The 57,671-nt window shown below is 54.3% G+C and carries 44 protein-coding genes and 1 pseudogene (2 of these 45 cut by a window edge); 33 read left to right on the top strand and 12 right to left on the bottom strand.

Annotated elements, in window-relative coordinates:
* The 17 genes from pheA to ACM6I0_RS25110 all read left to right on the top strand — a co-directional run.
* Positions 1 to 968, top strand: partial view of a prephenate dehydratase gene (gene pheA / locus ACM6I0_RS25190; protein WP_007899727.1) — the 3' portion only. Its footprint begins 127 nt before the window's first position; the window shows 968 of its 1,095 coding nt (coding positions 128-1,095); its start codon lies beyond the left edge, outside the window; its stop codon occupies positions 966 to 968.
* 10 nt (positions 969 to 978) lie between these two features.
* Entirely contained in the window at positions 979 to 2,091 is a 1,113-nt protein-coding gene (gene hisC / locus ACM6I0_RS25185) for a histidinol-phosphate transaminase (RefSeq protein WP_285430502.1), read from the top strand.
* A gap of 28 nt (positions 2,092 to 2,119) precedes the next feature.
* Positions 2,120 to 4,327 carry a bifunctional prephenate dehydrogenase/3-phosphoshikimate 1-carboxyvinyltransferase gene (locus ACM6I0_RS25180; protein WP_285430503.1) on the top strand — a complete coding sequence of 736 codons (2,208 nt, stop codon included), beginning with the start codon at positions 2,120 to 2,122 and terminating at the stop codon, positions 4,325 to 4,327.
* The gene (gene cmk, locus ACM6I0_RS25175; RefSeq protein WP_090186583.1) at positions 4,324 to 5,013 is read left to right on the top strand and encodes a (d)CMP kinase; all 690 of its coding nucleotides are present in this window, start codon (positions 4,324 to 4,326) and stop codon (positions 5,011 to 5,013) included. The genes ACM6I0_RS25180 and cmk overlap by 4 nt, the downstream gene beginning before the upstream one ends.
* Before the next feature lie 120 nt (positions 5,014 to 5,133).
* Positions 5,134 to 6,822: a 30S ribosomal protein S1 gene (rpsA, locus tag ACM6I0_RS25170; RefSeq protein WP_208669354.1), complete on the top strand. Its 1,689-nt coding sequence runs from the start codon at positions 5,134 to 5,136 to the stop codon at positions 6,820 to 6,822.
* Between the two features lie 220 nt (positions 6,823 to 7,042).
* The gene (locus ACM6I0_RS25165) at positions 7,043 to 7,321 is read left to right on the top strand and encodes a hypothetical protein (protein ID WP_414923565.1); all 279 of its coding nucleotides are present in this window, start codon (positions 7,043 to 7,045) and stop codon (positions 7,319 to 7,321) included.
* 155 nt (positions 7,322 to 7,476) lie between these two features.
* Positions 7,477 to 7,773 (top strand): integration host factor subunit beta, encoded by a 297-nt coding sequence (gene ihfB / locus ACM6I0_RS25160; RefSeq protein ID WP_003369729.1) that lies wholly within the window; start codon positions 7,477 to 7,479, stop codon positions 7,771 to 7,773.
* Between the two features lie 27 nt (positions 7,774 to 7,800).
* Positions 7,801 to 8,040, top strand: a complete 240-nt coding sequence (locus ACM6I0_RS25155) for a LapA family protein (protein WP_285430505.1) — start codon at positions 7,801 to 7,803, stop codon at positions 8,038 to 8,040.
* A gap of 229 nt (positions 8,041 to 8,269) precedes the next feature.
* Entirely contained in the window at positions 8,270 to 9,346 is a 1,077-nt protein-coding gene (gene rfbB / locus ACM6I0_RS25150) for a dTDP-glucose 4,6-dehydratase (protein WP_414923564.1), read from the top strand.
* Positions 9,343 to 10,236 carry a dTDP-4-dehydrorhamnose reductase gene (rfbD, locus tag ACM6I0_RS25145; RefSeq protein ID WP_414923563.1) on the top strand — a complete coding sequence of 298 codons (894 nt, stop codon included), beginning with the start codon at positions 9,343 to 9,345 and terminating at the stop codon, positions 10,234 to 10,236. The genes rfbB and rfbD overlap by 4 nt, the downstream gene beginning before the upstream one ends.
* Positions 10,233 to 11,123, top strand: coding sequence for a glucose-1-phosphate thymidylyltransferase RfbA (rfbA, locus tag ACM6I0_RS25140; RefSeq protein ID WP_414923562.1), 891 nt, complete (start codon positions 10,233 to 10,235; stop codon positions 11,121 to 11,123). The genes rfbD and rfbA overlap by 4 nt, the downstream gene beginning before the upstream one ends.
* 54 nt (positions 11,124 to 11,177) lie before the next feature.
* On the top strand, positions 11,178 to 12,101 hold the full coding sequence (locus tag ACM6I0_RS25135) for a glycosyltransferase (RefSeq protein WP_414923561.1): 924 nt from the start codon (positions 11,178 to 11,180) through the stop codon (positions 12,099 to 12,101).
* Positions 12,098 to 13,060 carry a UDP-glucose 4-epimerase family protein gene (locus tag ACM6I0_RS25130; protein ID WP_414923560.1) on the top strand — a complete coding sequence of 321 codons (963 nt, stop codon included), beginning with the start codon at positions 12,098 to 12,100 and terminating at the stop codon, positions 13,058 to 13,060. The genes ACM6I0_RS25135 and ACM6I0_RS25130 overlap by 4 nt, the downstream gene beginning before the upstream one ends.
* Entirely contained in the window at positions 13,057 to 14,076 is a 1,020-nt protein-coding gene (locus ACM6I0_RS25125; protein ID WP_414923559.1) for an MraY family glycosyltransferase, read from the top strand. Before ACM6I0_RS25130 ends, ACM6I0_RS25125 begins: the two co-directional genes overlap by 4 nt.
* A 135-nt stretch (positions 14,077 to 14,211) precedes the next feature.
* On the top strand, positions 14,212 to 16,149 hold the full coding sequence (locus ACM6I0_RS25120) for a glycosyltransferase family 2 protein (protein WP_414923558.1): 1,938 nt from the start codon (positions 14,212 to 14,214) through the stop codon (positions 16,147 to 16,149).
* A gap of 649 nt (positions 16,150 to 16,798) precedes the next feature.
* Positions 16,799 to 21,730 (top strand): glycosyltransferase, encoded by a 4,932-nt coding sequence (locus ACM6I0_RS25115; protein ID WP_414923557.1) that lies wholly within the window; start codon positions 16,799 to 16,801, stop codon positions 21,728 to 21,730.
* A gap of 276 nt (positions 21,731 to 22,006) precedes the next feature.
* Entirely contained in the window at positions 22,007 to 22,975 is a 969-nt protein-coding gene (locus ACM6I0_RS25110; protein ID WP_285430514.1) for an NAD-dependent epimerase/dehydratase family protein, read from the top strand.
* Positions 22,976 to 23,298: 323 nt separating this feature from the next.
* Here ACM6I0_RS25110 and ACM6I0_RS25105 read toward each other — a convergent pair whose 3' ends face one another.
* The 3 genes from ACM6I0_RS25105 to ACM6I0_RS25095 all read right to left on the bottom strand — a co-directional run bounded on the left by ACM6I0_RS25105 (position 23,299) and on the right by ACM6I0_RS25095 (position 26,509).
* Positions 23,299 to 24,483 (bottom strand): acyltransferase family protein, encoded by a 1,185-nt coding sequence (locus ACM6I0_RS25105; RefSeq protein ID WP_414923556.1) that lies wholly within the window; start codon positions 24,481 to 24,483, stop codon positions 23,299 to 23,301.
* A gap of 465 nt (positions 24,484 to 24,948) precedes the next feature.
* Complete coding sequence (locus ACM6I0_RS25100; protein WP_285430516.1) at positions 24,949 to 25,692, bottom strand: ABC transporter ATP-binding protein; 744 nt, start codon at positions 25,690 to 25,692, stop codon at positions 24,949 to 24,951.
* A gap of 13 nt (positions 25,693 to 25,705) precedes the next feature.
* A complete protein-coding gene (locus tag ACM6I0_RS25095) occupies positions 25,706 to 26,509 on the bottom strand; it encodes an ABC transporter permease (RefSeq protein ID WP_414923555.1) in 804 nt (267 codons plus the stop codon).
* A gap of 672 nt (positions 26,510 to 27,181) precedes the next feature.
* Here ACM6I0_RS25095 and ACM6I0_RS25090 point away from each other — a divergent pair.
* The 4 genes and pseudogenes from ACM6I0_RS25090 (at position 27,182) to tnpB (ending at position 31,459) form a co-directional block, all read left to right on the top strand.
* Positions 27,182 to 29,176, top strand: a complete 1,995-nt coding sequence (locus ACM6I0_RS25090; protein WP_414923554.1) for a polysaccharide biosynthesis protein — start codon at positions 27,182 to 27,184, stop codon at positions 29,174 to 29,176.
* A gap of 323 nt (positions 29,177 to 29,499) precedes the next feature.
* Positions 29,500 to 29,715 (top strand): annotated as a pseudogene (locus ACM6I0_RS25085) (IS3 family transposase); the annotation flags it as partial.
* 103 nt (positions 29,716 to 29,818) lie between these two features.
* The gene (locus tag ACM6I0_RS25080; protein WP_414923553.1) at positions 29,819 to 30,928 is read left to right on the top strand and encodes a glycosyltransferase; all 1,110 of its coding nucleotides are present in this window, start codon (positions 29,819 to 29,821) and stop codon (positions 30,926 to 30,928) included.
* Positions 30,929 to 31,300: 372 nt separating this feature from the next.
* Positions 31,301 to 31,459 carry an IS66 family insertion sequence element accessory protein TnpB gene (gene tnpB / locus ACM6I0_RS25075; protein ID WP_414923552.1) on the top strand — a complete coding sequence of 53 codons (159 nt, stop codon included), beginning with the start codon at positions 31,301 to 31,303 and terminating at the stop codon, positions 31,457 to 31,459.
* A 338-nt stretch (positions 31,460 to 31,797) separates the two neighbouring features.
* Here tnpB and ACM6I0_RS25070 read toward each other — a convergent pair whose 3' ends face one another.
* From ACM6I0_RS25070 to ACM6I0_RS25045, 6 genes are all read right to left on the bottom strand, one after another.
* Entirely contained in the window at positions 31,798 to 34,392 is a 2,595-nt protein-coding gene (locus ACM6I0_RS25070) for a hypothetical protein (protein ID WP_414923551.1), read from the bottom strand.
* A gap of 96 nt (positions 34,393 to 34,488) precedes the next feature.
* A complete protein-coding gene (locus ACM6I0_RS25065) occupies positions 34,489 to 34,899 on the bottom strand; it encodes a GtrA family protein (protein ID WP_414923550.1) in 411 nt (136 codons plus the stop codon).
* Positions 34,880 to 35,554, bottom strand: coding sequence for a class I SAM-dependent methyltransferase (locus ACM6I0_RS25060; protein ID WP_414923549.1), 675 nt, complete (start codon positions 35,552 to 35,554; stop codon positions 34,880 to 34,882). Before ACM6I0_RS25060 ends, ACM6I0_RS25065 begins: the two co-directional genes overlap by 20 nt.
* On the bottom strand, positions 35,535 to 36,515 hold the full coding sequence (locus ACM6I0_RS25055; RefSeq protein WP_414923548.1) for a glycosyltransferase family 2 protein: 981 nt from the start codon (positions 36,513 to 36,515) through the stop codon (positions 35,535 to 35,537). The genes ACM6I0_RS25060 and ACM6I0_RS25055 overlap by 20 nt, the downstream gene beginning before the upstream one ends.
* Positions 36,516 to 37,489: 974 nt before the next feature.
* Positions 37,490 to 40,426: a glycosyltransferase gene (locus tag ACM6I0_RS25050; RefSeq protein ID WP_414923547.1), complete on the bottom strand. Its 2,937-nt coding sequence runs from the start codon at positions 40,424 to 40,426 to the stop codon at positions 37,490 to 37,492.
* Positions 40,423 to 40,875: a hypothetical protein gene (locus ACM6I0_RS25045; protein WP_414923546.1), complete on the bottom strand. Its 453-nt coding sequence runs from the start codon at positions 40,873 to 40,875 to the stop codon at positions 40,423 to 40,425. Before ACM6I0_RS25045 ends, ACM6I0_RS25050 begins: the two co-directional genes overlap by 4 nt.
* Positions 40,876 to 41,625: 750 nt before the next feature.
* Here ACM6I0_RS25045 and ACM6I0_RS25040 point away from each other — a divergent pair.
* From ACM6I0_RS25040 to fabF, 4 genes are all read left to right on the top strand, one after another.
* The gene (locus ACM6I0_RS25040) at positions 41,626 to 42,708 is read left to right on the top strand and encodes an acyltransferase family protein (protein WP_414923545.1); all 1,083 of its coding nucleotides are present in this window, start codon (positions 41,626 to 41,628) and stop codon (positions 42,706 to 42,708) included.
* A gap of 305 nt (positions 42,709 to 43,013) precedes the next feature.
* Positions 43,014 to 43,349, top strand: coding sequence for a ComEA family DNA-binding protein (locus tag ACM6I0_RS25035; RefSeq protein WP_414923544.1), 336 nt, complete (start codon positions 43,014 to 43,016; stop codon positions 43,347 to 43,349).
* Between the two features lie 197 nt (positions 43,350 to 43,546).
* On the top strand, positions 43,547 to 44,341 hold the full coding sequence (locus tag ACM6I0_RS25030; RefSeq protein WP_414923543.1) for an SDR family NAD(P)-dependent oxidoreductase: 795 nt from the start codon (positions 43,547 to 43,549) through the stop codon (positions 44,339 to 44,341).
* Positions 44,342 to 44,373: 32 nt separating this feature from the next.
* On the top strand, positions 44,374 to 45,648 hold the full coding sequence (gene fabF, locus ACM6I0_RS25025; RefSeq protein ID WP_414923542.1) for a beta-ketoacyl-ACP synthase II: 1,275 nt from the start codon (positions 44,374 to 44,376) through the stop codon (positions 45,646 to 45,648).
* Here fabF and ACM6I0_RS25020 read toward each other — a convergent pair.
* The gene (locus tag ACM6I0_RS25020; protein ID WP_414923541.1) at positions 45,645 to 46,202 is read right to left on the bottom strand and encodes a TetR/AcrR family transcriptional regulator; all 558 of its coding nucleotides are present in this window, start codon (positions 46,200 to 46,202) and stop codon (positions 45,645 to 45,647) included. The genes fabF and ACM6I0_RS25020 overlap by 4 nt on opposite strands.
* A gap of 176 nt (positions 46,203 to 46,378) precedes the next feature.
* Here ACM6I0_RS25020 and ACM6I0_RS25015 point away from each other — a divergent pair, with 176 nt between their 5' ends.
* Both ACM6I0_RS25015 and ACM6I0_RS25010 read left to right on the top strand, forming a co-directional pair.
* A complete protein-coding gene (locus ACM6I0_RS25015; RefSeq protein ID WP_414923540.1) occupies positions 46,379 to 47,029 on the top strand; it encodes a GntR family transcriptional regulator in 651 nt (216 codons plus the stop codon).
* Positions 47,030 to 47,044: 15 nt separating this feature from the next.
* Positions 47,045 to 47,896 (top strand): urea carboxylase-associated family protein, encoded by an 852-nt coding sequence (locus ACM6I0_RS25010; protein WP_285430523.1) that lies wholly within the window; start codon positions 47,045 to 47,047, stop codon positions 47,894 to 47,896.
* Positions 47,897 to 47,940: 44 nt separating this feature from the next.
* Here ACM6I0_RS25010 and ACM6I0_RS25005 read toward each other — a convergent pair whose 3' ends face one another.
* A complete protein-coding gene (locus ACM6I0_RS25005) occupies positions 47,941 to 48,108 on the bottom strand; it encodes a DUF2897 family protein (protein WP_090186501.1) in 168 nt (55 codons plus the stop codon).
* Between the two features lie 124 nt (positions 48,109 to 48,232).
* A complete protein-coding gene (gene eat, locus ACM6I0_RS25000) occupies positions 48,233 to 49,597 on the bottom strand; it encodes an ethanolamine permease (RefSeq protein WP_414923539.1) in 1,365 nt (454 codons plus the stop codon).
* A gap of 396 nt (positions 49,598 to 49,993) precedes the next feature.
* Between eat and kdpF the strand changes: the two genes are divergently transcribed.
* From kdpF to ACM6I0_RS24970, 6 genes are all read left to right on the top strand, one after another.
* Positions 49,994 to 50,083, top strand: coding sequence for a K(+)-transporting ATPase subunit F (gene kdpF / locus ACM6I0_RS24995; protein ID WP_007899818.1), 90 nt, complete (start codon positions 49,994 to 49,996; stop codon positions 50,081 to 50,083).
* A gap of 8 nt (positions 50,084 to 50,091) precedes the next feature.
* Entirely contained in the window at positions 50,092 to 51,786 is a 1,695-nt protein-coding gene (kdpA, locus tag ACM6I0_RS24990; RefSeq protein WP_414923538.1) for a potassium-transporting ATPase subunit KdpA, read from the top strand.
* Between the two features lie 10 nt (positions 51,787 to 51,796).
* Positions 51,797 to 53,854, top strand: coding sequence for a potassium-transporting ATPase subunit KdpB (gene kdpB, locus ACM6I0_RS24985; protein ID WP_414923537.1), 2,058 nt, complete (start codon positions 51,797 to 51,799; stop codon positions 53,852 to 53,854).
* A gap of 159 nt (positions 53,855 to 54,013) precedes the next feature.
* Positions 54,014 to 54,559, top strand: a complete 546-nt coding sequence (gene kdpC / locus ACM6I0_RS24980) for a potassium-transporting ATPase subunit KdpC (RefSeq protein ID WP_414923536.1) — start codon at positions 54,014 to 54,016, stop codon at positions 54,557 to 54,559.
* A gap of 159 nt (positions 54,560 to 54,718) precedes the next feature.
* Entirely contained in the window at positions 54,719 to 57,370 is a 2,652-nt protein-coding gene (locus ACM6I0_RS24975; RefSeq protein WP_414923535.1) for a DUF4118 domain-containing protein, read from the top strand.
* Positions 57,371 to 57,419: 49 nt separating this feature from the next.
* Positions 57,420 to 57,671: the 5' end (the start) of a response regulator gene (locus ACM6I0_RS24970; RefSeq protein ID WP_414923620.1), read on the top strand. It continues 438 nt past the right edge of the window; the window shows 252 of its 690 coding nt (coding positions 1-252); it begins with the start codon at positions 57,420 to 57,422; its stop codon lies off the right edge, out of view.

The following is a 57,671-nucleotide window of genomic DNA, read 5'->3' as shown; positions in this document are numbered from 1 at the left end:
CCGAAGGCGAAGTGCCGGTGTTCTATCGTCCTGAGCGTGAAGCCCAGGTGCTCAAGCGCGTGATGGAGCGCAATCAGGGTCCGTTGGGCAACGAAGAGATGGCGCGGTTGTTTCGCGAAATCATGTCCTCGTGCCTGGCGCTCGAGCAGCCGCTGAAAGTGGCTTACCTCGGCCCTGAAGGCACCTTCACCCAGGCGGCGGCCATGAAGCATTTCGGCCACGCCGTGATCAGCAAGCCGATGGCGGCGATCGACGAAGTGTTCCGTGAAGTGGCGGCCGGTGCGGTGAACTTTGGCGTGGTCCCGGTGGAAAACTCCACCGAAGGCGCGGTCAACCACACCCTCGACAGCTTCCTCGAGCACGACATGGTCATCTGTGGCGAAGTTGAGCTGCGGATTCACCATCACTTGCTGGTGGGTGAAAACACCAAGACCGACAGCATCAGCCGCATCTATTCCCACGCCCAGTCCCTGGCCCAGTGCCGCAAGTGGCTGGATGCCCATTACCCGAATGTCGAGCGCGTGGCGGTGTCGAGCAACGCCGAGGCGGCCAAGCGGGTCAAGGGAGAGTGGAACTCGGCGGCGATTGCCGGCGACATGGCCGCAGGCTTGTACGGGCTGACCCGTCTGGCCGAGAAAATCGAGGATCGTCCGGACAACTCCACGCGATTCCTGATGATCGGCAGTCAGGAAGTGCCGCCGACCGGCGACGACAAGACTTCGATCATCGTCTCCATGAGCAACAAACCCGGCGCGCTTCACGAGTTGCTGGTGCCGTTCCACGACAATGGCATCGACCTGACGCGGATCGAAACCCGTCCTTCGCGCAGCGGCAAATGGACCTACGTGTTCTTCATCGATTTCGTCGGCCACCATCGCGACCCGCTGGTCAAAGGTGTGCTGGAAAAGATCAGTCAGGAAGCAGTGGCACTCAAAGTGCTGGGTTCCTACCCGAAAGCAGTTCTCTAAGGGGTAGCAAATGAGTGGTGACTTCCTCGCTCTGGCACAGCCGGGCGTGCAACAACTTTCGCCGTACGTCCCGGGCAAACCCGTGGACGAACTGGCGCGTGAACTGGACCTCGATCCTGCCAGCATCGTCAAATTGGCCAGCAACGAAAATCCGCTGGGTGCCAGTCCAAAGGCTTTGGCGGCCATTCGCGACGCGCTGGCCGAGCTGACCCGTTATCCGGACGGCAACGGTTTTGCACTCAAGACCCTGCTGGCGCAACAGTGCCGTGTCGAGCTCAATCAAGTGACGCTGGGCAATGGCTCCAACGACATTCTCGAGCTGGTGGCTCGCGCCTATCTGGCGCCGGGCCTGAACGCCGTGTTCAGTGAGCACGCGTTCGCGGTCTATCCGATCGTGACCCAGGCCGTGGGTGCCGAGGCAAAAGTGATCCCGGCCAAAGACTGGGGTCATGATCTGTCGGCCATGCTGGCGGCGATCGATGCCAATACCCGCGTGGTCTTTATCGCCAACCCGAACAACCCGACCGGGACCTGGTTCGATGCCGAGGCGCTGGACGAATTCCTCCAGGACGTACCGGCACACGTGCTGGTGGTGTTGGACGAGGCCTACATCGAATACGCCGAAGGCAGCGATTTGCCGGACGGCCTGGATTATCTGGCGGCTTACCCGAACCTGCTGGTTTCGCGCACGTTCTCCAAGGCTTATGGCCTGGCGGCGCTGCGGGTGGGTTATGGTCTGTCCACCGCTGTGGTCGCGGACGTGCTGAACCGTGTGCGTCAGCCGTTCAACGTCAACAGCCTGGCCTTGGCCGCTGCGTGCGCGGCCTTGCAAGACAACGATTACCTGGCCGAAAGCCGTCGTTTGAACGAATCCGGCATGCAGCAACTGGAGGCGGGTTTTCGTCTGTTGGGGCTGAGCTGGATTCCGTCCAAGGGAAATTTCATTTGCGTCGATGTAGGTCGTGTTGCGGCGCCGGTGTTCCAGGGACTGTTGCGCGAAGGCGTGATCGTGCGTCCGGTGGCCAATTACGGCATGCCGAACCACCTGCGTATCACCATCGGTTTGCCGGCTGAAAACAGTCGCTTCCTTGAGGCGCTGACCAAGGTTCTGGCTCGTGGGTGATGTCACTGCTCTGCAATCTGCTGAACCTATGATCGGTCGCCTTGTGGTAGTCGGTTTGGGGTTGATTGGCGGTTCGTTTGCCAAGGGGCTGCGTGAAAGTGGCCTGTGTCGCGAAGTGGTCGGGGTCGATCTCGACCCGCAGTCACGCAAGCTGGCGGTTGAGTTGGGCGTGGTGGATCGCTGCGAAGACGACCTGGCTGTTGCCTGCCAGGGCGCAGACGTGATTCAGCTGGCCGTGCCGATCCTGGCGATGGAGAAAATGCTCGGGCGATTGGCTGGCATGGACCTTGGGCAAGCGATTCTGACTGACGTCGGCAGCGCCAAAGGCAATGTCGTTCGGGCGGCCACCGAGGCGTTTGGCGGTATGCCTGCGCGTTTCGTGCCTGGGCACCCGATTGCCGGATCCGAGCAGAGCGGGGTGGAAGCTTCCAACTCGGACCTGTTCCGTCGCCATAAAGTGATTCTTACGCCGCTGGATCAAACCGATCCGGCCGCGCTGGCGGTGGTCGACCGTTTGTGGCGTGAATTGGGCGCCGACGTCGAGCACATGCAGGTTGAGCGTCATGACGAAGTGTTGGCGGCAACCAGCCATTTGCCGCACTTGCTGGCGTTCGGTTTGGTCGATTCACTGGCCAAGCGCAATGAAAATCTTGAGATCTTCCGTTACGCTGCCGGCGGTTTCCGCGATTTCACAAGAATCGCGGGGAGCGACCCGGTCATGTGGCACGACATCTTCCTCGCCAACCGCGAAGCTGTCCTGCGCACACTCGATACATTTCGCAGCGACCTCGACGCCTTGCGCGACGCGGTCGATGCAGGGGATGGGCACCAATTGTTGGGCGTATTCACTCGCGCCCGGGTTGCCCGCGAACATTTCAGTAAAATCCTGGCCCGCCGGGCTTATGTGGACGCTATGAATTCCAACGACCTGATTTTCCTGGCACAACCTGGTGGCCGCCTGACTGGGCGGATTCGTGTACCGGGCGATAAATCGATTTCCCACCGTTCGATCATGCTGGGCTCCCTGGCTGAAGGCGTCACCGAAGTCGAAGGCTTCCTCGAGGGCGAAGACGCCCTGGCGACCCTGCAAGCTTTCCGTGACATGGGCGTCGTGATCGAAGGTCCGCACCACGGTCGCGTGACCATTCACGGCGTCGGCCTGCACGGCTTGAAGCCTGCGCCGGGCCCGATCTATCTGGGCAACTCCGGCACTTCGATGCGTCTGCTGTCGGGCCTGCTGGCTGCGCAGAGCTTCGACAGCACCCTGACTGGTGATGCCTCGCTGTCCAAGCGTCCGATGAATCGCGTGGCCAACCCGCTGCGTGAAATGGGCGCTGTGATCGAGACCGCTGCTGAGGGTCGTCCACCGATGACCATTCGTGGCGGCAATAAGCTCAAAGGCTTGACTTACACCATGCCGATGGCCAGCGCCCAGGTTAAATCCTGCCTGCTGTTGGCGGGTCTGTACGCCGAAGGCAAGACCACTGTCACTGAGCCGGCGCCGACGCGCGACCACACCGAGCGCATGCTGCGTGGTTTCGGCTATCCGGTAAGCGTCAACGGTGCGACTGCGTCGGTCGAGTCCGGCCACAAGCTGACCGCGACCCATATCGAAGTGCCGGGTGATATCTCGTCGTCGGCGTTCTTCCTGGTGGCAGCGTCGATCGCTGAAGGTTCGGAGTTGGTGCTTGAGCACGTCGGCATCAACCCGACCCGTACCGGCGTGATCGACATACTGCGTCTGATGGGCGCTGACATCACCCTGGAAAACCAGCGTGAAGTGGGCGGTGAACCCGTAGCAGATTTGCGCGTGCGGGCAGCTAAACTCAAAGGTATAGAGATTCCGGAAGCGCTGGTGCCACTGGCCATTGACGAATTCCCGGTGCTGTTCGTGGCGGCGGCCTGCGCTGAAGGGCGCACCGTTCTGCGTGGTGCCGAAGAATTGCGCGTCAAGGAATCGGACCGTATTCAGGTCATGGCCGATGGCTTGCTGGCCTTGGGCGTGAAATGCGAACCGACTCCGGACGGCATCATCATCGACGGCGGCCAGATTGGCGGCGGCGAAGTGCATGGTCACGGCGATCATCGGATTGCCATGGCTTTCAGTGTGGCTTCACTGCGTGCCACTGCCCCGATCCGTATTCATGATTGTGCCAACGTCGCGACGTCGTTCCCGAACTTCCTCGCGTTGTGCGCGCAAGTCGGTATCCGTGTAGCGCAAGAGGCACAGTCGTGATTATCAAGCCACCGGTCATCACCATCGACGGGCCCAGCGGTTCGGGCAAGGGCACGATTGCCGGGATTCTGGCAAAGCGTCTGGGCTGGTGCCTGCTGGATTCCGGTGCGTTGTACCGTTTGCTGGCATTCGCGGCACGCAATCACGGTGTTGATCTGACCAATGAAGAGTCGCTGAAACTGCTGGCCGCTCATCTGGATGTGCAGTTCGTCGGAGCGACAGAAGGGCATCCGCAGCGGATCATTCTTGAAGGTGACGATGTCACTGATGATTTGCGCAACGAGCAGGTGGGCGCCTGGGCTTCCCAGGTCGCCGCGTTGCCAGCCGTTCGCGACGCTCTGCTTCAGCGTCAGCGGGCGTTTCAGGAACCTCCGGGCTTGGTCGCCGATGGCCGCGATATGGGCACGGTGGTTTTCCCGGATGCGCCGCTGAAGATATTCCTCACTGCCAGTGCCGAGGAACGTGCGCGCCGTCGATACTTGCAGTTGAAGGGCAAAGTCGATGGTGTTAGTCTGTCGAGTCTGCTAGATGAGATACGTGTTCGCGATGAGCGTGACACCCAGCGAGCGGTAGCCCCGCTCAAGCCGGCGGCTGACGCCATACAGCTGGATTCCACGGAATTATCCATCGAGCAGGTGCTGGAACGCATCATGAGCGAGATCGCCATTCGCGATATCGCCGGGTGACCAAGAAGCTTTGCAGGGGACCAGTCATAGTCTTGCAAGGCTTCTTTAAATGAACATAACCCACGTCGTCTGGGATGTGGAGATGGGCGTATCCTTCGCCCTTATTCAACAGGAATTAAAATGAGCGAAAGCTTTGCGGAACTCTTTGAAGAAAGCCTAAAAACCCTGAACCTTCAGGCAGGCTCCATCATCACCGGTGTTATCGTTGATATCGATTACCAAGCTCGCTGGGTAACCGTTCACGCTGGCCTGAAGTCTGAAGCACTCATCCCGCTTGAGCAGTTCTACAACGATGCTGGCGAACTGACTATCAACGTCGGTGACGAAGTTCACGTTGCTCTGGACTCGGTTGAAGACGGCTTTGGTGAAACCAAGCTGTCCCGTGAAAAAGCCAAGCGCGCTGAATGCTGGATTGTTCTGGAAGCAGCCTTCGCAGCCGAAGAAGTGGTCAAGGGCGTTATCAACGGTAAGGTTAAAGGCGGCTTCACTGTCGACGTTAACGGCATCCGTGCGTTCCTGCCAGGTTCTCTGGTTGACGTCCGTCCTGTGCGCGACACCACGCACCTGGAAGGCAAAGAGCTGGAATTCAAGGTCATCAAACTCGACCAGAAACGCAACAACGTTGTCGTTTCCCGTCGTAGCGTCCTCGAAGCCGAGAACTCCGCTGAGCGTGAAGCTCTGCTGGAATCCCTGCAGGAAGGCCAACAAGTCAAAGGTATCGTCAAGAACCTCACCGATTACGGCGCATTCGTCGATCTGGGTGGCGTCGATGGCCTGCTGCACATTACCGACATGGCTTGGAAGCGTATCAAGCATCCTTCCGAAATCGTCAACGTTGGCGACGAGATCGATGTCAAGGTTCTGAAGTACGATCGCGAACGCAATCGTGTTTCCCTGGGCCTCAAGCAACTGGGCGAAGATCCATGGGTTGCTATCAAAGCCCGTTACCCAGAAGGCACTCGTGTTACCGCTCGCGTCACCAACCTGACCGACTACGGCTGCTTCGCTGAGCTGGAAGAAGGCGTTGAAGGCCTGGTACACGTTTCCGAAATGGACTGGACCAACAAGAACATCCACCCTTCGAAAGTCGTACAAGTCGGCGACGAAGTGGAAGTTATGGTTCTGGACATCGACGAAGAGCGTCGTCGTATCTCCCTGGGCATCAAGCAGTGCAAATCTAACCCATGGGAAGATTTCTCTGGCCAGTTCAACAAGGGCGATAAAATCTCCGGCACCATCAAGTCGATCACCGATTTCGGTATCTTCATTGGTCTGGACGGCGGCATCGACGGTCTGGTTCACCTGTCCGACATCTCCTGGAACGAAGTGGGCGAAGAAGCCGTTCGCCGCTTCAAGAAGGGCGACGAGCTGGACACCGTTATCCTGTCGGTTGACCCAGAGCGCGAGCGCATCTCCCTGGGTATCAAGCAACTGGAAAGCGATCCGTTCTCCGAATACGTTCAAGAGAACGATAAAGGCGCCATCGTTAAAGGCATCGTGAAAGAAGTTGACGCTAAAGGCGCCATCATCACTCTGGCCGACGATATCGAAGCGACTCTGAAAGCCTCCGAAATCAGCCGTGACCGCGTTGAAGACGCGCGCAACGTTCTGAAAGAAGGGCAGGAAGTAGAAGCCAAGATCATCAGCGTTGATCGTAAGAGCCGCGTAATTCAGCTGTCGATCAAATCGAAAGACGATGCTGAAGAGAAAGAAGCCATCCAGAGCCTGAAAACTGCTCCGGAAGGTGAAGCTGCAGCTGACACCACCATGGCGGCACTGCTGCGCCAGGCAATGGCCAAACAGAACTAAGTTCTGTAGGACCATAGAAAAAGGGCGACTTCGGTCGCCCTTTTTTGTGCCCGGGATTTGACGGATTTGCCTGACATGGTTAACCCATGTGGGGGCGGCGTGAAACCAATAACGTCGACAAGTTGTCCGATTCTTTAATCGGATCAATCGTTTATTAGCAGCTAACCTTTTAGTCTGTAGCGAACGACAGTCGGGCGGGCCGTCCTGCGTAAGGAAGTGAATGAACAAGCTCATTGTCGCAATAGCAGTACTGGCATTGGCGGGCTGTACTACAAATGCCAAGACTCACGTTGTACGCGGAGTCAGTGGTATCGAGATTGATTGTTCGGGGTTGGGATCCGGGTGGGAGAAATGTATCAAACGTGCGAACAAGGAGTGTAAGGCGTCGGGTTACAAGGTCGTGGCGAGGTCTGATGATGCCAAGGAGGAAGATGAGTTTCCGTTTGGCTTCAATCCTGCTGGCTATCTGACGCGCACCATGCTGGTTATTTGTAGATAAGCGATGATGAGCGGTGCGGTCGGTGTTTTGAAGCCTTGGTGTCGGGTGCTCCAGTGCTAGCAAATATATGTGAAAACCCGGGCTGTTCAAATTCATCCGGGCGTGCTAAAACCTTTGAAGCGCTGATCTAGCTGCTTGAAAAAGAAGGGAAAAATATGACGAAGTCGGAGTTGATCGAACGAATTGTCACCCATCAAGGGCTGCTCTCATCAAAAGATGTGGAGCTGGCCATCAAGACCATGCTTGAGCAAATGTCCCAATGTCTGGCCACGGGTGATCGTATCGAGATCCGTGGGTTTGGCAGCTTCTCCCTGCACTACCGCGCACCGCGCGTAGGCCGCAATCCGAAAACCGGTCAATCGGTTAGTCTGGATGGCAAATTCGTTCCGCATTTCAAGCCAGGTAAAGAGCTGCGTGATCGTGTGAACGAAGATGAGGAGGAGGGGCTTTGACGGCTGTCGTAATTCAAGGAGCCGCTCATGCGTAATCTCAAGCGCGTATTGCTCGCCATATTGGTTTTGTTGCTGGTTTTAGCGACACTTGCTTTTGTTCTCGAAAATCAGCAATCGGTATCCTTGTTGTTTCTAGGATGGGAAGGGCCGCGGTTGCCGGTATCGCTGATCATGGTTCTTTCGCTGCTGATCGGCATGGTGATCGGACCGATTCTTGGTTGGTTCCTGGGACGTACGTCCAAGGCGTCGCGCAAGCGTTTGGTCTGAATGCGACAATCGCATGACGCACGTCGAATTTGCGTCACAGCTTGTCTATATCCATTAGTAAAACCTTCATTTAGCTGTAAAATGCTGCGGTTGTCCGATGGTGGCATATTCCCACGTCGGTTCAGACTGACTCTGTCAGAAGCCTCAGCGAATTTGATGGCTTTTGCATTCATGGATTCGACAGTGCTCGGTTGGCGGCCCTGTCAGCAACTCAAGGGTATGGTTTCGCGTGAAAATTCTAGTTACCGGCGGCGCCGGGTTTATTGGCTCGGCGGTCATCCGTCATATCATCTCCAACACCACTGACGCTGTCGTCAACGTCGATAAGCTGACTTATGCCGGCAATCTTGAGTCCTTGGCCGAGGTCAGCGAAGACCCGCGCTATGCATTCGAACGCGTCGATATCTGCGACCGCGATCAAATTGACCGTGTCCTGCGTGAACACCAACCGGATGCCATCATGCACCTGGCCGCAGAGTCCCACGTTGATCGCTCGATCTCCGGCCCGTCCGAGTTCATCCAGACCAACATCATTGGCACTTACACCCTGCTTGAAGCTGCGCGCCACTACTGGGCGGCGCTGGATGATGTGCGTAAAGCCAGCTTCCGCTTTCACCACATTTCGACTGACGAAGTTTACGGAGACCTTGAAGGTCCGGAAGACCTCTTCACCGAAACAACGCCGTATCAGCCAAGTTCGCCTTACTCCGCGAGCAAGGCCAGTTCCGATCACCTGGTTCGCGCCTGGAGCCGAACTTATGGCTTGCCGACCCTGGTCACCAACTGTTCGAACAACTATGGCCCATGCCACTTCCCTGAGAAGCTGATCCCGCTGATCATTCTCAATGCGCTGGAAGGCAAGCCGCTGCCGGTCTACGGCAAGGGTAATCAGGTCCGTGACTGGTTGTACGTCGAAGATCACGCTCGTGCACTGTACAAAGTCGTGACCGAAGGCGTTATCGGCGAGACGTACAACATTGGTGGCCATAACGAAAAGCAAAACATCGAAGTCGTGAACACCTTGTGTGCGCTGCTCGACGAATTGCGTCCGGATTCCGCCTATCGGCCACATGCCAGCCTGATTACTTACGTTCAGGATCGTCCCGGTCACGACCAGCGTTACGCTATCGACGCCAGCAAAATCCAGCGCGAGCTAGGTTGGACGCCAGAAGAGACTTTCGAAACCGGCATCCGCAAGACTGTCGAGTGGTACCTCAGTAATACCGAGTGGGTTGCTCACGTGAAGAGCGGCAGCTATCAGCAATGGATCGACCAGAACTATAGTGATCGTTCGAGCAAGGCATGAAGATCCTCCTGCTCGGAAAAAACGGACAGGTGGGGTGGGAGCTGCAGCGCTCCCTGGCGCCGCTTGGCGAGTTGATTGCCCTGGATCGTCATGCGGTTGATGGCTTGTGTGGCGACCTGGCTGACCTTGACGCATTGCGTGCGACGATACGCAAGGTCAAGCCCGACGTTATCGTCAATGCCGCGGCTTACACTGCCGTCGATAAAGCTGAGTCCGAGACTGAGTTGGCGGACCGTGTGAATGCTCAGGCAAGTGGGGTCATGGCTGAAGAGGCTGCGTCCCTGGGCGCCTGGTTGATTCATTACTCGACTGACTATGTGTTCAGTGGGCAGGGTTCAAAGGCTTGGGAAGAAACCGATCCAGTCGCCCCGGTGAATCACTACGGCGCCAGCAAGCTGGCTGGCGAACAAGCGATTACGGCCTCTGGTTGCAAGCATTTGATCTTTCGCACCAGTTGGGTCTATGGCGCTCGCGGCAACAACTTCGCCAAAACCATGCTGCGTTTGGCCAAGGATCGCGAAACCTTAAGCGTTATCGCCGACCAGATTGGAGCTCCGACGGGCGCAGACCTGATTGCCGACGTAACAGCGTTGACCCTTCAGCAGATTTTGCACCGTCCCGAGCTATCGGGTTTGTACCACTTGGCTGCCAGCGGTGAAGTTTCATGGCACGGCTATGCCAGCCACGTGATCGAATTTGCCAAAGCCAGCGGTGAACAGCTCGCCGTCATGGCGATTGACCCGATCGAAACGACCGCTTATCCAACACCTGCACGTCGCCCCCTGAATTCGCGTTTGAATACTCAGAAGCTGCGTGACAATTTTTCTCTACACTTGCCGGATTGGCAAAGTGGTGTAACTCGAATGCTTAGGGAAGTTCTGAACAAATGACCACGACAAATCGTAAAGGCATCATCCTCGCTGGCGGCTCGGGCACTCGTCTGCATCCGTTGACCCTTGGTGTTTCCAAACAGATGCTGCCGATCTACGACAAGCCGATGATCTTCTATCCGCTGTCGGTGCTGATGCTTGCGGGCATGCGCGAAATCCTGATTATCTCTACGCCTGAAGACTTGCCATGTTTCCGCAAATTGCTGGGTGACGGCAGCCTTTACGGCATCAAGCTGACCTATGCCGAACAACCTAGTCCGGATGGTCTGGCACAAGCCTTCATCATTGGCGAAGAGTTCATCGGCGAAGATCCTTGCTGCCTCATCTTGGGCGACAACATCTTTTACGGTCAGCATTTCTCGGACAACCTGCGTTCCGCCAGCTCTCAACAGCATGGCGCTACCGTATTTGGCTACCACGTCTCCGACCCGGAGCGCTTCGGTGTTGTCGAGTTCGACAAAACCGGTCGCGCTCTAAGCATTGAAGAGAAGCCGCTGAAGCCAAAATCCAACTATGCAGTGACCGGCCTGTACTTCTACGACAACGATGTTGTCAAGATCGCCAAGAGCATTAAGCCGTCCGAGCGTGGCGAGTTGGAAATCACCGACGTTAACCGGGCCTACCTTGAGCAGAACACCCTCAATGTAGAAATGCTCGGACGCGGTTTTGCCTGGCTGGACACGGGGACTCACGACTCGTTGCTCGAGGCCAGTCACTTCGTGCACACGATCGAGCAGCGTCAAGGCTTGAAAGTGGCCTGCCTGGAGGAGATCGCCTACAACAACGGTTGGATTACCGCTGAACAGTTGGGCGCTCAGGCCGATAAGCTGAAGAAGACTGGATATGGTCAGTACCTGCAAAAACTGCTGGATTTGGGTTCCCTCTGAGTCGAGAGGGTTTACTTTCAAACCTAGCGTTTAATCCGTGCAAGCAGGAAGAGCATGCCAGTAAAACATCCCAAGGTTGCAGTTTTGCTGGCTGCGTACAACGGAATGCAGTGGATAGAGGAGCAACTGGTCTCGATTCTCGGCCAGTTATCGGTCGACGTTACCCTGCACATTAGCATCGACCCCTCTACTGACGGCACCGAGGCGTGGTGTAAAGCTTATGCGGCTGAGCATCCAGCAGTTGTAGTGCTTCCGGATGCCAACCGCTTCGGCGGAGCATCGCGCAACTTCTTTCGGTTGATCCGGGACGTTGACCTCGATGGCTACGACTTCGTCGCCTTTGCCGACCAGGACGACATCTGGTATCCCGACAAGCTGCACAGAGCAACCCAAACGTTGCAGGTACGAGGAGTAGATGCCTACTCCAGTAACGTGACGGCGTTCTGGCCAAACGGCAGAACCCTGCTGCTGGACAAGGCGCAGCCTCAGGTCGCTTGGGATTCTTTGTTTGAGGCAGCCGGTCCTGGCTGTACCTATGTCTTTGGAAAAAGCCTGGCAGAAGCCTTGAAAGGCTCGATGCTCGCCAACTGGCAGCAGCTGCAAGGTGTAACTCTGCATGACTGGTATTGCTATGCCTTTGCGCGCAGTCATGGTTATCGTTGGTACATCGACCCGATACCCGGCATGGATTACCGGCAGCACGAGCGTAATCAGGTCGGTGCCAACACAGGTCTGAGTCCGTTGATCGCTCGTTACAAAACCATTCATGACGGTTGGTGGTTCGGTCAGGTTGACCTGATTGCAGATCTGGTGGGGCAGGGGACGAAGCCCTTTGAAGGCGCCTTGCTGCAATTGCGGCGTACGGAACTGATGAAACTGTCCTTCAGTGCCTGGCAATGCAGGCGCCGGGTACGGGACAAGATTTTCTTCTTTTTTATCTGTTGGTTCACCGCGTTGATAGGAAACAAAGCTCAATGACAGCCCCAAAGGTATTGGTCACAGGGGCAGGCGGTTTCGTGGGTGAGGCGCTGGTTTTCAGGATGTTGGTGGGCAAACAGTTCGCTCCGATCGCGGCCGCTCGCAGTCCCACCCGGTTACAGGGTTTGTGCCCGGTTGTACCCTTTGATCTGAATGATCCTGAAGCCTTGCCTGAGTTGAAGGATGTAAGTGCGGTCGTCCATGCGGCGGCCAGAGTTCATGTGATGAACGAAATCGCTTCTGATGCCTTGGCCGAGTTTCGCAAGGCCAATGTGGAGGGGACTCTTCGGTTGGCAAAGCGCGCCGCTGAATCGGGAGTCAAACGCTTCATCTTCATCAGTTCGATCAAGGTCAATGGCGAAAGCACCCTGCCAGGCAAACCGTTCAAGGCTGATGATACTCCGGCCCCGGTGGATCCTTATGGCGTCTCCAAGCACGAGGCTGAACAAGGCCTGAGACAACTTGCTCGTGAAACCGGTATGGAAGTGGTGATTATTCGCCCGCCATTGATCTATGGGGCGGGTGTTAAAGCCAATTTTCTGAGTATGCTGCGCTGGCTCAACAAAGGTATTCCGCTACCGTTGGGAGCGGTCCGGAATCAGCGTAGCCTTGTGGCGATCGGAAACCTGGTGGACCTTGTAATCACCTGTATCGATCATCCTGGCGCAGCGAACCAAACTTTTCTGGTCAGTGATGGCCAGGACTTGTCCACCACTGAAATGCTACGTCGCCTGGGCGATGCGCTCGGGAGGAAGGCCTGGCTCTTGCCATTGCCAGAGTGGTTGCTGGTAGCGGCGGCTTCGGCAATGGGAAAGCAATCCGTTGCTCAACGGATCTGCGGGTCATTGCAGGTCGACATCAGCAAAAATCGTGAATTATTGGGGTGGACACCCCCCATCAACATGGATGAAGCCATGCGCCAAACCGCAGGTCACTATCTGGATGCGCAGACGAAATGACTTTTTTGTGGCTGCTACTAGCAGTATTCGTTGTTTCCTGGGGGCTGACGCTTGTTTTACGTCGTTATGCCCTGGTCAATAGCTTGATGGATACACCAAACGAGCGCAGCTCTCACTCTGTGCCGACTCCTCGGGGTGGAGGTGTAGCTATTGTTGTCTCCTTTCTGTTGGCGCTTCTGATCCTTCGCGGTCTTGATTTGATGAGCCTGGCGACGCTGGTTGGTTTGCTGGGGAGCGGCTTGTTGGTCGCGCTTATCGGGTTTGCCGATGATCACGGGCATATCGCCGCAAGGTGGCGCCTATTAGGCCATTTTGCTGCCTCAATATGGGCGTTATATTGGCTGGGAGGCTCTCCTGGCGTCACGGTCTTTGGCCTCACCCTTGATCCAGGGTGGATTGGAAATATTTTGTTTGTGCTGTATTTGGTCTGGATGCTGAATCTTTACAACTTCATGGATGGCATTGATGGCTTGGCCAGTGCTGAAGCGATCAGTGTCTGCCTCGGAATGTTACTGGTCTATTGGTTTAGCGCAAACCTCGAACTGGCGTGGGGTCCTCTGGCTCTGGTGGCAGCGGTCGCGGGTTTTCTCTGTTGGAACTATCCGCCGGCAAAAATTTTCATGGGGGACGCAGGCAGCGGTTTTTTGGGGATTGTATTGGCAGGGATGTCGATTGAGGCAGCCTCCAGGTCGCCCGAGTTGCTCTGGAGCTGGTTGATCATGCTTGGCGTTTTCATTGTTGATGCGACGTGGACCCTGATGCGCAGGCTTTTGCGAGGTGAAAAAGTGTATGAAGCCCACCGCAGTCATGGTTACCAATATGCCTCTCGCAAGCACCGTAGCCATAAAACAGTAACGCTGGCATCGATCGCTATCAATTTTGTATGGCTCATGCCGTTATCGATCGCTGTAGCAAGTGGCTGGATTCCCGGATTTTTTGGTATGGTCGTAGCTTATGCGCCACTGCTGTTTATCGCACGCACCTACAAAGCAGGAGAGCCGGAGCAAGTAGTGTAATTAAAAAGCGTCAAAACACATATCAACACGGGTTTGCATGGTCGCCTCTCTTGTAGAGCATCTAGGGATGTACCTGCCGCTGATGTTGTGATATTTGCAGGTCGCTAAGATGCATTGGTTAGGGAGTTCGATTTGATGAGTGGTTTATTCAGTATGGTTACTTCAAAAATCTGGCAAGTCGTAGCGCGTTTTTCTCGAGGGCTGCGCTCTTTTTTGGCCAAATCTAAAGCGTTTATTCGGCCTTTTTACCAGAAGTTTCCTTTCCTTGTGTGGGTTCGTGTCCGTATACATCTGTTTTTCAAGCGTTTGCGCGAAAACATAATGTTGGTGATTTACTCGCGAAATAATACCAAGGCTATACAGGCTATATTGAATCGTCGTTTCTCACCGTTCCAGAACCCGTCGATCGTCCACGCGCAACCCGTTATTGATGTGTCGGTGGTGACGTTCAATAGTGGCAAGTGGATTGATGGTTTTTTTGAATCGTTAAAGGCGCAAAGTTATCCGCTCAGCAAATTGAATATGTTCTTTGTTGATAACGGATCTTCAGACAACACCCTCGAAGCATTGCAACGTTGGCAGGCATTGCTTGGTGAGGAAGTGGCTGGTTTCGACATTCTGGAAGGCGACAATGTCGGGTTTGGTGCGGGGCATGAAAAGGCAATCAATAAAGGGCGCGCTGAGTATTTTCTTGTTAGTAACGTGGATATCGTTTTTGCCAAAGACTCTATAACCAGAGTGGTAGCTGCTGCTTTGGCCGATGCCAAGGCTGAGGTGGCATCCTGGGAGTTGAGGCAGGCACCTTATGAGCACCCTAAATATTACGATCCGGTAACATTGGAAACCAACTGGTCGTCCCATGCTTGCGTGCTCGTAAGAAGGTCAGCTTACGTTGAAGTCGGTGGATACGAGCGCGAGATCTTCATGTATGGCGAAGACGTCGAGCTGTCCTATCGCTTCAGATCCTATGGATACCAACTCAAGTATTGCCCATCCGCCGTTGTTTATCATTACACCTATGAGCATGAGCATCATGTAAAACCGATACAGTATACCGGCAGCACGCTGGCCAATGCTTATATCAGACTGCGCTACGGGAATTTGAGCGATAGAGTGGGTGGCTTTATCTTGCAATGCCTGCTTTTACTCCGTCCAGAACCCTATGCTGGTGCCCGTCGTGATGTGTTCCGAAACTTCGGTGTGATATTCAAGAAGGCTCGGTATTTTATGCGGGGCAAGGGGCCGAGTGAAAACTGCTATTTCCCTTTCAGGGGCTTTGATTATGAAATGATCAGGGATGGGGCGTTCTGGGAGGTGGGTGAGCCATTGGCCGATTACCCTCTTGTTACTGTGGTTACTCGAACTTACAAGAATCGAGGAGAGTTTCTTAGACAGTCCATGATGTCTGTGTGTAATCAGACGTACCCGAATATCGAGTTGATAGTCGTTGAGGATGGCGGTTCTACGATGAGCTCGGTTGTGGCAGATTTCGAATTTCCGGAGGGCATGAGTGTTAGTTACTACTCCCTCGATAAGGTCGGTCGTTCGGTGACCGGTAATTATGGTTTGGAAAAGGCAGCCGGAAAATACTGCATGTTTCTCGATGATGATGATTTGCTCTTTGCGGATCATGTTGAGGTGCTTGTTGGTGCGTTGGCGAAAAATGCCGACGCGGTAGCGGCTTACTCATTGGCGCTGGAAGTCGGTACTGTTGCAAGTGGCGTGGAAGGGCAATATTTTGAGGTTAGCCATGCGGTACCTGCGATTCTAAAGCAAGAATATGACTATGAGGTCCTGCTGGATCACAACTATATAGCGATCCAGTCTCTGCTTTTTCAAAAGGATCTCTTCTTGCAACGAGGCGGATTTCAAACCGACATGAGCAGTCTCGAAGACTGGAATCTTTGGTTGCGGTATGGTTATGGCAATAAGTTTGTTTATGTGCCAAAAACCACGTCTTTGTTTAGAACTCCAGGTGACCCGACTGTACGGGTGGAGCGGCATATGCAGTTGCATGACGCATATTATATTGCCAAGAATCACGCAGTGAAAATGTGTAAGAGTTATACCTGAGTTCGTGCTTTAGCGGGTTTTGGTATCGAGTTTTGTGAATTGAGTTATTCCGTGTGAGTGACTCTTTATTGGTTTTAGCTAGTCAATATCCAGGCTTCTTTTCAGATGGACGGCGGCAGCCCTTTAAAGTAAGCAAATCTGGCTGTCTCGGGAGGGGCGCAGGCCTGGGCCGGGATGGTTTCGAGCGGTGCCGGTCCTGTTCCCCGTCAACGATTCAGTCCGACGTGTGCCTGCCTGGGTTTGAGGTGTTTTTCGCTCTTGGCGGTAGGGGTTGAGCCTTTTTTGTTGGGTGCTGCAGCTAGACCATAGGTAAGGAGCCCCGGTATTTCGGAGCTATTTTGAATGTTAAGACCAAAAAATGTTATAAATCAGTTTTGGTTGGTTTCGCGCTTGTTTGCTCCGGGTCAGTGACTGCGTTTGAGGTTCGCTCGGCCCAAGGGGGCTAACGTCGTCGACGTAAAGTCGTCGCTGGAACCAAGGAGTGGTCATTTGCAAGTGTTACCCTTTTATGTAGGGCTTTGGTTGTAGCCGTCTTACAGGGTGTTCGTATTAGTGCAGATAATTTACTCGATTGGAAGTGCGTTGCTGAGAGTCAGCATGCCCATAGGATTTTTTGACGCATATGCTAAATATTAGTGATTTGTCATCAGTGGACAAACAAAAAGTCTTCGACTATCTCAAGTGGAACAGTTTCCGTTCCGAGAAGTACAAGGTTTTATACGTTAGTACCCCCAAGGTTGCGAGTACTTCCCTGAAGTGGTGGTTTGCGTCACTGGAAGGTTGTTCACAAGCCTTGCGTGGCGTCGGCGAGGCTGCGGGAAGCAATTCTGATCAAGTTGTTCACGAGTTTCACAAGGTTGCGCCCCATGTCAGCGGGCTGGAAATAGACGACCTTTTGGAACCTCTGCTTGCTGATACATATTTTCGATTTGCCGCCGTACGAAACCCTTATAAGCGCATCTTCTCTGCATGGCAGTCGAAAATACTGTTACAAGATCCGGAGCAGATCGCATCGTATCCAAAGTTTGAGTTATTACAGCAGCCGGTAAAAAGCGTAGCGGATGTCGCTGCGGCTTTTGAGGCGTTTCTGGAGTATCTCGCAAGCAATAGCGCATCTTCACCTGAAAAAGATTTTTGGGCGCCTCAAGCCACGCTGTTGCGTCCGGACTTGATCAATTATTCCTTGTTGGTCAAAATTGAAAGCTCCTCTGAACTGCATAAAGCATTATCGGAGCACTTCGGTGAGCAGACCACCGATCCTTTTGCAGAGCCTTCGCAAAGTGAAAATGTCATTCCCTTCCTTCCTGCTTTTATAACGGAACGAAGTGCGAGTTTGATTAAAGAGTTGTATGCCGAAGATTTTGATGTCTTCGAATATGACAGGCAAGTACCAGAACGTACAGAAGCGTTTTCGGTAGAGCAGTTGGATCTCGCGTTTGACGCGGCCCGGCTGATTCGGGAAAGTCGTCATCAGATCGGTGCGCGCTCCCTTCAAATCCAGGACTTGACCCAACAGATCGAGGATTTGAATCAGCGAATTGCGTCATTGAATCCGACTCTCTTTGAACGTGAATCGCAGTTAAAAGAGCTCATGGGTTCTTTGGTTAAGCGTGACCGGCATATCGCCAGTCTTGAGCAATCTGTGGGTGTGCTCAACAGGCAGTTAGTCGATCTCAAAGCTGTTTTGGTTGATCACGAAAAAGAGAATGTCAGTCTGAAGGCTGATCTGCTCAAGACGCAGCAGGAACTCCAGGCATTACTCTCTTCGCATTCCTGGCGTTTAATGTCGTCTGTGCGCATGGTTTCAGGGTTTGTGCGAGAGTCCGTCCATAACGTCAGAACGCTGACATGGAGTAAAGTTGTCGACTCGTTAAGGCGGCGTCGAGAGCTTTATAACGAAAACACTCTGCGTGAGATTCAAGAAAGCGGGTTGTTTGATCCGGAATATTACCTGGCCAATAATGCAGATGTTCGTGCAAAAGGTACTGATCCACTCAAGCACTACATGCTCAAGGGCTGGATAGAAAATCGCAATCCTTGCGCCGCTTTCAGTCCTTCGGATTATCTGTTGGCCAACCCTGATGTTGCCGAGGCTCAGGTTCATCCGCTGCTTCACTACATTCAATGCGGACAGCTCGAAGGTCGTCCAATCAGATTGCCAGTTCGCATTTGCGAAATGACGGCGGTCAAGCGTCGTCCCGTCGGGCGTAATGCGGTTTTCAATCCGTATGGTGAATATACACCGATACCGGTCCTAAAGGCTGTGCTCGAGGCACAGATCGAAGCCGTCAAAAAGTCAGGATTGTTCGACGAGAAGTACTACCTTGCGATGTACAGCGATGTACCGGAGGTCTCGGTAGATCCGCTCAGGCACTACTGTGAACAAGGCTGGCGCGAAGGTAAAAATCCTTCCATGGACTTTGATACGCGCGCCTACCTCGCAATGTACAAAGACATTCAACACATTGGTCTCAACCCGCTTTGGCATTACATTGTCACTGGCGCGGCAGAGCATAGAATAGCGGTACCGGATGCACTCATTAATCACGAAAACGACATCCGTTTTGGTGAAGTTAACAGCGACATCAAGTTGCTCGCGTTCTATGTATCGCCTGACTGGGAGGCGTTGCGTAGTGCCAGATTCGCTGCTAAAGGCAATTCGCAGCGACCACGCCCTGACAAGATGCTTGGGTTGTATGATTCGTTGGATGGGCGTGTGCTCACCCAGCAGGCACTCAGCGCCAAGAGCCATGGCTTTTTTGGCTTTTGCTTCAAACTGAGCGCAGATTCGGTTGTGCAAGCGTCGCCACAGCCTCTGGACATTTTTCTTGCCCACACAGAAATCGACTTTAATTTCTGCGTTCAAATAGATTTGCATCAGGAAGGCCTGGCGAACAACTTGATTACGCCTGTTGTTGCAGTTCTAGCTGATAAGCGCTGTGTGCAGGTTGATGAGCGCCCCGTCATAGTTGTTAAGCTCAATGAGTACGACGAAGACATCGTTGATTCAATTCGCAAGCTGCGTGAGCGATTGAATGAACTGTGTGACGGTGTGTACCTGATTGCTCAGTTTGGTTTCGCGGGTTCGGAAGAGTTGGCGCAGGACCTGGATGGTTTGTGTGACGCCGCGCTTGATCTTTCTGCAGACCCTGTGCCCGGCGAAACTGGCGTATTTACACCACAAAACAAGAATGGAATAGATACCGTTCCGTATAACCTTGTTGCTTCACAAGGGATCGTGAGAGCGCAGAAAACACACCTTCGTACGACTCCGGTTTTCCACGCTATTTCATTGGGGCGTGATGAAACTGCGCTTAAGCAATATTCTCCTCTTGTGTATTCGCGCTTTCACATTCGTGACTATGGACGTTGGCTTGACGCGGCGATCAGAGGCGCGAGAAAGGCTCTCCCCGAGGATCGCCGTCTACTGTTTGTGAATGCCTGGAACAATTGGCAGGAAGGGCTTTTCCTTGAGCCAGACAGTATCACCGGTTTTGGTCGATTGAACGAAACAACACGCGCTTTGCTGGATATTGATTCCAGCACCATTATGCCAAAAGTTTCGGTAATTGTTCCAAATTATAATCATGAAAGCTACCTTGCTCGTCGGCTGGATAGTATTTATGGTCAGACTTACAAGAATATAGAAGTTATCCTGATGGATGACTGTTCGACTGATGATAGCCGTTCGGTGTTAACTGGTTATGCGGAAAAGTACCCTGATGTAACGCGTTTGTTGTTCAATGAGACGAATTCGGGTGGCGTTTTTCATCAGTGGGCTAAGGGGATCAAGGCGGCCACAGGTGACCTGGTATGGGTCGCTGAAAGCGATGACTACTGTGATGAGCGCTTCCTGGAGGCGCTTGTTAGTTGTTTTGACGATGAAGCGGTCATGCTTGCGTACTCAAAATGTGAGTTCGTAACCACCGACGAAGTCGTTATGCCTGACCAGTTCCTTAACTATGTAAGTGATCTGGAGTGTGCGAATAAATGGGCCGGTTCCTATGTAAGCACGGCGCATAACGAAGTGCGCTCGGCGTTGGGTATCAAAAATACAATACCTAATGCCAGTGGCGTGCTTTTCAAACGCCCCGTTGATATGCCACTGCTGGATGATCAGTCGTGGCTATCAATGAAAGTTGCCGGTGACTGGGTCTTCTATTTGCACATCCTGCGCGGCGGAAAAATTGCTTACTCCACTGAGGGTACAAACTTCTTCCGTCGACATTATGCAAGTACTGCAAACACCACTTATCGCAAAGAGGTCTTTTATCGCGAGCTCGGGGTGGCCAACAGAACGGTTCAGTCCCTCTACAATGTTCCGATGTCGGTGCTTGAGGCTTGCGAGGAATCCAGCAAGAAACTGTATGACCACTATGTTGGGGGCTCCGCAGAAGAGTTTCTACGTTGGTATGATCATGATTCAATTGTTCGTGCAAGGGCTGACCGACTGCCGAACGTGATGGTTTCCACCATTGGCTTCTATCCGGGCGGTGCCGAAATTCTTCCGATTCGACTGGCAAACGAGTTTAAACGCCAGGGTATTTCCGTTTCCTTGTTTAGCGCCGGGATACCAAAACGCGAAGACGGTGTTCGCAAGATGCTGAGAAACGACGTGCCGGTGATCGAGACGTCGAATATCGAATCAGTGAAAGAGATCATTCATGATTTCGGAATTGAAGCACTTAATAGCCACCAGTGGTACGTTCAGAAGTATCCGGTCGATGTCCCGGATGTTTTTTCCGAGCTTGGCGCCCACGTGGCTGCTCTGCACGGGATGATTGAACATGGCAATGGAGTGACTGATGAACAGTTGCGCATTGCTGACAAGGGTGTCAGTACATGGGTCTATACCGCTGAGAAGAATCTTGTTCCTTTCTCGGACATCTCGCTGTACGACAAGTCTTCTCCCCGTTTCGTCAAGGTTCCTAACGGGTTGCAGCCGCCGGAAATTATTCCAATCTCGCGCGTGCAGATGGGTATACCGGAAGAGGCTTTTGTATTGTGTTGTGTCAGTCGGGCAATTCCCGATAAAGGCTGGGGCGAAGCTATCCAGGCGGTAGAACTTGCGCGATCACTTTCCGGTCGGGACATCCGTATTATATTGGTCGGTAATGGCCTGGTGTACGACGAGTACTGTCAAGCAGGTGCGCCGGACTTCGTTTACCTGGCTGGTTTTAGTGATAACTCTGTAGGCCATTATGCTGCCGCGGACATGGGCATCATGTTATCGACCTTCAGGTCCGAAAGTTTCCCTCTGACCATTGTAGATTGTCTGTTTGCCGGCAAGCCATACATTGCCACAGACGTAGGCGACATCAAAAACATGCTGACGATAGAGAGCGGCGTTGCTGGGGAGATCATCGAGTTGGAAGACTGGGTCGTCCCAATCGAGAGCGCGGGCCGCGCAATTGCGGCGTTCGCGACAGATGAACGGAAATACAAGGAAGCCGTCGGTCTGGTGAAAGACGTTTCCAGTCGATATCGAATTGACGCCGTTGCTTCTCAATACCTTCGTTTGTTCGAGCGTGACATTCAGCTGAGCAGGGCGGAGTCGGCGAAGGCCGAAGGCGAGCTGTAGCCGGACTTGCTGTGTGCAGGACAGCTAGCGTTTAGAGGAGAGCTCACAAGCAGGTCCGGCTGATTGCCAGGCCTGCACTGAGAGCGAGACGGGTGTCTCCGGCCATTTGGTAAGCCGCTTCTCTTGACGTATCATTAGCCCCGTCACAGAGTGTTCAGTTAAATAATAAAGTGTAGGTCGTTGCAATGGTTGCCAAGGAGGGGGCAGGTCAAGCCCGCCTTGTCTGCTGCGGCACAAGGCGGCAGTTTCAACCATATCAAGCGCTGGAGGGCAACGTTGAATAATTCCGAGAACACTTCTCCTAATCCCGTTAAGCGGTCCCTGGTTTTGGGGGGGCGTGGTTTCATAGGCACCCACTTGATAGACGCATTGCTCGATCAGGGGCATTTTGTGCGCTGTTTCGATCGTCCCAATGTGGCACCGTTGGGTGAATCCCACTTCAGTCATCCTAATTTCGAGCTTTGCGAAGGAGACTTCACCAGTGAGGCTGAAGTCGCCAAGGCATTGGAAGGTTGCGATGTTTGCTATCACCTGGTGTCTACTACACTCCCCAAGTCTTCAAATGCTGATCCCGTCTTCGATGTGGAGAGCAATGTCGTTGCGACCATCCGCCTGCTAAACCTCGCGGTGAAGTCCGGCTTGAGGAAGATTATTTTTATTTCCTCCGGAGGCACGGTGTATGGAGATCCCACGCAAGTACCTATTCCAGAAACCCATGCTACCGACCCGGCCTGTTCCTACGGAATTTCCAAGTTGGCGATCGAGAAGTATTTAGCGCTTTTCCATCGCTTATACGGCCTTGATTATACTGTTCTACGTCTTGCAAACCCCTTTGGTGAGGGGCAGCGCACCTATGCTAGCCAAGGCGCGGTAGCCGTATTCCTTGGCAAAGTCCTGCGTGGCGAGACGGTTGAGATTTGGGGCGATGGCACGGTTGTACGCGACTACATTCATGTCTCTGATGTGGTGAGAGCGTTGTTGGCATCGTCAGTGCAATCCGGTGAAGAGCATGTGTTCAATATCGGGTCAGGACGCGGACATAGTCTCAATGAGGTTCTTGACGCAATCGAGAGGGTCACGGGGCGAAATGTCAGTCGTGAATACTTGTCGGGTCGCGGATTTGACGTGCCTGTCAGTGTTCTGGACATCGAGCGCGCCAAACAGTCTTTGGGGTGGGCTCCTTTCGTTAGTTTCGATCATGGATTGGAGCGCTTTGCGGCTTGGTTATCGGATAATCCGGAATAACCACATTGATTTAACGATGTAAACACACCATACGCCTGCCTCTCGGAAGGTTACGATCTTTGGGAAGGCTTCAAACGCGAGAGGGGCTTAAAACGTCAACTCGAGCTGTAGAGGGGCACCATCCGGCTGGTTATGACGAAAGAAAAAACCGTCCAGAATATTACGTATAAAAGCGCCGATTTGTTAGATATGTTTGCATCCGCGAACATCATCAATCAAATCGGCGTTCTTGTTTCTGCATTTCCTGTCATCCGTGAAAGACTATTTTTACGCGCCTGTAGCTAATTTATCGGTGATCGGCAGGTGCGTCTTGTTGAGTCTAGTCAATGGACTAATTGTTTTTCTTTCAATAGTTTTCGTGTGATGGTATTAACTTGCTTAACCCACCAGTCATCAAAGCGAGAGAGTGGCACTGCTAGTGCTATTGAAGTGGTAGCAGTGACAATAAATACGATAATTAAGCTTTGTGTGTTGCTGATGCTGTGATTTGCAAGTTTGATATAGACGTAGCTTGATAGCGAGCAGATCACAAGGGTGTGGACAAGATAGAGCGGAAAACTGATTTTTCCAATGCCTCTTAAAAATTTTCCGTTCAGGTTTTTAAATACTCTTTGATTGCTCATGGTTGCGAATATTATGCATGCAGAGCCAAGGGTGTGGAGTAGGGCTTGGGTATGTATTTTCAAAATATCTGGAATTGTTGACGCCCATGCATATGACTTTTCCGGGATCAGATATCCGAGCATGTACATCCCGAAAATAATTAGCGCTAATGATGCAAGGAGAGGTATTTCTTTTTTGTTTTTGGCTAGGTAGGCAGAAAGAAATGTACCTACAACAAAGGGGAATATGAGGTCGTTATAGAATAGAGCTGATATTGAAATAATTATGCAGGCGTAAGTAAGGTAACGGTATTCGAGTATTGCAGAAATAAAGCATGCAAGCATAAAGACAATCATGCTGCCGAAAAACTCGGCTTTCATTGTCCAAAGGTTTGTATTGTAATTGTATTCTCCTGTGAAAAAAGTTGTAATGCCTTGCGTTAGAGCATCCCAAAAGCTCGGCTCAAACCCTGGCGTCCATCCATGAGCAAATGTCGCAAGCCATGGGCTCAAGCTAAGTTGTGAAGCATCGTGGAAATAGTAAAAGCCAAGCTTGAATAAGCAGTAACTTGCGACAGTGGTAATCGTTACTGTGGCGGCTAGTCTCGGAAATCTTTTAAGAAATGCCAAAAGCAGTTTTTGAGGGTTTTCATGATTGAAATAGGACCAGCACAAAACAAACCCGGAAAGGGTGAAGAAAAAACCGACAGCCGCTGTTCCGTTTAAAAGAGCGAAAAATGGCTGCCCTATTAAACTGTCTTTATCTCGTGTTTGCTCAGATAATCCTGTTGTGTATGGGGAGAACGCTAAAAAAAAATGGTGAACAAGCACAATAAATGCGGCTATTCCCCTATAGGCTTCAAGGGGAAATAGTCTATTGCTTCCAGTTTCCAATTTTGCTGACATGTCAGGCCTTGAATATTTATCGTTTGATCTATGATGCGGGATAATAGGCATATTTAGTTGTTTTGGCTAGCCTTGGCCCATAGCTGCTGGGGGGGGCAGCAAATGGCGTCGTCTCTTTCCGCGCTGCGGAAATTTCCACGCGGTCACCAGATTTTTTGACGATCACCTCTGGCGCAGGTAGGTGAATAACGTCACCCATAATGGCTCGTACAACCGGGGCTGTGAGGCTATCGATACTTTTTTGGGGGGGGGTATTGGGGGCAGATAAACATTTTCGGCGTTTGTGTCGCGTTGCTTCATGAGATGTAGCTTGCATGAGGTTTTGTTGCTTTGGCTTCTGCGCTGCGATGGCTACGCGGCTACTTTCATAAAAAACCGAGGTTTATCTTAACTTGATAAAGTGGTTGTTTATGAGTTCACCGATTTTTTTTAGCTTAATGAGGGTTGCAGGCGCGAACTAAAATATTAGTAGCCAAAATACGCTTGGGTAACTGTTTCAGGGTCCGAGTCCATTTTTATTTTGCCGTGCTCCAGCCAAATGACCCGATTGCAGGTATGCAGCACCAGGTCACGGGAGTGGCTGGCAATTACCAAAATGCTGGTGGCTTGGATCAGTTCTTTCATCCGAGCTTCTGCTTTGTGCTTGAAGCCTTCGTCCCCTACCGACAGCCATTCGTCCATGATCAATATTTCAGGTCTGATGGTTGTCGATACCGCAAAGGCCAAGCGCAAATGCATGCCGGAAGAGTACGTGCGTACCGGCATGTCAATGAAGTCACCCAGTTCTGAAAACTCAATAATTTCGTCAAGTTTTTCTGCAATATCATTTTTTGTCATCCCAAGCAGGATGCCGCGCATGAAGATGTTTTCCCTGCCGGATGCCTCCGGGTCTATCCCTAATGAAATATCAATAAGGGAAGCGACTTCGCCGCTGATACTGGCGGTGCCAGCGGAGGGAGTGTATACACCGCTCAGCAGTCTAAGTAATGTGCTTTTGCCTGCGCCGTTATGACCGAGCAACCCAACCCGGTCTCCGTCATTGAGGGAAAAAGTAAGGTCTTCCAGTGCTCTGACAATCACTCGGCCTTGGTCGTTGGCGCTGAGTTTGCCGCCTGTAGCAACTTGAATCAGTCGTTTTTTCAGAGAGCGGGCATTTGCGTTATAAATAGGGAAATCAACGCATGCGTTATGAAATTCAATAGAAGCCATAATAGTTTTCTTCTTAGAGCCAATAAGCAATGCGACGTTTATAGAGAGCATAGAATATGATCGCTATGCACCAGCCAAGCAGAGCCATACCCCCGGCCACACACCAGCTAACAGTACTCGCATCCTGTCCGAGCATAGGGGCCCTGACGATTTGTATGAGATGGTAGATGGGGTTTAAATCCAGTAAATAGGTGCCCGAGGATCGTCCCGAAAGCAGGCCTGGAAGCCACATGATTGGTGTCACATAAAAAGCAATTTGCAAAACGCTGGCAATGATTTGCGGAAGGTCACGATATCGAGCACACAGGATGCTCAGTATTAAGCTAATCCATGCCAGATTGAGAGCGACCAGTACAAAGCCTGGGATGCTCAATAGCGCTCCAAGACCCAACGGTTTTTGAACCGCCAGCAGCACCAGTGGGAAAATGACGATGTTGTGCGCGAGGATCAAAGTATTGCGCCATATCGTGCGTAGGATATGCACGAATAATGGGATGGGGAGTTGTTTGATAATACTTTCTGCCGTAATGAGGCTAGTGCAACCCTCTAATACGCAGGTAGAAATGAAACTCCAGAAAATCATGCCCGCTGCGAGAAATGGCAGGAATTCTTTCATGGGGGAATTAAATATTTGGCCAAATACGAGGCCAATAGTACCAATCATAACGCCCATGCTGATGGTGAGCCAAAACGGTCCGACAGCAGAGCGCCTATACCGTTGACGTACGTCCTGCCATCCGAGCATGCCTACCAGAGAATAGCGCTTTACAGCCGTCGCTATATCTGCCACGGCGGCGGTAATTGAGTTGTTTAGCATTCGAAACACCGGGTTGTCAAAACAGTCAATGATTGTAATCTTGTAGGAGGAGGTAGTGTCACTTTTTCCATCCCGTTCAGTTTCCAGTTTTTACGCTCGCGGGGTGTACTCCGCTTAGAATGCCTCCCCCCAGTTGCAGGGCGGGGCATAAAGTCTGTAGCTATTTCGTATGGCGCGCGCTCGTTACGATCACAAGCTTGAGCTATTCGTTCAAAAAGCAGGGCTTGTGTCGACTGGTGATATTGTGCTAGCGCTAAGAAATAACGTCTCTGCCGGAGGATTTGCACTTTTTCTATCATCCCACGGCCAGAGTCGAACGCCCAATAAATTTCCCTCGCCCCCCCCCGGAAACGCATTTTGGGTTAAGCCGCAGCGTCTGATCGTCAATGCTCTCTAATAAATCGCCTGCTCGAGAGCGGGCAGAGCGATTAGCTAATGGATACCGACGAGCAGTTTCGCGGCAGCAACGATTCGTGATTTTCAAGCGGGTCTTGCGTCCGTGCTATGTCAGTCCGGCGGGCCGGTCAGAAGGGCGAATTATAGCGGCGTTTTCAGTAAAACGCTCCTTCCTGACCCTGCCAGCTGCAAGTATTGGGCGATCTCGTCCTCATGAGGTTACAATGCCGATCGACGATCGCGTAAAAGGAGGGGGCTACGGGCTCGAACGCTTGAATGGATAAAATACGCAGAGTGTTGCTTGGTTTACCTCGCAGGCAAAAAAGGCTGATACAGGTCGCCACCGATGTGGTTTTGGTGTGGGTCGCTTTGTGGCTGGCCTTTATTGTTCGCCTCGGTATCGACGACGTATACAATCCACTAAAGTCGCATTTCTGGCTCTTCGTCAGCGCCTCGATTATCGCCATCCCCCTTTTCGTACGCTTTGGCATGTACCGCGCTGTCATGCGCTACTTCGGTAATGATGCACTGATTGCCATCGTCAAGGCTGTCAGTCTGTCCTCGCTCATCCTTGCCGTGGTGGTCTACTGGTACAGCAATCACGAAGTCGTCGTGCCGCGCTCCATCATCTTCAATTATTGGTGGCTAAGCCTGGTAATCATTGGCGGCCTGCGTCTGTGCATGCGTCAGTATTTCATGGGTGATTGGTTCACCGCTGCGCAGCACGTACCGTTCGTCAATCGAGACGATGGTTTGACCAAGGTCGCCATTTACGGTGCTGGCGTCGCGGGTAACCAGTTGGTTGCAGCTTTGCGCATGGGACGTGTGATGCGTCCAGTGGCGTTTGTCGATGACGATTCCTCAATCGCGGATCGTTCGATTGCCGGGTTGCAGGTCTTTAAGCCCAAGCATATTCAGCAGATGATCGACGTGACTGGTGCTCAGGAAATCCTTTTGGCGTTGCCGTCTTCGACTCGTGCGCGGCGTAGGGAAATTCTCAATTTTCTGGAGGACTTCCCGCTCCATGTGCGCAGTGTTCCGAATTTCACTGATCTGGCCAGTGGTCGGGTCAAAGTGGACGACATTCAGGAAGTAGACATTGCTGATCTGTTGGGGCGGGATTCGGTGCCGGCGCAGCCTGATTTGTTGGCTCGATGCGTCAAGGGCAAGACGGTTTTGGTGACGGGGGCAGGCGGTTCGATCGGTTCCGAACTTTGTCGTCAGATTTTCTCCCTGGGGCCAACCACTCTGTTGTTGTTCGATCATAGCGAATTCAATCTCTACAGCATTTTGTCCGAACTCGAGCATCGTATTTCTCGTGAGTCGTTGTCTGTCCGGTTGTTGCCGATACTGGGGTCGATTCGTCATCCCCATAAACTTCTGGATGTGATGAAGACCTGGAATGTGGACACGGTTTACCACGCGGCGGCCTATAAGCACGTGCCGATGGTTGAGCACAACATTGCTGAGGGTGTGCTGAACAATGTGATTGGGACACTCAATACCGCTCAGGCTGCATTGGAGTCCGGTGTGGCAAACTTTGTGCTGATCTCGACCGATAAGGCCGTACGCCCGACCAATGTGATGGGCAGCACCAAACGGTTGGCGGAGTTGACCTTGCAGGCCCTCAGTCGTGAGTTGGCGCCGGTGTTGTTCGGGGACAAGTCCAACGTGTCCCGGGTCAACAAGACCCGTTTCACCATGGTGCGGTTCGGTAATGTGTTGGGCTCATCGGGATCGGTTATTCCGCTTTTCCACCGCCAGATCAAGTCGGGTGGGCCTTTGACGGTTACCCATCCGAAGATTACCCGTTACTTCATGACCATTCCCGAGGCGGCACAGCTGGTAATCCAGGCCGGCTCCATGGGGGAGGGCGGTGATGTGTTCGTGTTGGATATGGGTGAGCCGGTCAAGATAGTCGAACTGGCAGAGAAGATGGTTCACCTGTCTGGCCTGAGCATCCGCTCGGAAAAAAACCCGCACGGCGATATTGCCATTGAGTTCACTGGGCTGCGTCCCGGGGAAAAACTTTACGAAGAGTTGCTGATTGGCGACAACGTGTCTGCTACCCGGCACCCGATGATCATGAGCGCCAAGGAAGATCATTTGCCCTGGGAGGTGCTCAAAGGCAAGTTGATGGAGTTGCTGAGTGCTGTTGAGGGGGATGATTATTCGCGGGTTCGCCAACTTCTGCGTGACACTGTCAGTGGTTACGCCCCGGATGGTGAAATCGTCGACTTGATTTACCAGCAACGTCGCCTCGAGCCCTGACTGTTCACACTGTAACGGACACGTTTTTGACAGAGTAGTCCCATGGCTAAGGTTTGGGAGGTAGCTTCGGAGAAGCAGCTCATCTGAACAGGCGGCCGTTAAAGAAAGCTGAAAGCCTGAACCTTGGCTGCCACTCTGAGTCATAGCTGTCACCGAGGCACCCGTTTCATCGGGAGGGTATATTCGTAAAAGCGTTCTTCAGGGCTGTCAGCAGGTCCGTCTGGTCTACTGGCGGGTCTGGGTATATTTTCACAGGCGGATCGCTTCTTTGGAGCAGATCGCCTACACCAACACCACTCGACTTTAATTGCCGGCGTGAGTCGCGAGACGATTGCCAGGACTACGCCGTGGCTGGGAGCTTTTTTCGGCTATGGAAACGGGAACGAATTAAGCAGAACATCTGCACCACAAAGCAGGATTTCCCCAGCGATGTGTTTGATCGCATCGAGGTGATCTATAGCCCGCAACACCTTCATGATCTCAATAATCTGTTGTCATCGGTAGAGTTCGAAAAGCATTACATGATGAGGCAGGGAGTGTCTGGAAAATCCGGTGGGATTCCGTGTATAGTTTTTGAAGTCGGAATGAGTACTCGGTTGCGCAGAATTGTGCGGTTCATGAAGTGGCGCAAAGGAGAGTAAAGTGGCAAAAGTGTCGATTGTACTTACATCTTTCAATCATGATAAATACATCAGGCAGGCGATCGATACTGTTATCAATCAGTCATTCGGTGATTGGGAGCTGATCATCGTTGATGATGTATCGACAGATACTTCTTGGGAGGTGATCCAGACCTATAATGACCCAAGAATCATCAAGATCCGGAATGATCGGACGCGTCGTTATATCTACAACATCAACCGTGCTATCGAAACCCAGTCAACTGGCGAATACGTTGCCATCCATCACTCGGACGATGCCTGGGCATTGGATAAGCTGGAGAAGCAGGTCGCTATACTGGACACGAGTCCGCAACTAGGCGCAGTGTTTTCCCATGTGCAATGTATTGATGAAAACAACCGCTCGTTAACAATCGATTGGTTCGATCAACCCAATAAATCCCGAGCAGCCTGGCTGCGGGGGCTCTTCTTCAATGAGAATCGACTGTGCCATCCGAGTGCATTGGTCAGACGAAGCGCATACGAGCAGAGCGGTTTATATAAGTGTGCACATGCCCAGATCGATGACGCGGAACTGTGGACACGCCTCTTGAAGGTAAGCGACATCCATGTGGTTCAGGAAAAATTGACCTTGCATCGGATTTTCTCCGATCAGTCCAATGCCAGTGGTGATCGGCCGGACAGACGGGCCCGGTTGAAGCTCGAGTGGCACCTGCAGAAGCAGCATTATGTCGACTTGCCACTCGCCGATATTCTTGAGGCCTTTCCGGAGTCTGAGCAATGGGTGACGCCGCAAGGGGCTAACAGTAAATACCTGCTTGCCATGGTCGCCATCAACACAGGCAATTGCCCTGGTACTCGACTATTTGGTATCGAGTTGCTGTACCAGCTAATGACCTGCCCAAAAGAGCAGGAGCATATCGAATCGATTCACGGCTTCAATTATCTTGATTTTATCTCGCTCACAGGTAAGGAGGATTTTTTCTGCCCTGCCACAGTCGTGCCTGTGCCTGTGCCTGAACCTGAATCTCAACCGGTACCTGAACCTGAACCTGTTACCGTCCAACCTGTAGCGTCAGGTGGCCTGCGTGGTTTTGCAGGCAAGGTAATTCGCAAGCTGAGATCTGTGTAATATCGACGTGCTTCTCCGCAGTTGCGTCAGCCGCTGCGGATGGAAGGCTTGCTCGAACTGGGCCCGCGTAAGGCGCCGGAGCGAGCCAGCGCTTGTAATTGCTGCCTGTGTGTTTGCATATGGCATCTGGCGATTTGTTGAGTTGCCAGCCCAAGTCCAACTAAAGAAAATATTTTCGAAGCTAGGCTGCAAGCAAGACAATCAAAGTTTAACCGCATTAACCTGATCAAATAATTTTAAAAAACCCGCTTTGGTGGGTTTTTTTGCATGGAGAAAAGCACGCTCTTCGTAAACGCCCATAAATCCCACCTTCAAAGTTACCACCTGATACCCGATGCGGTGCTTCCGATTCCTTTCTGGAGCCAGCACCTCATGATGCGTATCGATGCAAAAGTCGAAAAAGTCTATCTCTACCCCAAGCCCGTCGACTTCCGAAAATCCATCGACGGCCTCGCGGCTCTGGTCGAACTGGACATCAAGGTCGCGGTATTGACTCGGTGCTTTGTAAGCGCTCCATTTATTCCGTGCTAGTCGAAGGAAAGCAATGATTTACACTGATCCATCGAACCTCGGAATTAATGTTGGTAAAGACTATGCAGTTGTGGACAGGACCGGGAAAAGCTTAAGGTGGTTAAGTTATGTAGGCCCTATGCTCAAGGCTCAACTGTGGGAGGCTACAGCCGTCCCGGAACTTCGCCAACATGCTTGTGCATTGGCTACTCCAGTGGCTCAGGTTTTCACTGCGCCAATGGCGTCGAACTTGATAGAGTTGTTTTCTCTAGGCATTCAGCGGAGTTGCCAATACCCCCGACCGCACCGGATGGATCAAGAACGGTTGGGGGGAGTTTAGGGACTTCAGTAAACCTGGTTCATCGGTTGGCGGTGGGATTGATATAGTCAGGCCCCTTGCCATTCAGAAAACGCCTGACCAGGTCTGTGTACTCCTCGTCGGTTATGTCCCTAACCCTTTGGTATGCGCGCACTTCTATATTATCGCCCAGTGGGAAAACTGTGGGAGTCTGCCCAACAGCTGCGCCGATACCCGTTCCACTGATCATGTCTTTTTGAGCAACTTCTAAAGTAGATTGTTGGCCGGGAGGCATGTGTGTTTGAAAAGGCACACCGACCAAAAAGATCTCGCACTGTCTGATAGCCAGCATGGGTGGGCCGTTGACACTGTCTATCTGCCCAAGTTGGATCAATCGTTGATCATAAGCATGCTTAGTGATAGACGGCTCTATCTGCCAGATTTCGTTGAACAACGCTTGATTTATCGTGGCGCTAGAGGCGAGCAAGCAAAATGTCTTGTTCTGATTCTCCGGTAATGCGAGCCAATGGGCCAAGTCGATGAGGCCGCCTGTAGACTCCTGATGTTGTGGCATCCAGTCTTTGTAAGAGGCAAAAGCAGTGACTTCGAACCGCTCCTTAGATGGCGTTGTAACAGCGCTGCCTATGATTAGGAAGAGGGTAAGGCAGATCGGCGCCATCGGACCAAAGCTACGAGCCAACAGTATCGATAGCCCCGCTAGGCACGTCCCCAGCAAAGGCATGAGCAGTAAAAAGTGATGGTATCCTGGACTTTGAACGCGGAGAAACAATATGCAAGCAATACACGTCGATAGACTGAGAAGGCAGAAAAGGCGCCTGGATTTACCTTGACGATACAACAAAGTGGCTCCTACTACGCATAGTAGAGGGAGGATATAGCCAAATGTGGCTCCAAAAAATTTAATATCGTCAATTAGTGAGTTCTTATAGGACGCGTACAAAGTCGAGTAGTCGTGTTGACCAAAATCTTGCGACCAGACAAACAGAACCCAACTCAATAGAGGTAATGCGGCAAAAGCCATTAGCACAGCTGCGTTTACGGCGCGAAACGCTACCATTCCTCGAGAGGATTGAGCGCGAAGTACCTCAATCAGTACCAGGACGAAAAGGGAGCAAGCTATCCCTGTGGCAGCAAACACATACCAGCGCCGAAAAACGAACATCAGACTGAAGAGTACGCCAAGACTGATGCTGGCTCGCAATAGCGTCTTAGATACCTTACAGGGATGCGCCTTATCGTCTTCTCCCCTGATAGCATCGATCAAGGTCGAGGCGCTTAACAATGCGCCAACAAACAAGATGACACCACCGATGTCCGGCATCAGGAAAAGCGTTGTCCTGAAGAAGAGAGGTACGCCAAAAAAGACTGGGAAGCTCGCAAGGATCCATCGGCTTCGCAGCGACGCATCGCCAGTTAGAGGGGAATCGCCTTCAATTAACCTCTTGGTAAGGTAGGCCACCATTATATAGGCCGGAACGGCATAAAGCGCAGTGATGGTGAGCGAGTAGTTGAGCCGGGTTGGGTACCCTGTCACGAGACTCAACAACGCTGGCAACACCGATGGCAGCATTGAATAATCCGTGGCATAAGTGGACGAAAACATGCCTATGGCTCGTGTCCACAAGCCTGCTTTGAAGAGCTCGTACAGCGTCTCGGTTTTCTCCCAGTAATTTCGGTAATCCCAGTAAAATATGTATGAAGTCTTGCTTTCGGACCAAAAGGCTATAAGCACCAAGCAGGCGAGTACCAAAATGTAAAAAAAAAGAGTTCGCGAGGATGCGGTTTTTCTGCAGGCCACGGAGCCCGTGGTAGAAAAATTGAGGTTGAGAATCAGGAACAGTCCGACAACGAAGAAACCGATGCACAGGAGCATCACGTTCCCGATTAACTTGGCATAGGTGTGCCAGTTAAAAACCTGGAATCCAACAATCGTGCTATCGAAATCGGGTGTGCTTCCAGGAGGCCCGCATCCCAGCGTCACTTTTATTGAAGCAATGCCGGCGTCCATCCGTACGGCTCTCTCAATCCACTTATCTTTCAGGAAACTTTCCTGGGAAATGGTGAAGTTCTTTGAATAGCCAAGATTGCCTTCTGCGTCAAAGGCACTGAGTTCGACAGAAATCCCGTCACTTGCAGTCGGGGTGCCGTCGGCTTGGAATAAAGCTTGTGGGGGTTTGGTGAACAGCAGATTGACCTTTTCGGGGTGGGACCCAAATGTGACCACAAGGGAGTTCAATACGACTGCTGTTCTGTACGCGGGGTGCATATTGTAGCCACTGACCGTGCGGCCCCAATCAATTAATGTGGAGGGTTTGACATTTTCTATTTGAGTGCCGTCTGAGTAGTGCGCTTGAGCACCATCCCCAGACGCAACTTCAATATCGGATGAGGCGTAAAATCCCAATCCAAGCAGGAGCGTGGCGCCAAGCAACCAATATTTAACAGGCCCCATTTCTCGGACGGGTTGGCGGATCAAGAAAAATGCCAAGATGAAGATGGTAATGGCGAGACCGGTACTGAGCATGCGTACGCTGTAGGGTAACGCGGCCAGCGCTTGGTAAAACGCGACGGACACCGGTCCCAGGATCAAAACACCAATCACTGCGGATATTATCAGAAAGATTTTACTGGGCATTATTGAATTCCATTGCCTTGTTTTTGCCGTGTAAGTTGACGTTCATGGCGTAGCAGGCGAGCTACTACGCTCCATGGCGATAGGCCAGATCGCTTACTAACGGGTACTTTTGGAGGCCAGAGCGGGCGAGAATACGTAAAAGCGAGTCAAGGCATACATGGCCAGAGTGTAGGCGATCGCCGCGACAATCTGAGCCAGTATCGCTGCTAACTCAAGTTTGTCCAAAGCTATATGCAGAACAATAAAGTTCAAAGCGAATGCGCCCAAGAACGCAATCAAGTAACGCACGCTTTCTTTTACGAAGTTCCCGTTACTACGAAATACAATCTTTTTGGACAATATAAATCCCAATATAAACCCTGCGGCATAGCCGGATATATTGGCAGCGGAAGGCGAGAAGCCGGCCCACATTGCCAAGAAAATGACTGCAAAGCCCACCAGGGTGTTGAATGCTCCGCTCCCAATATAACGCCCGAGGTATGTCGACTCAGCCTGCCATCTGGACATAGTACTGAGCTCCTAATGGTAGACGTTTGAGCCAAGGTTCAAGTTTGCGCAGGAAGGAAAGTTGCTTCGGAAAGAATAATGTGTATGAGTGTTGCTCTGACGCATAACCAGCGTTCCGAGCGAGATTGAGGGCGGTGCTGAGATTCAACATCTCGGCATCGGCATCGAACGGACAGCGTTCAAAAATCCAGCGTGTCATGGGATTGTAAGGGTTATGTTCAAACATGAACATTTGCCCCTGGGTACTTAACGATTTTCGGCAAAGCACCAGCGCCGGCAGGCGTTCTGCTACTGGAATGTGATGGAAGACATTGGCGGCTATGATGGCGTCAAATTGAATATCGCCGAGGTTCGACCAGTCCGAAAACAGCAAGGCTTCCGCTAATTGACTTGACGCGACCTTTAAAGACTCGGGTGAGACGTCATAGCCCCAGATTTCGCTATCCGGGAAATAGTTCTTCAGGAACTGCAGGCTTCTGCCGGCGCCACAACCAAAGTCGAGGATGCGGGTGACCTTTTTGCCTTTAAGGCGGGAGGCCATAAGCGCTATTTTATACTCGGCAAAGTAAGCATCTTCATTCAACGCGTCGGGGATGGTTTCGCCTAGAACCTTGTTGTATTCATCCGCGAACTTATCAAACTCGGGTTTGTTCATGTAATCCCGCTCCTTGCCAGGTAGTACCGCCGATTGTAAATTGCTGTTTACAGTTTAATTTCAAATATGTTCGGCCGAGGTATTCACCCACCATTCCTATGCATAATGTCTGCACGCCGCCGATAAATAACATAACCGCGATCAGCGATGCCCATCCCGGAGGATATTCAGGATGTAATACTTTAGCCACAATCACAAAAACAGCGGTCACCAAGCTGAGTGCAGCCAGGGCAAAACCGAGGTAGGTGGCAATTCTCAACGGCAAAATCGAGAAACTTGTGGCCATTTTCAGCCAAAGCGATAACAGACGACGAAAATTATAGTTACTTTCACCTTCGTGCCGCGCAAGGTGGACGATATCAATGGCTGTGATGGACTGTGTGACATCCAGGATCAAGCCGTCGATATAGGCATAGGGGCCCTGGTACTTGATAACCTCTTCGACGATCTCCCTACGCATTGCCTTGAATGAAGAAAGGTATAGGCCTTTAGGTTTGTCCAACAACATCGTAGCGACATAGTCGTTGAAGCGACTGCCTGCCTTTTTCCACCAGGCATGCTGCCGATTCAGGTACCGTGTGTAGCAGACGTCATAGCCACTTTCGAGTGCTCGTACCATTTCTCCGAGCGCGGTGGGAGGGTGCTGGAGATCATCATCCATGATCGCGACAAACTGCCCGCGAACGTGGTTCAGACCTGCCATGATTGCATTGTGTTGCCCGGCGTTTTTTCGTAAGTTGATACCGCGGATGAAATCATGAGTCGCGGCCAGAGACTGAATGACTGCCCAGCTATTATCGGGGCCTGCGTCATTCACGAGGATGAGTTCGAAGGAACCTGAAAGCCCCTCTTTAACCATCGCGTCCTGTGTTTGCTGTACCAGCGTCGGCAAAATGGCAGCGCTTCGGTATACCGGCACAACGATAGACAACTTTATATATTTATCTTCTATGATCATCATATTCAGTCAGCTGTCTCACAGTTTTTTCATTTCTTACGCAAGCTCAGGGTCTCTCTCTCGCCCGATTCTATCAACTATCGACTCAATACACTGGCCGATATCTGAATGACCTCTTTTGCGTTATTGGCTACAGATTGACTCAATTTCCGGGTTCTGTACCCAGAGCCCGGAGCCCGGAGCCACTCGGTCTACCGGCTTCCAAGCTTGGGCCCTATGCCTCAGAAACTGCCGCACGGCAATCAGAAGGGAAGGGACCAATTGTCGGATTTGCCAACATTGCGATGTCGTCATCGAGCAGCTGATCGGATTCCTCGGCGCGATTACTGACAACTGGAACGCCACAGCCCATGATCTCGTGAGGCAGCAGGACAGATTCGTTAGCGACAACGCTACCGCCGCATTGCAAGAGCTGCGGAGCTTCGCAAGTTGATCGAGGTTCTGCAGCCCTGCATGTTCGCAGGCAAACGGGAGCGTGTAGTGGTAGCCATCACAAATGTCATATCCGGAATGCACTGTGCAAGCTCCGCCAGTACGAGAGCGTCAAGGTCAAACACCCGTCTGGCCGCAGGTGGACGGACATAAAAGAAGAAGATCGTCAGCACTAAGCGTGTCGCCGCGTTCATTGTGCAGATCAGCCATGAATCAGTCCAACTGATCAACATCCGCGAGCGTCGGGGGAGATACTCTGGCTCAGGCTAGCTATGAAGGCTGCAATGACTTGGCCTGCACTGAGGTTGTTGACGGGTTCCAATTCATCGAGCGCTTAGGTTCGACATTGTCAGTAAGCGCACAATAATCAGATGTCATCGGTAGAATTTGAAAATATTACGCAAAGAGCTTGGGGGATAAGAAAATCCGGGGCGATTCAGCCTTCCTCAGGCCCGCTCCTAGGAGCGTAGCCGCTCCATAAACCCTGCCTCTGGAAGGTGAGGTTTATGGAGCATTTACTTTTTTAGCGGTGCCCTGCACGTGTGTTAGTAGGTAATACCCGGAACCACGGTGGTGACGATGTGTTTGCCATGGTTGCGACAAGCTTCAGCCAACAGACGGGCAAGGATCCGTTCCTGCTCCGCTGGGGTAAGTTTCAGGTTCTTTAACGTCGACTTCAAACCGTCAGCATTAGCGAGCAACGTGTTCAAAATTGTTGGCGCCCCCCAGAATGATCCATTTACTGGGTACGGAAGGTGGTATGAAGTGGGCGCGTCGAATCCAAGAGACTGACAAAGGCTTGAAATGATGACCGCATCGGCGCTAGCGTCATGAATGTTAGGGTCTTCAGGGAAAACCAGTCCCAGATCCATATCGGATGATTCGCCGCTCAGTCGACCCGCGATGACCCCCAATGCATCGTACTTGCCGCCTATCATGTTTTCGATCAGGTACTGCTGATAGGTATCCCGGTCGCTGAAATCGATGTCGATCGGGTCGGCACTGAGGTTGATGTGCGCGATCGCTGTGTAATCCTGGTATGGGACGCTCGCCAGGTGTTTGAGGATCGCAAGTAATGGCTGATCTTCACTCACCAGTATATTCAGTACGGAATATCGCTCCTTCTGAAGGCGCTGCTTCATGGTAAGTGCGGCCAGCTCGTTCGGAGCAAGAATGACGACATCAATCTGGGCTAACTTTTTCACGAGAAGCTTGACGATTTGTCCGATAGCGTCGGCAGAGCGCAGGCTGATAAATATCAGCGATTTCCTATCGGTGGAGATAGAGGAATGACCTTTCCACGAAAGGTTCTGCAAGTTCCATGGTCCCTCAGGGCGGCCTGAACTCAGAAAGTGCGCCAGCGGATCCTGAGCTCCAATAGCCGAGGCATTCATATCCAGGTAAACGCGGGGATCAAAGCCCGGGAATAACTTGCGTCGTAACACGCCGCGCGTCCACGAGCGTACGTATCGGCGAATAGCTTCCGTAGCCGTTGATAGCTGCACACCAGCCGGTGGGTAGAAGTCTAAATCAACTACCCCGGCTTGTTGTATCGTGGTTGCGTCAATATGCTCCTGGCGGGACAGGGCTGCAGTACCCTCTGTAAGGGCGAGTAATTGTTCGACGTAACGGGACATATTGAATTCGCGCGCAGCCAGAGATCGGGCCTGCTCTCCGACCTTATCACGAGCTTCTTGCGACGAGGCCAGTCGAATGAGTTTGTTGGCCATGCTGTGGGGGTCTAGATAAGGCGCGACGCATTCTTCCTGGAGGCCATTGCGCTTAAGAATGTCTGCAATCCCCGTTGTTTTGTCGAAACATAGAACCGGCAGGCCCAGTACCATGGCGTCAATAGCAACGTTGGGCAATGGGTCTAATCGAGAGGTCAACAGCATCATGTCGCTCAAAGCATAGACATGCTCAATGGCGGCGGTTTCGGAAATAATCTTGAATTGTTCCGAGATTCCGGCGCGCTGGATCTGATCCTGAAGGTAAAGAGAGTAATTAGTATCTTTCTCTGGATTGTAGTTATTACCGATCCAGACAAAACGGCATTTATGACCTATAGGTGAATTGATTACACGGGTCGCGCACTCGATAAACAGGTCTACACCCTTGCGGATTTGTACCCAGCCGGCCCCCAATATAACGATCGTGTCATCTTCAAGTCCACCTGGACGCATAATCTTTTGCAGCATTGCCTTCTCTGCTTCGATATGAGCTGGATCATGTGCCTCGCCAGGGATAATGCTTTTGCCTTGCGCCAACACAGGAAGTTGACACAAAGTTAGTTCTGGTAGTACCTGTATTGAACTTTCGAGTGTAATATCGGCAGAAAAAACGGTTTGACTTGCCCACAACAATGCATTTTGGATGGCCGTGCGAGGTCGAATATATACAGCGAACTCGTGAATTAAACTGATTGTCGGGATGTAGCGATCAGCCAGCGGCTTGAGAGCTACATAGGATCCCAGACTATTCACAATCGCAAATTGAAATGAGTAGGTATCGAGGAACTTACCTATTACCCAGTCGGCGTATATCTCTTTATGGTGAAGATCCACGGGGCCGGCAACTATTGCTCCAGCGTCGATAAAAGACTCTACCAGCGGACCGCCACCCAGCAGCATTGTCACTACATTGAATTGTGAGGTGAGGTGCTGGACGATGTTCAGGCTAAGAATAGGCGCGCCGGTTCTCGAAGCCTCATGACTGATTAGCAGAATGGTGGGCTTATCAATAGGCAGCGATTCGATGGGGCTACTCAAATCGATAAGGGGAATACGGCCAAGCAGGCCTTCGGCCCGCCCGTGATCCAGGAAGTGTCGTTCCGGATCAGCGAGCGAGGCGAGAACCGGATACATGGCCCGATAAAAATCGGCGTTGAATGGCTCCGTCGGTTCATGGAGCAGTCCGCCAGCGAGAACCTGCTTTTCGCCCGTGAAGGCGCGAGGGACATGCGATATCGAATTTGGAGCACCTAGGCGGCCTTCTTGGAGACCATGACACAGATAGTGTATGACTGCAGGAGTGCCGGTTGCTTTCACATCGGGGTAAGTTTCGAGGTAGTAATTTTCGTCAAAGGCTTCTCCATTGGGAAGAATAATCGACGGCAGTCTTTTTTTTATGTCTGGTAAACTGATCAGACGCCAGAGTCGTGAGTTAAAGAAGCGCGACCACGAATTGGACAGTTTTTGAATCTGCTCGTGTTTCAGCTCGATTTCACGTTGCGCCTGCTCTTCAAGAAAACGATACTTTTGCAAGTCGGCTTCGGCCGCTACTTCGTACTCTGTTAAAGAGTTCTCCAGTTTTTCGAGATAACCCACGAAACGGGCTTCAGAGGCTTTCCATTCTTCCAGATTTATTTCCAGTTTTTTGTGCTGAGAGCTTAGCTCCGCCAGTTCAGATTTGAGGCGGGCATTTTCGTCGGAAAGTTTAATGATGGTGGATTGTTCTTGATCTTCTTGTTCGTTATTTTTCATGGTCGTCTTCGACGGTAAGTTGCTGTGGATGTTGTGGCGCCGTGTGCCACTTCGGTCTCGGTATTTAGCGCTTTGATCTGCGTTTTTAAATAAATGCTTTCCAGATTGGCATTGGTAAGTATTTTTGGTTCAGTCTGGCCGTTGAGCCTTGCGCTTTCGAGGTGCTGGGCGTGACGCAAGCCAGAGTCTGGATACTCATCGATGTATTTCGATATCTCATCTTCGGTCGGCGCTGCTAGATCAAGCGCCGAGGCAGAATCTAGCCGGCTTAACAGCTTGTTATTGACAGCAATGACGTCTCTGTCTTCCCAAAAACTGAACGTATGGTCCAAACCCATCGGATGGAGGGGGTCACCAAGCTCAACGCCCATGGTACTGAGTGCACGCGCATGTGTGATGGTTCCGCAGCGGTGCTTGGTCAGAACTATAATTGTTTTCTTGGTAGTCAAATGGCTATCGTCCTTGGAAAAAATTCAGCGCTGGTAAACAGGGCGAATGCAGGAACTGAGTGCAACACGGTCATGAATGGATGTAGGCGGCATTATGCTGCATGGCAATGACGTCTTGCATCACCTCACCTATGACTTTGAGCGGGCATTTGAAGTCGAAGCGTTTTGGTGGACGCCTCGTTGATTGCAAGCCAATGGCGTTCAGTGCCTCCCGGTTGCGAGCCGACAAGTGCGTGCCTTTAAGCCGGTACTCGTGGATTAGGAGCGTTGATACTACCATCTGCTTTCTCAATACAACGATTGCTCAAATTATTTCGTCATGGCGAGCCTGGCGGAAGTCTGCCCACTTTTGAGCCTGATGATCTTCAGTCGCTGCGCCACCTACTGGAGCAACTGCCGCATGCGACGAGCGGTCCAAGGCTCGGGAACTCCTGCGCTCCTGACATTCCCGACACGCTCTATCGCAACAACGTCTTGGCAGAGTAGCAGCACAAGCGCCTTCAAAAGCAGCGCGCTCCAGTTCGCAGTTGGACGGTGAATAGGCTGATTGAGCTGCAAGAGGACCAAGTGGCGTTGTATCATCCTCGCCGCGTCATCAAGGATGGCACGGGAATACGTGTGATCCAGTCCTCCAGCGAAGACATTTTCCCAGGCCTGGCGAAGCGCCGGGCTATTGCCCTGCGCGGCCAATGAGCCGCTGCAAGAATAGAAATTTCTTATCATCTGTAATTGAAATCAGGGCGGAAATACATGCTGCACAAGGATAATAACTTGAACTTGTTACGGTTGGTTGCCGCGCTGATGGTTCTATATGCTCATTCATTCGATATTTACGGTAATACCCCGGAAATTTTTATTGGTATTGATTCCTATGGTGGGCTCGGGATCGCAATATTTTTTATCATTAGTGGCTATCTGATTTCAAAAAGCTGGAGTTTTGATCCTTCGGTAATTAGCTTTTTAGTTAAACGATCACTGCGAATATTTCCAGCCCTGATTGTGGTTGTGGTGCTAACTTCGTTTCTGCTTGGTCCCATTTTTTCGACGTTGACAGTCAAGCAGTATTTTTCGGATCTGGCATTTATTATGTACTTGAAAAATATAATTTTAAGTCCGGTATTTTATTTGCCGGGCGTGCTGGAACATTCCAGAATTGCCAATGTGATCAATGGTCCTCTATGGAGTTTGCCTATTGAATTTTTCATGTATTTGGTCGTGGTGGTGCTTGGGCTTCTATTCAATGGCGGTCGTCTTGTATACATAATTACTGCAGCATTGTTTGCGTTGATTGTGGTTTTTTGGTGCTGGCGAGATGCGCCTTTGCTGGTGGTTCACGGTACTGATGTAAGAAACATTCCGTTGATAGGCATCTATTTCATGATTGGGGCATGTTATGCGAAGTGGGGGCTCGAACGGTGGTTCAGTCTCTCCGGCGTAGCTGTCATGGTGATGATTACCCTTCTTCTGGCACCGTATTTATCGTTTTCGAAAGCCCTGTTATGGCTTACGTTGCCGTATGTCGTCTTGGCATATGGACTTTCCAGAAGTTGGTTGGGGAGTTTGGTTAATAAAGTGGGTGACTGCTCTTACGGAGTTTATATCTATGCTTTTCCGGTTCAGCAGTTTGTTTTGCTAAAATTCCCTGACATTGCCTATTCAACCTACCTTGTTGTTACAGTGGTCATTACGCTGGTTTTAGGATACGCCTCTTGGCATTTGATAGAGAAAAGGGTTCTGAAATTCAAGCCAAAAAATAAAGTCAGGTCTGTATCGAATGGCGCTGATACCGATTCGGCGTTTAATCCTGTAGTGGGTATAAAAGCACTTAACTAATCCCCGATGATGTGCTCCCGATTCTTTTCGGAGCCAGCACCTCATTTTGCGGCCGACGCCAAAGTCGAAAGCTGGAATAGCATGAAGACGTTCGGCCGGGAGTTGTCCTGGATTGCCGGTTGATAGTCATTCGGTCGAGCCTGCCATGCGGCCCCTCGACTGGATCAACCAGCAGCGCCGCCTCGAGCCCTGATCGTTTCACATCCTGTAACTGACACATTTTTGACAGGCTCCAGACATCGCCTAAGTTTGGGAGGCAGCTTCGGAAAAGCTGCTTTCTCAATCGATGTCATGGAGCTTCATTTATGCGTACTGGCTATTTCTACACCCTGGTTTTTGCCCTGCTCACCAGCGCCTCTATTGCTGCAATAGCCGCGCCTGCGGTGAAGCCTGAGACAGGCAATGCACCTTTGGTGCAGGAAGTTTCCCCTAAAGCGCAGACTGGAAAAGTCGATCTTAATGGCGCTGATGCACCCACCCTGCAGCGGGAGCTGTCCGGTATCGGAGAAGCCAAGGCCAAGGCGATTGTTGCTTATCGTGACAGTAATGGTCCATTTTCGTCCGTAGACGAATTGCTGGAAGTGAAAGGCATCGGTAAAGCGATCCTGGATAAGAATCGCGAGAAGCTGGAAGTGAACTAAGCTTCAAGATCAACGCTAAGAGGCCGGTCATTGACCGGCCTTTTTGCATTGTGGCGTTAAGCGAGGTGGTGTGCCTTTCATCGGAGTCAGAAAAATTACGACTATCATATTGCCTTAAGATTATGCCTATAATAATTCTCCTATTTGCCGATGCGCCCAGGCGCTCATCTCTCTATCGCATCCTCAGGAGCTCGCTCATGAACACTCTCCAGACTCAAGGTACAGCCCTCGTCACCGGAGCATCCTCCGGTATCGGTGCAATTTACGCTGAGCGTTTGGCGGCTCGTGGTTTTGATTTGTTGCTGGTTGCTCGTGACGTGCAGCGGCTGGAAGCTGCGGCGAGCACGTTGCGCGCCGAGCATGGCATTAAGGTGGAGGTGCTCAAGGCAGATCTCACACAACGGGATGATGTGCTGAAGGTGGAGCAACGGCTTCGCAGTGATTCGAGTATCAGCCTGTTGCTCAACAACGCGGGCGTAGCTGCCGATGGTTTGTTGGCAAACGCAGACATGGAGCAACTGGAACGGCTGATCCAGCTTAACGTTACAACGGTCACTCGCCTGGCATCGGCAGCCGCCGCCAGTTTTGCCAAGGCTGGGCGCGGCTCGATCATCAATATCGCCTCGGTGGTGGCGTTGTTCCCCGAGCGATTCAACGCGACTTACAGCGCCAGCAAGGCTTATGTGTTGAGCCTGACCCAGTCGTTGAACGCGGAGCTGGAAGGCACCGGGGTCAAAGTCCAGGCGGTGTTGCCGGGCGTAACACGCACCGAGATCTGGGAGCGTTCCGGTATCGATGCAACACAGATTCCGGCGGAGATGGTCATGGAGGCGGGGGAAATGGTAGACGCGGCGTTGTCCGGTCTGGATCAGGGTGAGCTGATCACCATTCCTTCGTTGCCGGATGCGTCCGAATGGGATGCCTTTGTGGCGGCGCGTCTTGTCATGGCGCCTAATCTTTCCAAAAGTACGGCCGCCGCGCGCTATAAGTAAGGCGCCTTCAATCGGTTTGAGGTAATTGCGGTATGAGTGATCGTCGAGTAGTGGTAACAGGCATGGGGCTGGTTTCTCCGCTGGGTAGCAGCGTTGAGGCCGTGTGGGAGCGTCTGTTGGCGGGGCGCTCCGGGTTGCGTCAGTTGCCTGAGGAGGTGGTCGCTGATCTGCCGGCCAAGGTCGGTGGCGCTGTGCAGACGTTGGCGGAGGATCCCGAAGCGGGTTTCGACCCGGATCGTGCGACGCCGCCCAAAGAGCAGAAGAAGATGGACCGCTTCATCCTGTTTGCCATGGAAGCTGCGCGCCAGGCGTTGGAGCAAGCCGGCTGGCAAGCCCAGGATGCCAACGCCCAGGAGCGCACGGCCACGATCATCGGCTCGGGCGTCGGTGGTTTCGGTGCGATTGCCGATGCGGTTCGAACCACAGACAGCCGTGGTCCGCGACGTCTGTCGCCGTTCACCATTCCCTCATTTCTGGTCAACCTGGCGGCCGGCCATGTGTCGATCCAGCATGGATTCAAGGGCCCGTTGGGTGCTCCGGTGACGGCGTGTGCGGCCGGGGTCCAGGCGATTGGTGACGCGGCGCGGCTGATCCGGTGTGGTGAGGCGGACATCGCCGTGTGCGGTGGCGCGGAGGCCGCGATCGATCGCGTCAGTCTTGCCGGGTTTGCCGCGGCTCGTGCGTTGTCCAGCGGTTACAACGACACCCCGGAGCGCGCCTCAAGGCCGTTCGACAGTGGCCGTGATGGCTTTGTGATGGGCGAGGGCTCAGGACTTCTGGTGATCGAATCACTGGAACATGCGCTGGCTCGCGGTGCTCAACCTTTGGCCGAACTGGTCGGTTACGGCACCACTGCGGATGCCTTTCACCTGACCGCTGGCCCTGAAGACGGCAGCGGTGCGCGTCGGGCAATGTCGTTGGCGTTGGCCCAGGCAGGCATTTCGGCTGCACAGGTGCAGCATCTCAACGCTCACGCCACCTCCACCCCGGTAGGCGATCTTGGAGAGTTGGCGGCGATCAAGTCGTTGTTTGGTTCGGACAATAAGATCGCAGTGACCTCGACCAAGTCGGCGACCGGCCATTTGCTTGGCGCGGCAGGCGGGATCGAGGCGATTTTCACCCTGTTGGCGATCCGCGATCAGATCGTTCCGCCGACGCTCAACTTCGAAAACCCGGACCCGGCAGCGCAAGGCGTGGACATCGTCCACGGTCAGGCACGGCCGATGGCCATCGAGTATGCATTGTCCAACGGATTCGGCTTTGGCGGTGTGAACGCCAGCGTGCTGTTCAAGCGCTGGGAGGGTTAAGCCAGAGGCTGTTTGAGAAAAGTGCCGGTCACGTCGAGAATCCGTTGGGCCAGTTCCGGGCTCTCGACACTGCGCGACAACAGCAGCGCCCCGACCAGGGCGGACATGATGAAGATGCTGCGATCAGCGGCATCTTCACCTTCAAGCGCGCCTTGTACTTGTTCAAGCCTTGCATGGAGCACTGCGTCGGAAGTCGGGCTCGGTTGTCCGCGCAATCCCAGTTCCGACGACATGGTCGGCAGCGGGCAACCCTCATGGGGTGAAGTCTGGTGCCATTGTGACAAGTAGGTGTCGATGAACGTTTCCAGCGGGCGTTCCTGAGCGAACAGCTCGGCGCAGATGACGTCGCACTGTTCACCTGCGGCCTGCAGGGCTTTTTCCACCAACTCGTCCTTGGACTTGAAATGCGAGTAAAAGCCGCCGTGGGTCAATCCCAATGCTTTCATCAGCGGTTGCAGGCCGGTCGCGCCGATACCGTCACGGCGAAATCGTTCTGAAGCTTCTTTGATTATGCGTTGGTGTGTCTGGGCTTTATGGTCCTGCGAGTAACGCATCGTGTATCTCCGCAACAATGCGCCATCTTAACCAATGGAAATGGGATGGTGACTGTACTTCTACTTCTAAAAAGCATGCAGATGCGTCGATCTTGGTCGAAGGGCGTCTCCAGTGGTGGCACGAATAGTGATTACTCATTAGCTGACGATTGTTGAACAATCCTGAGGCGATGAATATGAACAGTGGTATGTCGCTGGCCGATCACATCACATTGGAGTTACGCGCCGATATTATTGGCGGCCGTTTACTGCCTGGCATGGCGTTGGTGGAGAACGATCTGGTGTCCTCTTACAACGCCTCTCGCAACACGATTCGCGAGGCATTGCATCGCTTGGGGCAGGAAGGCCTGACCCGTTACGTGCGTAACAAGGGCGTTATGGTTCGCAGGCTGGGCGTCGATGACGTGCGGGATTTGTTCAACGTGCGTCGCACCCTCGAGCTGCAAGCCATCAATACCAGTCTGCCGCTGCGCAGCTATCAGTCCGATCGCATGCTCCAGGCCCTGGAAGCCACCGAACTGGCCCGCGAGCGTGAGGACTGGCGCGCCGTCGGCACCCACAGCCTGGCCTTCCATCAACACATTGTCGGTTTGCTGCGCAGTCCGTTGTTCGATGAGTTTTTCACCAACATCGTTGCGCAACTGCGCCTGGTGTTTTGCTCCGCGCCGGATGAGTCACGGTTCCAGGCGCCCTGGCTGGCTCGAGATCGGCAGATCCATGACCTGCTGGCCGAGGGTGAAAAGCTCGCGGCGCAAGAGGCCATGAGCCTTTATCTCGACGATTCCGAACACCTCCTGTTGCAAATGCTTGCTCCTTCCCATCACTGATCGAGGATTCGTGCCATGTACAAAGACTATCCGGCGGCCTATCAAGTCAGCAAAGGCTCGGCCTTGCAGGTGGACACCGCCTTCTACGAACGGATCCGCGATGCGAAGGAAGGGCGCACGTTGATCGAGCAGTTCGAAGTGCCGATCCGTACTGGCCGTGCCTGGAACGTGCCGGCCGGGCACGTGTTTCGGGTGACCACGCCGGTCGGCCCGCAAGTGGGCGACTTCAATGTCTGGAATGCCAACGATCCGCGCGAGCGTCTGTGGGCGGCGCGGACCCGGCAGTTGCAAGGCGCGCACGTCAGCACCCATGACCGGCTCTGGTCGAACCTGCCGTTCTTACGGCCGCTGGTGACGATTACCGACGACAGCCTGGCCGGGTACGGCATCGATGAACATGGCGGTCGTTTGCACGATTTGCTCGGCACGCGCTGCGACCCCTACGTGAATAAAATGCTTACCGGCGAGGACTTCCATCATCACTGCCATTCCAACCTGACTCGCGCCGTGTTGCCCCATGGCTTGACCGAATTTGACGTGCATGACGTGCTGAACATTTTCCAGTGCACGGGCCTGAACCACGACGACATGTACTTCATGAAAGCCTGTCCGGCGCAGAAGGGTGATTACCTGGAGTTCTTTGCCGAGATCGACTTGCTGTGCGCGCTTTCAACCTGCCCGGGCGGTGACCTGTCGCTGGCCATGTGGGGGCCCGATGCGCAGGATCCGCTGAGCGTCTGTCGCCCGCTGGGGGTGGAGATTTATCGGTTGGAGGAATCTTTGCTCGAGGGCTGGAGCCAGCCTGAGCGTGCGGCCTACAAAGGCATGCACGGCTTGCACATCGCCAAGGCAGATTGGGAAAAGTAGCCACGCAAAACCCTGTCGTTCATTAAGAGCGACAGGGTTTTTGTTCAGCGGTCCTGCGCATCCTTGGCGTCCGCTTGTGCGTTTCGTTCCGCGACACGTTTACGTTGCTCTTCGGTCAGATCGACCTTGGTGGCGGTGTCGCGCAACATCATCAAACCGCCAACGATCGAGCCGATTGCAACGACCAGAATCAACCAGGCATACCAGGGCATAGGGCTCTCCTTGAGGGCAGGACAGTGGGCGGATTTCGCCAACCGATCGTGCATACCACTTTGAGCGATGGGCAATCGCAGTGGTTCCATTCTATGCCTGATATGAGTGCAGCCTGTGAGCTGTTTATAGCCCGGTCAGCATGGCGTCCGCTGGCGCATCGGCGCGCAGTTGCGCGGTGAGCATGAAGTACACGAAACCCGCCGCCATGAAACCGAGGAAAATCACCCCGATCAATGCGTTGAACCACGCCATCGCCACCAGGCACACCACGGCCAGGACCAGCGCAATCATCGGCACCAACGGATAGCACGGCGCGCGGAAAGTGCGTTCCAGGTTCGGTTCGGTTTTACGCAACTTGAACAGGCTGAGCATGCTCATGATGTACATCACGATGGCGCCGAACACGGCCATGGTGATCATCGCCGCCGTCAGGGTCATGCCGCCGAGGTTGATCAAGCCGTCGCTGTAGATCGCCGCAATACCAATCACACCGCCGGCGATGATCGCCCGGTGCGGCGTCTGGAAGCGCGAAAGTTTGGCCAGGGACGTCGGCAGGTAACCGGCTCGGGCGAGGGCGAAGAACTGCCGCGAGTAGCCCAGGATGATCCCGTGGAAACTCGCCACCAGGCCGAACAGGCCGATCCAGACCAGCATGTGCAACCAGCCCGAACTGTCGCCGACCACGGTTTTCATGGCTTGTGGCAGCGGGTCGTTGATGTTTGACAGGGTGCGCCAGTCACCGACGCCACCAGCAAAGAACATCACGCCCATCGCCAGTAACACCAAGGTCAGAATACCGCTGATGTAGGCCTTTGGAATCGTGTGCTTGGGGTCCTTGGCTTCTTCGGCGGCCATCGCTGCGCCTTCGATTGCCAGGAAGAACCAGATGGCAAACGGAATCGCCGCGAACATCCCGGCAATTGCCGGCGCCCCGAACATGTCGGAACCGGCCCAGCCATTGAGTGCGAAGTTGCTGAAGCTGAACGCCGGAGCGACCACTCCCATGAACACCAGTAACTCGGCGACGGCCAGTACGCAGACCACCAATTCGAAGGTTGCCGCCAGTTTCACCCCCAGAATGTTCAATCCCATGAACACGATGTAAGCGCCGACCGCTGCGTGTTTTGGGTCGAGGGCCGGGAATTGCACATTAAGGTAAGCACCGATGGCCAAGGCAATCGCCGGCGGCGCGAAGACGAATTCGATCAGGGTCGCCAGCCCGGCTATCAATCCGCCTTTTTCGCCAAAGGCTCGGCGGCTGTAGGCAAAGGGACCGCCCGCGTGAGGAATCGCGGTGGTCAATTCGGTGAAACTGAAGATGAAGCAGGTGTACATCGTCGCGACCATAAACGAGGTCACCAGAAAACCCAGTGTCCCGGCCACGCCCCAGCCGTAACTCCAACCGAAGTATTCACCGGAAATCACCAGCCCGACGGCGATGCCCCACAAGTGCAATGTGCCGAGTGTGGGTTTGAGTTGTGTGTTCATGCGTTTGCTCCCTGAACGGTTTGGAAAGCGTCGGGAGGGAGCGTTTGCAGCGGGCGTGCCAGTATTCAGATAGCAGTCGTAAAGCGCAAAAAGGTGTCGTATCGGGGATTTTCGACGCTGGATGTGCACATTTTTGTGCGCCAGTTGAGGGCAGGGTTGTCAGTTGTGCCGCCATCGCGAGCAAGCTCGCTCCCACAGTGATGTGCGTACACCGTTCACCTGTGGGAGCGAGCTTGCTCGCGATGAGGCCCGCCCAAACAACGCTGTAATGAAGGCATAAACCCACTCTTTACGCTTTCTTTATGCCCAGCCAACCCCCTTGGTCTCGTTCCTTTACAGCCTCCCTGCCGACAATGACTCCACACGCGGCAATACGCCGTAACACGGAGAACTTCCATGAGCGTTCTGGACGGGGTGTCACTGCTATTGGCAGTGGGGCTGTTCATTTATCTGTTGGTTGCGCTGTTGCGCGCGGACCGGAACTAGGAGCGGCTATGCACAGTTATGACTATTGGCTGATCCTCGCCTTCTTCGCCCTGGTGCTGATCCCGGCACCGTTTCTGGGGCGGTTCTACTACAAGGTCATGGAAGGTCAGCGCACTTGGCTGTCGCCCATCCTGGGACCTGTCGAGCGCGGTTGTTATCGGGTGGCCGGCGTCGATCCGCAGGCCGAACAGAGCTGGCAGAAGTACACCTTGGCCTTGCTCGCCTTCAACCTCGCAGGCTTCTTGCTGTTGTTCGTGATCCTGCTGTTCCAGGACCACTTGCCACTGAATCCGCAGAACTTGCCGGGGCAGGAGTGGACACTGGCGTTCAACACCGCCGTCAGCTTCATGACTAACACCAACTGGCAGGCCTACAGCGGTGAAGCGTCGCTGAGCTACCTGAGCCAGATGGTCGGCCTCACCGTGCAGAACTTCGTCAGCGCCGCCACTGGCCTGGCGGTATTGGTCGCGCTGTGTCGCGGGATCGGTCGCAAGTCGACCAAGACCCTGGGTAACTTCTGGGTCGACATGACCCGCGCCACCCTTTATGGCTTGCTGCCGCTGTGCCTGCTGCTGGCGTTGTACCTGGTCTGGCAGGGCGTACCGCAGACCTTCGCGCAGTATGTGAATGCCGTGACGATGCAAGGTGTCGACCAAGTCATCCCGCTCGGCCCGGCCGCCAGCCAGATTGCGATCAAGCAATTGGGCACCAATGGCGGTGGCTTCTTCGGCGTCAACTCGGCGCACCCGTTCGAGAACCCGACGGCGTGGAGCAACCTGTTCGAACTGGCCTCGATCATCCTGATCCCGGTGGCCCTGGTGTTCACCTTCGGTCATTACGTGAAAGACCTGCGTCAGAGCCGCGCGATCATCGCCTGCATGCTGGCGCTGTTCCTGATCGGCGGTGCCACGTCGCTGTGGGCTGAATATCAGCCGAACCCGACCCTGAACAACGTCGCCGTCGAACAGACCGCGCCGCTGGAAGGCAAGGAAGCGCGCTTCGGCACCACCGCCACCGTGCTGTGGTCGGTGACGACCACGGCGGCGTCGAACGGCTCGGTCAACGCCATGCACGACAGCCTCAACCCGCTGACCGGCATGGTCGCGATGGTCAACATGATGGTCGGCGAAGTGATCTTCGGCGGCGTCGGTGCCGGGCTCTACGGCATGTTGCTCAACGTGCTGATCGCCGTGTTTCTCGCCGGCCTGATGATCGGCCGCACCCCGGAATACCTCGGCAAGAAACTCCAGGCCAGGGAAGTGCAACTGCTGGTGGTGACCTTGCTGGTAATGCCAGTCGGCGTGCTGGTGCTGGGCGCGATTGCCGCGAGCCTGCCCGGTCCGGTCGCGGCGGTGAGTAACCCCGGCGCACACGGTTTCAGTCAGTTGCTCTACGCCTACACCTCGGCCAGCGCCAACAACGGCTCGGCGTTCGGCGGCTTTGGTGCCAACACCGCGTTCCACAACCTGATGCTGGGTCTTGGCATGTTGATCGGTCGCTTCGGTTACATCCTCCCGGTACTGGCGTTGGCCGGCAGCCTGGCGATGAAGAAGACCGCGCCAATCGGCCAGAACAGCTTCCCGACCCATGGCCCGCTGTTCGTGACTTTGTTGACCGTGACCATTTTGCTGGTGGGTGGTTTGACCTTCCTGCCCACATTGGCGTTGGGTCCGATTGCTGAACATCTGAGCATGGGATTCTGAGGACTAGATGATGAATATGCCCGTAACCAAAACCGCCACCGTCAAGACGCCGGAACAACCCAAAACCGCGATCTCGGCCCTGTGGCGTCCTGCGCTGGTGCAAGCCTTCGTCAAGCTCGACCCTCGGCAGTTGCAGCGTGCGCCGGTGATGCTGGTGGTCGAACTGACCGCGATCCTGACCACCGTGCTGTGCTTCATTCCCGACAGCGCCGTGCCGACCTTCGTCGCTGCGCAAATCGCGTTGTGGCTGTGGTTCACCGTGCTGTTCGCCAACTTCGCCGAAGCGTTGGCCGAAGGTCGCGGCAAGGCCCGCGCCGACAGCCTCAAGGCTGGCAGTGAAGGCCTGAGCGCCCGCCGCAAAACCAGCAACGGCGTGTTCCAGGTGGTGCCCGCCACCAGCCTGCGCAAAGGCGATGTGGTGCGCGTCGAAGCCGGGGAAATGATTCCGGGTGACGGCGAAGTCATTGAAGGTATTGCCGCCGTCAACGAAGCGGCGATCACAGGCGAATCCGCACCGGTGATTCGCGAATCCGGGGGCGACCGTTCGGCCGTCACCGGCAACACCCGTCTGGTCTCTGACTGGCTGCTGGTGCGCATCACCGCCAACCCGGGCGAGTCGACACTGGACCGCATGATCGCCCTGGTCGAAGGCGCCAAACGGCAGAAAACCCCTAACGAAGTGGCGCTCGACATCCTGCTGATCGGCCTCACGCTAATCTTCCTGCTGGTGGTCGTGACCCTGCAACCGTTCGCCCACTTCGCCAACGGCAGCCTGCCGCTGGTGTTCCTGGTAGCGTTATTGGTCACGCTGATTCCGACCACCATTGGCGGCTTGTTGTCCGCCATCGGTATTGCCGGGATGGACCGTCTGGTGCGCCTGAACGTGATCGCCAAGTCCGGTCGCGCCGTGGAAGCGGCGGGGGACGTGCACGTCCTGCTGCTGGACAAGACCGGCACCATCACCTTCGGTAACCGTCGCTGCACCGCTGTTTATGCCGCGCCCGGCGTGACGGCGAAGGAGCTGGCCGAAGGTGCGTTGTTCGCTTCGCTGGCCGACGACACCGCTGAAGGCAAGTCCATCGTCGAATACCTGCGCGGGATTCACCCGCAACCTGAGCCGTCCGCCGAGGTGTTGACCGCTGTGCCGTTCAGCGCTGAAACCCGCTTGTCCGGCGTCGACTATCAAGGCCGCGTTTACCGCAAAGGCGCGGTGGATTCGCTGCTGGCTTTCGTCGGCCTGAAACGCGCCGATCTGGCACCGGCTCTGTCCCGGGAAATCGACAAGATTGCGCAGAGCGGTGGCACACCGTTGCTGGTCTGCGCCGAGGGCAAACTGCTCGGTGCGATCCACCTCAAGGACGTGGTCAAACCCGGCATTCGCGAGCGTTTCGCCGAGCTGCGCAAACTGGGGATTCGCACGGTCATGGTCACCGGCGACAACCCGCTGACTGCCGCAGCGATTGCCGCCGAAGCGGGCGTCGATGACGTGCTGGCCGAAGCCACGCCGGAGAAAAAACTGGCGCGCATTCGTCATGAACAGAACGACGGTCGCCTGGTCGCCATGTGCGGCGACGGCGCCAACGACGCACCGGCCCTGGCCCAGGCGGACGTGGGCATGGCAATGAACGACGGGACCCAGGCGGCACGCGAGGCGGCGAACATGGTCGACCTCGACAGCGATCCGACCAAGCTGCTGGACGTGGTGCAGATCGGCAAGGAATTGCTGGTGACCCGCGGTGCGCTGACGACCTTTTCCATCGCCAACGACGTGGCCAAATACTTCGCGATCCTGCCGGCGCTGTTCGCCTCGATCTACCCGCAACTGGGCGTGTTGAACGTCATGCATCTGACCAGTCCGCAGAGCGCGATCCTGTCGGCCATTGTGTTCAACGCCTTGATCATTGTGGTCCTGATTCCACTGGCGCTGCGTGGCGTGCGGGTGCAGGCGGCAAGTGCGGCGGCGCTGTTGCGACGCAATCTGCTGATCTATGGCCTGGGCGGGATTCTGGTGCCGTTCGTGGGCATCAAGGCTATCGACATGCTGTTGACGGCGTTGCATCTGGTTTGACCCCGAATGGCGGTGTGTCAGACGCGCCGCCTTCGCGAGCAAGCCCGCTCCCACAGGGGAATGCATTTCAAATGTGGGAGCGGGCTTGCTCGCGAAGGACTCGACACGGTCCACCAGAATGAACGCGGCACTTGTTTTTTTGAATTCGAGGAGTTTGAAATGTCCACAATGATACGTCCGGCCTTGAGCCTGCTGGTCCTGATGACCCTGATTACCGGCGTCGCCTACCCATTGGTCGTCACCGGTGTCGCCCAGATCGCCTTCCCGGATCAGGCCAATGGCAGCCTGGTGCGCGACGCCGACGGCAAAGTCCGCGGCTCGTCACTGATCGCCCAGGATTTTGTCGGTGACGCCTGGTTCCATCCACGGCCATCGGCCGGTGCCTTTGCCACGGTGTCGAGCAGCGCGAGCAACCTTTCGCCGAGCAACCCGGCCCTGGCCACTCGGGTGATCGACGATGCCAATAAACTGCTGGTACCAGGCCAGGGTCCGGTGCCATTGGCAATGCTGACCACCTCCGGCAGCGGCCTCGATCCCCACTTGCCTCCGGCGGCGATTGCCTATCAACTGGCGCGTGTCGCGGCGGCGCGTAATCTTCCAGTGACGACGCTTCAGCAATTGCTGGATGCGCACATCGAGCAGCCGCTCGTTGGTCCGCCCGTGGTGAATGTGTTGGCGTTGAACATGGCGCTGGAAAAACTGTAAATCTGTGGTGCCGCCAATCGCGGGCAAGTCCGCTCCCACAGGAGGTGATGGTGGATACAAGATGTGTGACCACCCTGGACTCCCTGTGGGAGCGGGCTTGCCCGCGAAGAGGCCCCGACAGTCGCTGCATCAACATCAGAATGAGAGAGAGCTTCAAGCATGAGTGACTCCGGCCGCGCCGATGCGTTGTTAGCAGATCTGCCCCGCGATGGTCGTGGCCGGCTCAAGGTTTTCCTTGGCGCCGCGCCCGGCGTTGGCAAGACCTACGCCATGCTGCAAGCGGCCCATGCGCAGATGCGCCAGGGCGTAAAAGTCATCGCCGGTGTGGTCGAGACCCACGGTCGCGCCGAGACTGAGGCGCTGCTTGGCGGTTTGCCGCAACAGCCCTTGGTACGCTCGGAATACCGTGGCGTGATGCTCGAAGAAATGGACCTCGACGGACTGCTCGCGGCCAAGCCGAAACTGGTGCTGGTGGACGAACTGGCCCACACCAATGCTCCCGGCAGCCGTCACACCAAACGCTGGCAAGACATTCAGGAACTGCTTGCCGCCGGCATCGACGTGTTCACCACGGTCAACGTCCAGCACCTGGAAAGCCTCAACGATCAAGTGCGCGGCATCACCGGCGTGCAGGTTCGTGAAACCCTGCCGGACTGGGTGCTGCAGGAAGCCTACGAACTGCTGCTGATCGACCTGCCGCCGCGCGAACTGCTCGAGCGTTTGCGCGACGGTAAAGTCTATGTGCCGGAGCAGGCGCGGGCGGCCATCGATGCCTTCTTCACCCAGACCAACCTCACCGCCCTGCGCGAACTGGCAATGCAAACCGCCGCCGCCCAGGTCGACGATGACCTGGCCCAGGGTTATCGCCAACTCGGTCAGGACGCGCCGGCGGTGCGCGGTCGCTTGTTGGTGGGCGTCGATGGCGATGCCCAGGCCGAGCGCCTGGTCCGTCACGCCAGCCGCGTGGCCCAGCGTCGACACCTGCCGTGGAGCCTGGTGCATGTCGACAACGGCAGCGTGCGTGACGAGCAATCGCGCTTGCGCCTGCAAAGTGCCCAGCAGTTGGCCGAGCGCCTGGGCGGCGAAGTGGTGTTGCTGCGCGCCGGCGAGGTCGCCAAGACGCTGATCCAGCACGCCGCCGAACGCCGCGCCAGTCTGGTGCTGGTTGGCCAGTCCCGCCCGCGTCTGCGTCGTCGCTTGTTCGGCGGCGGGTTGGCGTCACGCTTGCTGCGCGATGCGCGCGGGCTGGAAATCAACGTTCTCGACAGCGATCACGAACCGCATCAGCCGCGTCAGCGTTCGTCGCAGTCGCTGGTGTGGTTCGACTACGCGCTGGCGGTGGTGGCGACGGTGTTGGCCAGTGGATTGGCCTGGGCCGTGGCGAGTGTCTTGCCGTTGCCAAACATCTCGCTGGTGTTCCTCGCCGCGGTGTTGCTGGTCGCTGTGCGCAGCAGTCTCGGTCCGGCACTGGCCTGTGCGGCGCTGTCGTTTCTGACCTACGACTTCTTGTTCATCCCGCCGAATTTTTCCTTCCGCATCCAGCGCGAAGAAGATGTGCTGACCTTGCTGTTCTTCCTGCTGATGGCGGCCCTCACCGGTAACCTGGCGGCGCGCCAGCGGAGGCAATTGCAGGCGCTGCGCGACACCCAGGAAGAGACCACCGAACTGCTCGACCTGTCGCGCAAACTGACCGCCGCCACCGACCGCCAGGCGGTGGTCAGCGCTGCTGCCCAGCACCTGAATGGCTGGAGCGATCTGAAATTATGCCTGCTCAATCGGGACGGCCAGGGCGGCTGGAAAGTCGAAACCGGTGGCCCGCTGGAGTTTTCCGAAGCCGAACGCGCCGCCGCCGATTGGGCCTGGCAACATGACCAACCGGCGGGAGCAGGCACCGGCACGCTGCCGTTCGGGCGTTGGTGGTGGTGGCCGCTGTCGGTGGAAGACGGGCCGCTGGCGCTGCTCGGCGTGTGCGCCAACGAGGGCCAGACCCTGAGCGGGCAGCGGCGGCGCTTGTTGACCGCGTTGAGTCAGCCGCTGGCTCAGGCGCTGGCCCGCGCACAATTGGCTGAAGACCTGGAAGCGGCGCGACTGCACGGCGAAACCGAACAGCTGCGCAGTGCACTGCTGGCGTCGGTGTCCCACGATTTACGCACGCCGCTGACCTCCATGCGCGGCAGCATCGACAGCCTGCTGGCCCTCGGCGAAGCGATTCCGCTGGAGGATCGCCGCGAACTGCTCGAAGGCACCCGCGATGAGGCTGAACGTCTTGATCGCTACATTCAAAATCTGCTGGACATGACTCGCCTCGGCCACGGCGCCCTGAAGCTGGCGCGGGACTGGGTGTCGCCGGCCGACATTGTCGGCAGTTCACTCAATCGCCTGCGTGCGGTGTTGGCGCCGTTGCAGGTCAGCACCGAAGTGCCCCACGAATTGCCGCTGCTCTTTGTGCACGCCGCACTCATTGAGCAGGCGTTGGTCAACGTACTGGAAAACGCTGCGCGATTTTCCCCGGCCCATGGGCGTGTGCAATTACGCGCCGGGGTCGATGACAACGAGCTGTTTTTTTCGGTGAGCGATGAAGGGCCGGGGATTCCGCAAGAGGAGCGGGCCAAGATTTTCGACATGTTTTACACCGCCGCCCGCGGTGATCGGGGCGGGCAGGGCACCGGGCTGGGGCTGGCGATTTGTCAGGGGATGGTCGGAGCGCATGGCGGGCGCATCAGCGTTGCCGATGGCATCGAAGGGCGAGGCACTTGCATCACGCTGCACTTACCGTTGCAGGATCAGCCAGACGCTGAAATTGAGCGTTGAAAGTGAAGCCTGATACCCTTTGGACATCTTTATGCTGCGATGCGAAACCATGAGCCAGACCGCGACCATTTTGGTCATCGACGACGAACCGCAGATCCGCAAATTCCTGCGCATCAGCCTCGCTTCCCAGGGCTACAAGGTCCTGGAGGCCGGCACCGGCAGCGAAGGCCTGGCGCAGGCGGCGTTGAACAAACCCGACTTGTTGGTGCTCGACCTCGGCCTGCCGGACATGGACGGCCAGCAAGTACTGCGTGAGTTTCGCGAATGGTCGACGGTGCCGGTGCTGGTCCTCTCTGTGCGC

Source organism: Pseudomonas sp. IT-P294 (genome assembly GCF_949767865.1).
Classification (GTDB): Bacteria; Pseudomonadota; Gammaproteobacteria; order Pseudomonadales; family Pseudomonadaceae; genus Aquipseudomonas.
Note: the sequence above shows the minus strand (reverse complement) of the source record. Positions and strands in the feature narration are given on the sequence as shown.

Coding starts and splice junctions, on each gene's coding strand:
- ACM6I0_RS25070 (WP_414923551.1), bottom strand. CDS start 34,392: ATGCCCAGTAAAATCTTTCTGATAATATCCGCAGTGATTGGTGTTTTG.
- kdpB (WP_414923537.1), top strand. CDS start 51,797: ATGAATATGCCCGTAACCAAAACCGCCACCGTCAAGACGCCGGAACAA.
- ACM6I0_RS24975 (WP_414923535.1), top strand. CDS start 54,719: ATGAGTGACTCCGGCCGCGCCGATGCGTTGTTAGCAGATCTGCCCCGC.
- ACM6I0_RS25090 (WP_414923554.1), top strand. CDS start 27,182: ATGGATAAAATACGCAGAGTGTTGCTTGGTTTACCTCGCAGGCAAAAA.
- kdpC (WP_414923536.1), top strand. CDS start 54,014: ATGTCCACAATGATACGTCCGGCCTTGAGCCTGCTGGTCCTGATGACC.
- kdpF (WP_007899818.1), top strand. CDS start 49,994: ATGAGCGTTCTGGACGGGGTGTCACTGCTATTGGCAGTGGGGCTGTTC.
- ACM6I0_RS25030 (WP_414923543.1), top strand. CDS start 43,547: ATGAACACTCTCCAGACTCAAGGTACAGCCCTCGTCACCGGAGCATCC.
- fabF (WP_414923542.1), top strand. CDS start 44,374: ATGAGTGATCGTCGAGTAGTGGTAACAGGCATGGGGCTGGTTTCTCCG.
- ACM6I0_RS25060 (WP_414923549.1), bottom strand. CDS start 35,554: ATGAACAAACCCGAGTTTGATAAGTTCGCGGATGAATACAACAAGGTT.
- hisC (WP_285430502.1), top strand. CDS start 979: ATGAGTGGTGACTTCCTCGCTCTGGCACAGCCGGGCGTGCAACAACTT.
- ACM6I0_RS25010 (WP_285430523.1), top strand. CDS start 47,045: ATGTACAAAGACTATCCGGCGGCCTATCAAGTCAGCAAAGGCTCGGCC.
- ACM6I0_RS25155 (WP_285430505.1), top strand. CDS start 7,801: ATGCGTAATCTCAAGCGCGTATTGCTCGCCATATTGGTTTTGTTGCTG.
- rfbA (WP_414923562.1), top strand. CDS start 10,233: ATGACCACGACAAATCGTAAAGGCATCATCCTCGCTGGCGGCTCGGGC.
- ACM6I0_RS25120 (WP_414923558.1), top strand. CDS start 14,212: ATGAGTGGTTTATTCAGTATGGTTACTTCAAAAATCTGGCAAGTCGTA.
- ACM6I0_RS25180 (WP_285430503.1), top strand. CDS start 2,120: ATGATCGGTCGCCTTGTGGTAGTCGGTTTGGGGTTGATTGGCGGTTCG.
- tnpB (WP_414923552.1), top strand. CDS start 31,301: ATGATGCGTATCGATGCAAAAGTCGAAAAAGTCTATCTCTACCCCAAG.
- ACM6I0_RS25105 (WP_414923556.1), bottom strand. CDS start 24,483: ATGTCAGCAAAATTGGAAACTGGAAGCAATAGACTATTTCCCCTTGAA.
- ihfB (WP_003369729.1), top strand. CDS start 7,477: ATGACGAAGTCGGAGTTGATCGAACGAATTGTCACCCATCAAGGGCTG.
- ACM6I0_RS25095 (WP_414923555.1), bottom strand. CDS start 26,509: ATGCTAAACAACTCAATTACCGCCGCCGTGGCAGATATAGCGACGGCT.
- ACM6I0_RS25130 (WP_414923560.1), top strand. CDS start 12,098: ATGACAGCCCCAAAGGTATTGGTCACAGGGGCAGGCGGTTTCGTGGGT.
- ACM6I0_RS25035 (WP_414923544.1), top strand. CDS start 43,014: ATGCGTACTGGCTATTTCTACACCCTGGTTTTTGCCCTGCTCACCAGC.
- ACM6I0_RS25165 (WP_414923565.1), top strand. CDS start 7,043: ATGAACAAGCTCATTGTCGCAATAGCAGTACTGGCATTGGCGGGCTGT.
- ACM6I0_RS25040 (WP_414923545.1), top strand. CDS start 41,626: ATGCTGCACAAGGATAATAACTTGAACTTGTTACGGTTGGTTGCCGCG.
- kdpA (WP_414923538.1), top strand. CDS start 50,092: ATGCACAGTTATGACTATTGGCTGATCCTCGCCTTCTTCGCCCTGGTG.
- ACM6I0_RS25015 (WP_414923540.1), top strand. CDS start 46,379: ATGAACAGTGGTATGTCGCTGGCCGATCACATCACATTGGAGTTACGC.
- ACM6I0_RS25135 (WP_414923561.1), top strand. CDS start 11,178: ATGCCAGTAAAACATCCCAAGGTTGCAGTTTTGCTGGCTGCGTACAAC.
- ACM6I0_RS25050 (WP_414923547.1), bottom strand. CDS start 40,426: ATGAAAAATAACGAACAAGAAGATCAAGAACAATCCACCATCATTAAA.
- ACM6I0_RS25065 (WP_414923550.1), bottom strand. CDS start 34,899: ATGTCCAGATGGCAGGCTGAGTCGACATACCTCGGGCGTTATATTGGG.
- ACM6I0_RS25055 (WP_414923548.1), bottom strand. CDS start 36,515: ATGATGATCATAGAAGATAAATATATAAAGTTGTCTATCGTTGTGCCG.
- rpsA (WP_208669354.1), top strand. CDS start 5,134: ATGAGCGAAAGCTTTGCGGAACTCTTTGAAGAAAGCCTAAAAACCCTG.
- rfbD (WP_414923563.1), top strand. CDS start 9,343: ATGAAGATCCTCCTGCTCGGAAAAAACGGACAGGTGGGGTGGGAGCTG.
- ACM6I0_RS25125 (WP_414923559.1), top strand. CDS start 13,057: ATGACTTTTTTGTGGCTGCTACTAGCAGTATTCGTTGTTTCCTGGGGG.
- eat (WP_414923539.1), bottom strand. CDS start 49,597: ATGAACACACAACTCAAACCCACACTCGGCACATTGCACTTGTGGGGC.
- ACM6I0_RS25100 (WP_285430516.1), bottom strand. CDS start 25,692: ATGGCTTCTATTGAATTTCATAACGCATGCGTTGATTTCCCTATTTAT.
- ACM6I0_RS25005 (WP_090186501.1), bottom strand. CDS start 48,108: ATGCCCTGGTATGCCTGGTTGATTCTGGTCGTTGCAATCGGCTCGATC.
- ACM6I0_RS25020 (WP_414923541.1), bottom strand. CDS start 46,202: ATGCGTTACTCGCAGGACCATAAAGCCCAGACACACCAACGCATAATC.